Source organism: Lentzea albidocapillata (assembly GCF_000719115.1).
GTDB lineage: Bacteria > Actinomycetota > Actinomycetes > Mycobacteriales > Pseudonocardiaceae > Lentzea > Lentzea albidocapillata.
Genome location: NZ_JOEA01000015.1, coordinates 57,672 through 113,361 on the forward strand (window position 1 = coordinate 57,672; position 55,690 = coordinate 113,361).

The following is a 55,690-nucleotide window of genomic DNA, read 5'->3' on the forward strand; positions in this document are numbered from 1 at the left end:
CGTGTCGGAGCTGACGGCGATGTCGATCAAGGTCACCGTCGCACCCCAGATCGCCGGCGGACTCGCCGCACTGGCCGGAGAACACCTGCGCGACACACCGGCCGAAGCCGCCCCGAAGGGCCGCGACAAGGGCCGTACGACGATCTCCAACAAGCTGGTCGGGGACGTCCACGGCACCGTGTTCCAGATCGGCACCGTGAAGAACATGAACATGCCCGAAGGCCGGTAACCTGGAAGGTCGTTGACCCAGGGGGCCGCGGCTTGACCGGCAGCGAACGACTGCTCTTCTTCTTCATCGGTTTGGTGACCACATTCGTGTTCATCCGCATCAGCGTGCGCATGATCAGGGCGAAGGTCCGCTGGTGGCCGGGAAACATCGTGCACGGCAACACGCACGTGCATCACGTCGTGTTCGGCACCGTGCTGCTGCTCCTGTCCAGCGTCGCGGGCCTTGTCATCCCCGACGACCTGCACGGCGCCAGGCTGGCCGCGGCGGCCGGTCTCGGGGTCGGTGCGGCGCTGGTGCTGGACGAGTTCGCGCTGATCCTGCACCTGAGGGACGTGTACTGGATGAAGGCGGGCCGGCTGTCCGTGGACGCGGTGTTCCTCGCCGTCGGCCTCACCGGGACGTTCCTGCTCGGCGCACGCCCGTTCGGCTACGACGAGGTGCTGCAGCTCAACCCCGAGACGACGCCGGCGTCCACGTTCACGCTCCGGCTGATCATCATCTCGGTGAACCTGTGCTTCGCGATCGTGGCGCTGCTCAAGGGCAAGATCTGGACCGGCCTGCTCGGCCTGCTCGTGCCGGTGGTGCCCGCGGTGGGCGCGGTGCGGCTGGCCCGGCCGGGGTCACCGTGGGCGCGCTGGCGCTATCCGGAGGGCTCGCGCAAGCTGGCCCGCGCGTACCGCCGGGAGGCCAGGATCCGGCAGCCGATCATCAAGGCGAAGATCGCCGTTCAGGAGTTCATCTCGGGACGTCACGACCTGCCTGATCAAGACAGGCCGTGACGGGTCTCTGGCGCCGGTCGCGGCACTAGGCCTGTATCGAAGTCTGGTTCGATGAGAGTCGCGCTTGAGGTGGTTCCTGGCGGCCTCGGGCCCGGCTATCGCGGATCAGACTTCGATACAGGCCCTAGCCTCCGACGATGTCCTGCTGGGCGCAGACCTGGGCGAGCCCGCCGGCGCACAACTCCGCCGGCTTGACAATGCCCTCCGTGACCAGCGTCCGGACGGAGTCCTTCTTGATCAGCGTCGCGCCGAGCAGCACCGACTTGATGTCGCGTCGCGAAACGGGATCCCGCAGGTTGCCGGTGGCGAGGTCATCGGCACCCTCCAGGTCCCCGCGGGCGATGGCGATCGCCAGCCTGGCGGCGGCCTCGGCCTCGTCGCGCACCGGCTTGTAGACGGTGACGCACTGGTCGCCGCCCAGCACGGCCCGCAGACCGTCCACAGTGGCGTCCTGACCGGTGACCGGGACCCGCAGGTTCTTCTTCTTGAGCACGGCGATGACCGCGCCGGCCAGGCCGTCGTTGGCCGCGACCACGCCGTCGACCTTGCCGCCGTTCTCGTTCAGGATCTGCTCGAACAGCTGACCGCCGAGGTCGTTGTTCCAGTCGGCGACCGGCTGCGACTTCACGAGCCTGAGCGCGCCGCTGTCGTACTTCGAGGACAGCCGCGACTTCTGGCCCTGGGTGAAGAGGGTCGCGTTGTGGTCGGTCGGAGCGCCCTGGATCTCGATGATCTGGCCGCCCGGCTTGTCGCCGAGGCAGGCCAGCAGGCCGTCCGCCTGCAACTGGCCGACGTTCACGCTGTCGAAGCCCACGTGGTACTCCGCCGTGCCGCCGAGCGTGACCCGGTCGTAGTCGATGACCGGGATGTTCGCGGCCTTCGCCTTCTTGTGGACCGCGAGACCGCCGGCCGCCGACAACGGCGTGATCATCAGGACCTTCACCTTGCGGCGGATCATCTCGTCGGCGATCTGCGCGAACTTCGCCTCGTCGCCCTCGGCGTTCTCCATGAACGGTTCGATGTCCGCGTAGTTGAACGCCTGTGTGAGCAGAGGACGATCCTGCTCTTCCCAACGCGTGGATGTCGTTCGGTCGGGAAGGATTACCCCGACGATTGGTTTGGGGCCACGCGTAGGCAGCGTCGGAGACCCCTGACCTGCGTCACCACAGGCGGAGAGGAGAAAGAGCAGGCACGCCGACGATGCCATTACCCGTCTTCGCATAATCGCGAAGTTCATCCCTTGAATCTTGTTAAGTCAAGATTTCTTCTTATAACATCACGCTCCGCTTCCGATCGGCTACAGTTCGATTCCGTACGAAAGGCGCTGATGCGCAGCGAATTTTCGTGTCAGTGTGTCCAACTTGGGCGGCGATCGGGGGCCGCGCTGTGTTGTTGGATCCAGCCCTGACCGGGTGTGAGGAGACAGCTAGGTGAGAACGCGCAGAACCGTGATGGCGGTGGCGGCAACGGTGTCGCTGATCGCAGCGGGCACTTCGGCGGCGGGGGCCGCGCCGGCCACCACAGGGCCGACCACGGAGTACACCGTCCTTCTGGAAGAACCCGGAAACCGCGACTTCGCGATCGACGCCGTGGAAGCGGCGGGCGGCGAGGTCGTGCGGAGCAACGACGCCGTCGGCCTGCTGACGGTCAAGGCGCCCGCGAACGGCTTCGCGGAGAAGGTTTCCGCTTCGAGCGCGATCGTCGGTGCCGCTCGGACCAAGCCGATCGGGCACGCACCCGCGGCGAAGGCCGAGAAGGTCAAGCGGGACAACGTCGAGAAGGAGAACAAGGGCGAGAAGCCGAACAAGGCTCCCGCCCAGCAGGGAACGACGGCCGGCATGGACCCGCTCGACGGGGACCTGTGGGGCCTGAACCTCGTTCGTTCCAACATCGCGCGGGCCAAGCAGGCCGGCGACAAGCGCGTGTACGTCGGTGTTCTCGACACCGGTGTGGACGGTTCCCACCCGGACATCGCGCCGAACTTCAACAACGAACTGTCGCGCAACTTCACGGTCGACATCCCCAACGACTCCGACGGTGGCGTCTTCGACGGCCCGTGTGAGTTCCGCGGTTGTGTCGACCCGGCGAACTGGGACGACGGCGGCCACGGCACGCACGTCGCCGGCACCATCGGCGCCGCTGCCAACGGTTTCGGCATCTCCGGTGTCGCACCGGGTGTGTCGCTGGTCAACATCCGCGGCGGCCAGGACGCGGGCTCGTTCTTCCTGCAGCCCGTCGTCGACGCCATCACCTACGGCGCCGACATCGGCCTGGACGTCATCAACATGTCGTTCTACGTCGACCCCTGGTACATGAACTGCGCCAACGACCCCACGGCCTCGGTCGAGGAGCAGCTGGAGCAGCGCACGATCATCGCGACCGTGCAGCGCGCGTTGAACTACGCGCACCGCAAGGGCGTCACGCTGATCGGTGCCGGTGGCAACAATCACGAGGACCTGGGCAAGCCGCGCCAGGACACCGTGAGCCCGAACTACCCGCCGGGCCACAACCGCCCGCGTCCGGTCGACAACGCGACGTGCCTGAACCTCCCGACCGAGGGCAACCACGTCATCTCGGTGTCGTCTCTCGGCCCGTCGACGAACAAGGCCGACTACTCGAACTACGGCGTTGAGCAGACGGCGCTCTCGGCTCCCGGTGGTTACTTCCGCGACGGCCTCGGCACGCCGTGGTACCGCACCAACGAGAACCTGATCCTGTCGACCTACCCGCGCAACGTCGCTCTCGCCGAAGGCGCGATCGACGAGGCCGGCAACATCACCGAGGCCGGTCTGGCCGCGGGTGTGAAGAAGGCCGTGCAGGGCGACAAGGTCGGCTACTACCAGTACCTGCAGGGCACCTCGATGGCCGCCCCGCACGCCGCTGGTGTCGCCGCGCTGATCGTCAGCCAGTACGGCAAGAAGGACAAGAAGAACCCCGGCCTGACCCTCTCGCCCGACAAGGTCGAGAAGGTGCTCTACAAGACCGCGACGCAGCGCGCCTGCCCGAACCCGCGCACCGTGTCGTACGTCAACGTGGGCCGCTCGCCGGAGTTCGACGCCACCTGTGAAGGTGACGCGAAGTTCAACGGCTTCTACGGTCACGGCATCGTGGACGCCTACGGTGCTGTCACCCGCGGTGGTCAGTTCCTGTAAGTCCTTGTAGGACGACAAAAGGCCCCGGTCGGCTTGACCGGGGCCTTTTGCGTGCGACGAAAGTGGACTCTCCCCGCCACCTTCGTCTGAAAGATCCGCCCTGCCTTGACCGTGCCGTAGCGGCATGGTTTCAACTGAGTCGGGTCAGGGCCGAACGGAGGGAAACGTCGTGGGGTGGAGCACCAGCCAGCTGGCCGATCTCGCCGGCACGACGTTGCGCACGATCCGGCACTACCACGACGTGGGCCTGCTCGCCGAGCCGGAACGCCGCGCCAACGGCTACAAGAGCTACGGCGTGCCCCATCTCGTGCGGGTGATGAGGATCAAGCGTCTCACCGATCTCGGCCTGTCGCTCACGCAGATCGCGGACCTCGGTGACGGGGACGAACATCCCGGTGAGGCGTTGCGTGAACTCGACGCCGAACTGGCCGCGACGATCGAACGGCTGCAACGGATCCGGGCCGAACTGGCGGTGATCCTGCGCCAGGAGGCGCCGACCGACCTGCCGGCCGACGTCGCGGCGATGATCTCGGAGGCGAACCTGTCACCGCAGGACCGTTCGTTCACCGTCGTGCTGGCGCAGCTGCTCTCGCCGGAGACGCTGACCAGGTACGCCGAGACGCTGAAGGGCTACTCGAAGGATCCGGCGGTCGTCGAGTTCGACACGCTGCCGGAGGACGCCGACGAGCAGACTCGGCAGAGCCTGGCCGAACGCATGCGCGCGATGCCGTACATGGCCGAGATGCGTGCCGCGTTCCCGGACGCGGCTGGTCTGTACAGCGACGCACCGCGCGGTGTGGAGCACGCGAAGCGGACGGTCATCAAGGTCATGGTCGAGCTCTACAACAAGGCCCAGCTGGACGTTCTCGTCCGCATGAGCGGCTGACATTCCATTGGTTTCGGCGCGCCGAGGGGGCGCGTCGTCGGGGAGGATTTGCTAATGCGAAAATCGTTGTCTCTGGCTGCGGTCGTGACCGCCGCCGCAGCGCTGGTGGCGGTACCGGGGGTGTCGTCCGCCGCACCTCCCGTGAAGCAGGTGCAGTGGGTCGCGTGTCCCGCTGACGTGGCGCTTCCCGGACTGGAGTGCGGAAAGCTCCAGGTGCCGCTCGACTACCGCGAGCCGCAGGGCCGCCAGACCGAGGTCATGATCACCCGGCTGGCCAGCAAGAGCCCTGAGAAGCGCAAGGGCATCCTGCTGACCAACCCCGGCGGGCCGAGCGAGGGCCTGACGTTCCCGTTCATCCTGAAGGCACTGGGAATGCCGCAGAGCGTGCTGGACGCGTACGACATCATCGGCATGGATCCGCGCGGCCTCGGTTACAGCTCGCCGACGACGTGCGACCTCACGGAAGAACAGATGGCCGCGGGCAGCGTGCCGCCGTACGCCGTGAAGCCGTCTGACGTGCGCAAGCGCGCCGACGAGACGAAGAAGATCGCAGAGCAGTGCCTGAAGTCGTCGACCGCGGACACGTTGCCCTACAACACGACCAGGAACATCGCCCACGACCTGGACAGCGTTCGCGCCGCACTGGGTGAGAAGAAGGCTTCGTTCCTCGGTTACTCGTACGGCACCTACCTGGGTTCGGTCTACGCCACGCTGTTCCCGAAGACCAGCGACCGCGTCGTGATCGACAGCAGCCTCCCCGCGAGCGGCTGGGACGTCGAGGGCGGGCGGCTGATGGCCCGTGGCGTGGAGGACACGTTCCCGGACTTCGCGAAGTGGGCGGCGGCGCACCCCGAGTACGGCCTGGGCGCCACGCCGCAACAGGTGCGCGCCAAGTACTTCGACCTGGCCGCACGACTGGACGAGAAGCCGTCTGTCGAGGGCATCAACGGCCAGATGTTCCGCATGGGCACGTTCGCGGGCCTGTACAGCACGACTGACGAGTCGTTCGCGAAGCTCGCCGCCTCCTGGAAGGCGTTCGACACCGGCCAGCCGCAGCCGCCGCAGGAGTTCCCGGAGGTCCCGCGCATCCAGGCCCTGCTCGCGGGCCGCCTGAACGTGATCTGCGGCGACTCGGAATGGCCTTCGACGGTCCGCGCCTACGAGCGCAACGTCGCCGTGGACCGCATCCGCTACCCGATGTTCGGCGCGGCCGCCGCGAACATCCAGCCGTGCGCGTTCTGGCCGAAGCCGGTGGAGAAGCAGGTGCGGCTGTCCGACCGCGGACCGCGCAACATCCTCATGGTGCAGAACGAGCGCGACCCCGCCACGCCACTCGCCGGCGCCCACTCGACGCGGCGCGCGTTCGGTGACCGGGCCGCGATGATCACCGTCGACCAGGGCGGGCACGGCGCCTACCTGATCGGCAGGAACAAGTGCGCCAACGACAAGGTGACCGAGTACCTGCTCGGCGGGCAGCGTCCGGCACACGACCTCAAGTGCGCGGCTGAGACCGGCTGACCGAAACGGCGTCTGCAAGTACTACCGGCCAACAGGCCGGCGGTACTTGCAGACGCCCGTTCGTCCTACAGCTGGGTCCAGTCCAGCACCGGAGCCGCGAAGTCCCGGATCGAAGCCAGCAGCCCAAGCCGTGCGGCCTTCACCTTCTCGTCCTCGGCCATCACGAGCACCTCGTCGAAGAACGTGTTGATCGGCGCGGTCAGCCCTTCAGCGGCACTGAAGAACGCCGCCAGCCCGACGACATCCCGCGACACCCCGTCGAACGCCTTGTGCAGCGCCACCTCGGCGGGCTCCGACAACACCGAGGCGTCGTACGAGCCCTCGACAGCCGCGGGCACGATCCGCCGCACCCGCTGCAACGCCGCAGCCAGCGCGTCGAAGGACTCGTTGCCCGCCAACGACTCCAGCTGGGTCAGCGTCTCGTCGGCCAGCACCGGTGAGTCGGCCAGCGGGAGCACCGCCTGCACGAACCGGTGCTCGTGCCCGCCGTCGAGCAACGCCTGCTCGTACCGGCGCACCGCGAACTCGCGTGCGGTCTCCAGAGCCTCCGCGGAAACCTCGAGTCCTTCAGCGGCAAGGGAAAGCGCCACCGGCAGCGTGATCGCGCGCAGGTCCGGGAACGCCCGCAGCACGGTCACCGCGCCGAGAGCCGCGCGGCGCAGGCCGAACGGGTCGGACGAACCGGTCGGCTGCGCGCCGATGCCGAACAGGCCCGCCAGCAGGTCGAAACGGTCTGCCAGCGACAGCAACGCGCCCGGCACCGAGGACGGCAGTGCGTCGCCGGCCGAGCGCGGGAGTTCCATCTCCCACAACGCCAGAGCGACCTCGGACGTCTCGCCTGCGCGTGCCGCGTACTCGCGCGCCATCACGCCGGCCAGCGACGACAGCTCGATCACCATCTGCGAGCCGAGGTCGAACTTGGCCAGCGCACCCGCGCGGTCCAACGTCTCACGGTCGACGTCGACGACAGAAGCGAACCGGCCCGCGAGCGAAGCGATCCGCGCGGCACGGTCGGCCATCGAGCCGAGCTTGTCCGCGAACGTCAGCTTCGCGAGACCGGACTTCATCTCGTCCAGCGGCGTCTTGAGGTCCGCCCGCCAGAAGAACGCCGCGTCCTCGTAGCGCGCACGCAGCACGGCCTCGTTGCCCGCCCGCACCAGGTCCGCGTCCACGGCACCGTTCGCCACGGCCACGAAGTGCGGCAGCAGGGTCCCGTCGGCCGACCGCACCGGCAGGTAACGCTGGTGCTTGCGCATCACGGTGGTGAGGATCTGCCCCGGCAGTTCCAGGTACCGCTCCTCGAACGAGCCGAGGATCGGCGTCGGCCACTCGACGAGGTTCGTCACCTCGTCCAGCAGGCCGTCGACCTCGACGACACCGCCGACCGACGCCGCCAGCTCCTGCGCGGCGGCGACGATCGAGGCGGAACGCACCGACGAGTCGGCCTGAATTCCGTGCGACTGCAGGAACTCCAGGTAACCGTCCGCTTTGGACACTTCGACGACCGGTGCGTCGGCCGTCCGGTGCACGCGCGTCGAGGTACCCGAGGCGAGCGACGACACCGCGACCGGCACCGGGGTCTGCCCCAGCAACGCGAGCAGCCAGCGGATCGGCCTGGTGAACGACAGCTTCGGGTCGTTCCACTTCATGTTCTTCTCGGCCCGCAGGTCCGACACGACCTCGGCCAGCAGCCCGCTGAGCACCTCGACGGCGCCACGGCCGGCATCGGACTTGGTCAGCGCCACGAACTCGACGCCGTTCTCGGCCACCCGCCCCAGAGCCGACACCTCGACGCCCTGGCCGCGCGCGAAGCCCTGCACGGCCTTCGTCGGGTTGCCGTCGCCGTCGAAGGCAGCGGAAACGCGAGGACCGCGCACAGTGCGTTCGGCGTCCGGCTCACGCGGGGAGACCGCGGGCACCAGCACGACGATCCGGCGCGGCGTGCCGTGCACGGTCACCTCGCCGCAGGACAACCGGGTCGCTGCCAGCTTCGAGGTCACCGCGGCGCGCACCGCGTCGACGGTCCGGATCACCTCGTGCGGCGGCAGTTCCTCGGTGCCGATCTCGAACAGCAGCGTGGCCGGCGCGACGACGTCCGCGAAGGACGAGGGCTTCTCGACGGCGGCCGGGAGCTCGGCCACACCGAGAGGGTGCCCGAGCTCGGACCGGCGCTCGGCCCACAGCGCGGCGACCTCACGGGCCAGTCCGCGCATCCGGCCGAACGCACGGGCGCGCTCGGTCGTGGAGATCGAGCCCCGCGCGTCCAGCACGTTGAAGATGTGCGAGCACTTCAGCACGAAGCTGTGCGCCGGAACGGGCAGGCGGGCGTCGAGCATGCGCCGGGCCTCGGCCGCGAACTCCTCGAAGAGGCGCTTGTTCGCCTCCACGTCCGCGTCGTCGAGGTAGTAGCGCGACATCTCGAACTCGGCCTGGCCGAACGCCTCGCCGTAGGAGATGCCGGGCGCGTAGGCGATCTTCTTGAAGTGGTCGACGCCCTGCAGCGCCATCATGATCCGCTCGATGCCGTAGGTGATCTCCACCGACACCGGGTCCAGCGTCATGCCGCCGGCCTGCTGGAAGTAGGTGAACTGGGTGATCTCGAGGCCGTCGAGCCAGACCTCCCAGCCGAGGCCCCAGGCACCCAGGGCGGGCGAGGCCCAGTTGTCCTCCACGAACCGGACGTCGTGCCCGCGCACGTCGATGCCCAGCGCCTCCAGCGAACCGAGGTAGAGCTCCTGCGGGTCGCCCGGGTCGGGCTTGAGGATCACCTGGAACTGGGTGTGCGTCTGCAGCCGGTTCGGGTTCTCGCCGTAGCGGGCGTCGTCGGGCCGCACGGACGGCTCCACGTAGGCGACGCGCCACGGCTCGGGGCCCAGCACGCGCAGCACGGTGGCCGGGTTCAGCGTTCCCGCCCCGACCTCGGTGTTGAACGGCTGCACCACGATGCAGCCTCGGTCGGTCCAGTACTTGGTCAGCGCGAGCAGCGCGTCCTGCATCGTCAACACGGCGACGAGTCTACGAAACAGATAAAACCGCTGGTCAAGGGGCCTCGATCGGGTGGTCTTCGCCACTGTGTCACCCTGTGCACAACCGAGTGGCGGCCCCGCACGTCTACTTGGTGTACCCGAATGTGCTGAAAGGAGTGGGTGTGGACAACCGGCCGCCGCGGCCGGGAGACCCGAACGGGAATCCCAGGCGACCTTCCGCCACCCCGCGCCCCCAGACGGGCCAGCCCCGCCGCCCGCAGGTGCCACCACGTGCGGCCGAGCCTCCACGCAGGCAGCCCGGCGGTGCCGAACCCCCACGCCGGGAGCCTCCGAAGCGCGCCGAACCGCCGCGTCGTGAGCCGGCGAGCCGCGCCGAACCGCCGCGCCGCGAGACCCCGCGCAGGGAGTCGGCGAACCGCAGCGAACCACCGCGCCGCGCACCCGGCCGAGCCACGTCGTCCGCCCCGCGCCCGCGTCCGGTCATCGACCGTCCCACGGTCCGCACCACGCCCGCGAAGGCGGCCGCATCCGCGTCCCGGCCGAGGCCCAGGCCCGCACCGGCCCGCCGGCCGAGCAAGGCCGAGCGCGGCGCGTCCACCGGCGCCAAGATCTTCATCAGCATGCTGTCGGCGACGGTCCTGCTGGTCACCGGCATCGCGTGGCAGAACCTGACGGCGCTGACGGACGGCCTGACCAAGCAGGACCTGAACCTGGCCGACGCGGGTGAGAAGCCCGCCGACGGCGCGATCGACATCCTGCTGGTCGGCATGGACAGCCGCACCGACTCCAAGGGCAACCCGCTGCCGCCGCACATCCTCAACGAACTGCAGGCGGGCGGCGCCGACGACGGCGGCTTCAACACCGACACGCTGATCCTGCTGCACATCCCGAACGACAGCGGCAAGGCCTACGCCGTGTCGTTCCCGCGCGACTCCTACGTGAAGATCGCGGGCGGATTCGGGCGACACAAGATCAACTCCGCCTACGGTTTCGCCAAGAACAAGGCCGCCGAGAAGCTCCAGGGCAGCGGCAAGCCCGCGCCCGAGGTCGAGATGGAGTCGCGCAAGGCGGGCGCGAACAACCTCATCGAGACCATCCAGACCCTGACCGGCGCGACGATCGACCACTACGCCGAGGTCAACCTGGTCGGCTTCTACGACATCACCAAGGCCATCGGCGGCATCGACGTCTGCCTCAACACCAAGGTGCGCGACAGCTTCTCCGGCGCGAACTTCCCCGCGGGCCAGCAGACCATCGAGGGCAAGAACGCGCTCGCGTTCGTCCGCCAGCGCCACGGCCTGCCGATGGGCGACCTCGACCGTGTCGTGCGCCAGCAGGTCTTCATGGCGGGCCTCGCCAAGAAGATGCTGTCGGCGGGCGTGCTCGCCGACAGCACCAAGCGCAACGACATGATCAAGGCCGTCAGCGGCGCGATCGTGCTCGACGACGGCTGGGACATCACCAAGTTCGCCCTGCAGATGAAGGACATGACGGGCGGCAACATGACGTTCCAGACGATCCCGACGGGCAACCCCGACCTGCAGACGCCGGAGGACGGCTCGGCGGTCGAGGTGGTCGAGTCCGAGGTGCGGACGTTCGTCAAGAACCTCGGCAAGGGCCCGGCGTCGTCGAACCCGGCGGACCCGAAGTTCGACAAGGCCTCGGTGACCGTCGACGTCCGCAACGCCTCCGGCCAGGCCGGTCTCGCGGGCCAGGTGCTCCAGTCGCTCGTCGCGAAGGGCTTCACGGGCGGCCAGACCGGCAACGCCGACGCCATGTCGAAGTCGGTCGTCCGCTACGGCAAGGGTGGCGAGGCTGGCGCGAACGCGGTCCAGGAGACGCTCGGCGGCCTGAAGGTCGAAGAGGACGTGAACGTGCCGGCCGGCGCCGTCCGCGTCTTCCTCGGATCGGACTACGCGGGTCCCGGCGCGCGGGGTTTCACCGGTTCCGGAGTACTCGCCCTGGACGGTGCGCGTCAGCAACCGGCTGACCCCGCGGCCCCTCCGCCCATCTCCGCAGACGGTGTGCGCTGCGTAAACTGATACCCAGAGTAGATATGTATCCCCCATTCGGGGGGTTCTCCTAGCAAGTTGCGTAAGCGGCGAAGCACTGGCGCCTTCCATCACCGTGAGACCCGCTCACGGGGTGGAGGACCAGGGTGCAGACTGCGAACGGCCAAATCGACACAGTGGCGTACCAGCGCGTGCTCGGTGATGAGATCCGCAGCCTTCGCAAGCAGCGCGGATGGACCCGCAAGGAACTGAACAAGCGGCTGCAGACCGAGATCTCGCTGCAGACGCTGGCGACCTACGAGCTCGGCACCCGGCAGTGCTCCGTCGTGCGTCTCGTGGAGATCTGTCACGCCCTCGACGTTCCGGCACACGAAGTCCTCGCCCGCGTGCACGAACGCTTCTTCGGCGACACCCCCGCCGGGCATCTGACGCTGAGCCTCACCGGGATCGCCGCGACCGACAACCCCCGGATCCTGCCGCTCAAACGGTGGGCGGCCGGACGGCTGCACGCGCTGCCGTCAGGTGCCACGCCCGACGTGCACCTCGACCTGCCCGCACTGGAAAACATGGCGCAGCTGTGTCAGGTGCCGACGGTGGAGCTCATCCGGATCCTGCGTGGTCTCTCCCGGTGAAAAGCACAGGTGCCTCAGCCAGGCAACGCTCAAGAACATGACTCCAACATTTGCCAGGTGCCGATGGTGGAGCTCATCCGGATCCTGCGAGCACTGAGTCGCTAGTTGTACCGAACCCCGTTCACACCAACGCAACCACCGTCCGAAAGGGCCGAACAGCTTCGCCGGTAGCATCGCCGGGGTGAACGATTCCCCCGCCCGCCTCCCCCTGCGCACCGCAGCCGCCGTGAAACTGGGCAACCTGAGTTCCACGCTGTCCCAGAAGATGGGTCTCGGCGCCGGCGGCATGATCGGCGGCCGGGTCGCGCTGAAGCTCGACCCGCAGGCGCTGGGCCACCTCACCCAGGGCCGCAGGGTCGCCGTCGTGACGGGCACCAACGGCAAGACCACCAGCACGATGATGCTGGCGCGGGCCGTGGGCGCGCTCGGCGAGGTCGCCACGAACCACAGCGGCGCGAACATGCCCGACGGCCACGTCACGGCGCTTTCGAAGCAGCCGGACGCGCCGTACGCCGTGCTGGAGTGCGACGAGGCCTACTTCCCGGCCGTCGCGGGCGCCAGCAACCCGTCCGTCGCGGTGATCCTGAACCTTTCGCGCGACCAGCTCGACCGGGTCGGCGAGGTCCGCACCATCGAGCGGTCGCTGCGCGACGCCGTCGACAAGCTGCAGAACTGCACGATCATCGCGAACTGCGACGACGTGATGGTGACGAGCGCGGCTTGGAACGCCTCCAACGTCGTCTGGGTCGCCACCGGCACCGGCTGGCACCACGACTCGGCGAGCTGCCCGCGCTGCGGCAACCCGATCCGCTGGCAGGGCGAGCACTGGCACTGTACGGGCTGCGACCTCTCCCGCCCGCACCCGAACTGGATCACCGCCGACGAAGCGATGATCACGCCGGACCACCAGCAGCTCGAACTGCGCCTCACGCTGCCGGGCAAGTTCAACCAGGCCAACGCCGTCATGGCGGCCGCCGCCGCCCACGCGATGGGTGTCCCCGCCGACGAGGCGGTGCGCCGCCTGCGCGGTGTGTCCAACGTGAGCGGGCGCTACCGCACGATCCAGCGGGGTGGCCGCAGCGCGCGTCTGCTGCTCAGCAAGAACCCGGCGGGCTGGAGCGAGACCCTCACGGTCGTCAAGGAGGCCAACCACCCGGCCGTCCTGGTGATCAACGCCCAGGAGGCCGACGGCCGCGACCTGAGCTGGCTGTGGGACGTCCCGTTCGAGCGCCTCCAGGGCCGCACGGTCATCGCGTCCGGCGAACGGGCGACCGATCTCGCCGTCCGCCTGACCTATGCCGAGGTCCAGCACACGATCGTGCCCGACCCGCTGAAGGCCATCGACCAGATGCCGCAGGGGGCGGTCGAGGTCATCGCCAACTACACCGCGTTCCGCGACTTGAATGCCAGGGCTGCCGCTGATGAGTGAGTCGACAATCCAGATCGCGCTCGTGCTGCCGGATCTCCTCGGCACGTACGGCGACTTCGGCAATGCCGTGGTCCTCGAGAAGCGCATGACGTGGCGCGGTATCAAAGCCGAGATCGTGCCGATCAACTACGGCCAGCCGGTGCCGGACTCGTGCGACATCTACGTCGTCGGCGGAGGTGAGGACACCGCGCAGACGCTGGCGGTGAAGCACCTGCGCGAGCACCCCGGCCTGCAGCGCGCCGTCACGAAGAACGCCGTGGTGCTGGGCGTCTGCGCCGGCATCCAGATCTTCGGCGAGAGCTTCACCCGTGCCGACAACGTCACGCACCCCGGCATGGGCCTGATCGACTCGACCTCGCACGCCGGAGGCAGCCGCGCGATCGGTGAGGTCCTCGCCGAGCCGGCGAACGGCCTGTTCGAGGGCGTGCTGAGTGGGTTCGAGAACCACCAGGGCCGCACCGTGCTCGGCCCGGCCGCCCGGCCGCTCGCGCACGTCAAGGTCGGCACCGGCAACGACGGCAGCGTCGAGGGCGCCGTCCAGGGCAGGATCCTGTGCACCTACCTGCACGGCCCGGTGCTGCCGCGCAACCCGCAGATCGCGGACCTGCTGATCGAGTGGGCGACGGGTGTGAAGCCCGCGCCGCTGGACCTGCCCGCCGTCACCGCTATGCGAGCTGAGCGGGTGAAGGCAGCGAGCTGACCGGCAACAGCCGGTCCGCGACACCTGGCCAGATCACGGCCATCACGTAGTCGGTTGCGAGCGCGGGCCCCACCGAGGGCCTGCGCTCCATCCACACCGCGAGGCGTTCCGTCGCGCCGACGACGATCTCGGCGAACGCCTCCGCCTCCAGCGGGTCGATCTCCGGCGTGAACGACGCCAGCACGGCCCCGATCATGTCCGTCTGCTGCTGACGGATGCCTTCCACTTCCTCCTGCGCCGACGGGACCGCCACGGCCGCCTCCTGCCGCAACAGCGCCCACGACCTGCGGTGCTCGTCGATGAACTCGAAGAACGCCAGCAGGCCGAGCCGCAGGAACTCCTCGGGACTCGTCGCACCCGCGATCGCCGCCGCCGTCTTCTCGCGCAGCTCCGTGCGCGCACGGTGGATGCAGCCGATGAGCAGGCCTTCCTTCGAGCCGAAGTACTCGTAGAGCATCGGCTTCGAGACGCCCACGCGTTCGGCGATCTCGTCCATCGAGGTGGCGAGGTAGCCCTGCTCGGCGAAGATCTCCTCAGCGACGGTGAGCATCTGGGCCATGCGCTGGGCCTTGGGCATGCGGCGCCGAGGAGCTGTCACGAACTAGAGTCTACCGCTCGTAACTTACTTCGAGTAACCTACTGCGAAGTAGCCACCGCGAGCGGAGGGACTTCCCCATGCACCGAGAGACGAAAGTGCTCGTCATCGGCACCGGCTTCTCCGGCCTCGGTATGGCCATCGAGCTGAAGCGCCGCGGTGAGCGCGACTTCGTGGTGCTGGAGAAGGCCGCCGACCTCGGCGGCACCTGGCGGGACAACTCCTACCCGGGCTGCGCGTGCGACGTGCCGTCGCACATGTACTCGTTCTCGTTCGAGATGAACCCGAGGTGGTCGCGGATGTTCGCGCGCCAGGGCGAGATCTTCGACTACCTGCAGCGCGTCGCCGAGAAGTACCGGCTGCGGCCGCACATCCGCTTCGACACCAAGGTCTCCGGCGCGCAGTGGGACGACGAGGCCAAGCGCTGGCACGTCACGACCGAGCAGGGCGACACGTACACGGCGCAGGCCCTGGTCGCGGGCGTCGGCGCGTTGCACATCCCGAACGTCCCGGAACTGCCGGGCATCGAGAACTTCAGCGGCAAGGCGTTCCACTCGGCGCAGTGGGACCACGACTACGACCTGACGGGCAAACGCGTCGCCGTCATCGGTACGGGTGCGTCCGCGATCCAGTTCGTGCCGAAGATCGCCGGCCAGGTCGCGTCGATGAAGATCTTCCAGCGCACGCCGCCGTGGATCATGCCCAAGGCCGACCGCGCGATCAACGGCTGGGAGCAGAAGCTGTTCCGCGCCCTGCCCTTCACGCAACGGATCTACCGCAACTTCGTCTACTGGGTACGCGAGTCGTCCGCGCTGGGGTTCGCGATCAACCCGAAGATCATGCAGTTCGCGCAGGGCATCGCGTTGAAGCACATGAAGAAGCAGGTGCCGGACGCACAGCTGCGCAGGAAGCTGAAGCCCGACTACACCATGGGCTGCAAGCGCGTGCTGATCTCCAACGACTTCTACCCCACCCTCGGCTACCCGAACGTGGACCTGGTGACGGACAAGGTCTCCGAGGTGCGCGAGAAGTCCATCGTGGACAGTGCGGGCGTCGAGCACGAGGTCGACGTCATCATCTACGGCACCGGGTTCCACGTCGTCGACTCGTTCGACTACCTGGACATCCAGGGCAAGGGCGGCGTCGACCTCGCGAAGCAGTGGCGCCAGGAGGGCATCGAGACCTACTACGGCATCACGGTCTCGGGCTTCCCCAACCTGTTCTTCCTGCTGGGCCCCAACACCGGACTCGGGCACAACTCGGTCGTGTTCATGATCGAGTCGCAGATCCGGTACATCTCGCAGTGCCTCCAGCTCCTCGAAAAACACCGCGCAGCGGAGCTGGACGTGCGAGTGGAGGCCCAGCAGGAGTTCAACAAGGAGCTCCAGCAGAAGCTCACCAAGGGCGTGTGGACCCAGGGTGGCTGCAAGAGCTGGTACCTCGACGCGCAGGGCGTGAACCGCACCGTGTGGCCGGGATTCACCTGGCGGTACTGGATGCGGACCAAGCGCGTGCGCGCCGAGGACTACGTGCTCACGACGGCTGCACGATGACCTTGAGGGCGGTCCGCTCGTCCATCGCCTGGTAGCCCAGCGCGACGTCGTCGAGCGAGACCGTCCGGTCGAAGACGGGACCGGGGTCGATCCGCCCGGCGAGCACGTCGGCCAGCAGCTCCGGCAGGTACGCGCGGACGGGCGCGACACCGCCGCCGATGGCGATGTTGCGGCCGAACAGCTTGCCCAGCGGCAGCCCCGGCATCTCGTGCGGCACACCGACGTAACCGATCCGGCCGCCGTCGCGCACGATGCCCATCGCGGTCTCCCACGACTGCTCGGTGCCGACGCACTCCAGCACCGCGGACGCGCCGAGCCCGCCGGTCATCTCCTTGATCCGCTCGATCGCGGCCTCACCGCGTTCGGAAACCTGGTCCGTGGCGCCGAAAAGCTTCGCGATCTTGGCTCGGTCCTCGTGGCGGCCCATCGCGATGATCCGCTCGGCGCCGAGCCGCTTGGCCGCGAGCACACCGCACAGGCCGACCGCGCCGTCACCGACGACCGCGACCGTCGCACCGGGACCGACACCCGCGCCCATGGCGGCGTGGTGACCGGTGCCCATGACGTCGCTCAGGCTCAGGAACGCGGGCAGCAACGCCGCCGGCGCGTCCGCGGGAACCCGGACCAGCGTGCCGTCGGCCTGCGGCACGCGCACGGCCTCGCCCTGCCCGCCGTCGCTGCCCTTGCTGCCCCAGAAACCGCCGCTGCGGCAGGACGTCTGCAGCCCGGCCTGGCAGTACGCGCACGTGCCGTCGCTCCACACGAACGGCGCGATGACGCGGTCGCCGACGTTGACGGAGTGGACCTCGCTGCCGACCTCCTCGACGATGCCGAGGAACTCGTGCCCGATCCGCTGCCCGCCCTCGCGCTTGGCCACGCCCCGGTACGCCCACAGGTCGCTGCCGCAGATGCACGCGAGCTCGACCCGGACGACGACGTCGGTGGCCTCCTGGACGGCCGCGTCCGGCACCTCCTCGACTCGGATGTCTCGGGTGCCGTAGATCGTCGTAGCCCGCACCGGGCGCCTCCCTTGCCTCGTTGCCCAACCGTTACATCGTCCTCCTGTCCCGGCGTTTCCGCCGAATCGAGACGCTGTGGAATTGCTCATGCTTAGTATCGGCAGGGTGATCACTGCCGAAGGTCTCGTACGGGCGCGCGGAATCCGTTACGCGACAGCTGACCGCTTCGCCGCGCCGTCCCCCGTCGCCTGGGACGGCGTGATCGACGACTCGCGGCGCGGCCCCGCCTGCCCGCAGCCCCCGTCGATGCTGGCGCCGATGGTCGGCAACTCGGTCGAGGGCCTCTCGTTCGACGAGCACTGCCAGGTGCTCTCGGTGACCGCTCCGGCCGGCGCGTCCGGTCTGCCGGTGATGGTCTGGTTCCACGGCGGCGCGTACGTGACCGGCAGCGGCGAGTCCACTAAGTACGAGACCGGACTGCTGGCCTCGGAAGGCGTCGTGGTCGTCAACGTCAGCTACCGCCTCGGCGTCTTCGGTTACCTGCGCGACAACCTCGGCCTGCTCGACCAGTTCGTCGCGCTGCGGTGGGTGCGGGACAACGTCGCGGCGTTCGGCGGCGATCCCGCGAACGTCACGGTCTTCGGGCAGTCCGCGGGCGGCGACTCGGTGTACGCGCTGATGCTCACCGACACGGAGGGCCTGTTCCACCGCGCGATCATGCAGAGCGCGCCGATGGGCACCCGCAGCCCGGAACGCGCGGAGATGACGGCGGCTCTGCGCGCGGCGATCACCGTCGACGCCTCCACCTCCGTGGAGGACGTGCTGGCGGCGCAGGTCGCGGCCGTCGCCGACGTCGGTCCGCGGTTCGGCCCGTCGGGCGGCATGCCGTTCGCACCGGAGGTCGGCGCCGACCTCGCCGCGGCCGCGTCACGCGTCGAACTGCTCGTCGGGCACACGGCCGACGACGGCAGCCCGTACGTGCCGAGCCGGGAGTACTGGGAGGCAGTGACCGAGCTGATCTTCGCCGGCGGTGCGCGTCAGCTGGCGCAGGACTGGACGGCGGCGGGCGGCAGGGTCGCCACCTACCTGTTCAGCTGGGCGCCTGCCGATGCCCCGCTGGGCTGCTGCCACTGCATGGAACTGCCGTTCCTGTTCGACCCGGAGGGCTGGCTCGGGGCGGGCATGCTCGCCGGGCAGGAACCGGATCCCGTGCTGGCCAAGACACTGCGGGGCGCCTGGACGACGTTCGCGCGAAGCGGGCTGGACGCGCTGCCGTCCCGCTCGCTCGAATTCGGCGGGTGACCGCCCGCGGGGCATTTCCGCCGGGGTGCAGCCCGTGCCGTTCCCGTTCCGCGGCGGCGGCTGGGGCGTGGAAGTGTCCTGCTTGGACTGTCCTGGCAGGACTTTCGGGTTATTCGTCGGCCGGGCGCCAACGCCAGCGCGGCGGCCGTGTATGACCCGGTTACACCGCCCCTCGTCGAGACCGGTCGTGATCTTCAGGCTTCCGACATGAATCCCACGAACCCTCCCCGGTCGCGGGCCGACGTGCCATCACAGGCCAATTCCGACGGAGATCACGTAAGCCCGACCGGTGCAACACGATGCAACAACCGGGTGCTGCTGACCCTGCGACTGGGGCAGAACGCCTAGGATGTGCCGCCAAAGGGGCGGGGAGGACACGCATCAGCCGTGCCCTTGTACGAGGAGGTGGCATGGCTGTGTCGACAGCGGCGTTCAACGAGGGCAGGGTCCCCCAGCGGGGCCGTCCTCGCGACGCCAGCAGGGACGACGCCTTACGTCAGGCAGCGCTCGAGGTGATGGCCGAGGTCGGGTACCGGGCACTCACCATGGACGCGGTGGCGGCCCGTGCGCGAGCGGGCAAGGCAACGATCTACCGGCGGTGGGAGTCGAAGCTCGATCTCGTGATCGACACGTGCACCCAGCTCGCCACGCAGAACCTCGCGGCACCGGACACCGGCTCGCTGGCCGGAGACCTGCGCGAGTTCCTCTCGTCGTTCGCCGCGTTCCTCTCAGGACCGATCGGCAAGGCCGCTCAGGCGCTCGTGGGCGAGCTACCGCACGAGCCCGAGCTGGCGGCGGCGTTCCGGGAGACGTTCCTGATCTCGCAGCGCGACGTGCTGCGCGGCATCCTGGACCGGGCCGCCGAACGGGGCGAGCTCAAGGCCGACGCACCGCGCGGCATGGCGGTCGAGATCGCGGGCGCCGCCCTGATCTACCGGCTGATGCTGACCGGGGACCCGCTCGACGAGCCGTTCGTGGAGAAGGTCGTCGAGCAGGTACTCCTGCCGTTGGTGCGGGTTTCCTAGCGGAAGAGCTTGCGGACCAGCGCGAAGCCGACCACGGCGCCGACCGCGATCAGGGTGTACTTCACCTTGGGCTGGCTCAGCACGTCGAGCACGGACGACTTGCCCTGCTCGACGAGCTTCTGCGGGCTGGCGCGCTCGCTGAGCTCGTCCAGGGTGGCGGCCAGCGCGGTACGAGCCTGTTCGATCTCGCGCTGGATGGTGTCGGGATCGCGAGCCACATGTCCTCCTAGCAGCAGTTCTGCCCGCAACCGTAGTGGACGGTCAGGAGTGCGGCTTCGCGCGACCCGGGAGAGCGTGTACATGCAGTGCCTATAGGCTTCCACTTGAGGGGTCGTAGCCCAATTGGCAGAGGCACTGGGTTTAGGTCCCAGCCAGTGGGGGTTCGAGTCCCCCCGACCTCACCATCTTCTGGCGAACTGTGCTCACGGAGCACGTTCGCCCAGGTCAGATCGCGTGTCCTGCGGGGGCACCCCGCACCCCGGGTCAGGGCTTTTCATTTGGTTCGCCGCAGGGGCCGGCCCGCGGCGGACCACCTTCGGATTAGCCGCTGAAGTACCGCGAACTCTCCCGCGCACCTCCCCGGCGAACTGTTCCGCGAGCCGTTCCCTGCCGTAGAGCCGGACCGACTCCAGCTGCTCGAACCGGCCGGCCCCGGTGAACGTGAGCAGCGACTTGGCCACGAGCGCGGACAGCACCACCAGCACCCGGTCCGAGGGCAGGTCGCAGGCCTGGACGGCGCCGTCGAGCCCGAAGCCGCCGGGCCCCTGCGAGATGCACCGGAACACGTGCTGCTCGTCGGCGCTCAGGTGGTCGTAGCTCCACCCGATCGCGGCGCGCAGGCTCCGGTGGCGTTCCGCGGCGGTGCGGTTGCCCCGGTTGAGCAGCTCCAGGCGGTCGTCCAGCCGCGCCAGGACCTCCTTGACGGGCAACAGGGTCACCAGCCTGGCCGCGAGTTCGATGGCCAGCGGGAGGCGATCAAGACGTGCGCACAGAGCGGCCAGCGCGTCCCTGTCGCCCAGCCGCAGGCCCACCTGGTTCGCGCGGGCGCGGTCGGCGAACAGCTCCACCGCGTCCGTGATCGACAACGGCTGCACCGCGAAGAGAACCTCACCCGGCACCCGCAACGGTTCGCGGCTGGTCGCGATGACCGTGAGGCCGGGACAGCCGAGCAGCAACGGCTCCAGCAGCGCCGCACACTTCGCAGCGACGCGTTCGCAGTTGTCCAGCACCAGCAGCGTCCTGTGGCCCGCGAGCGCGCGCACCAGTGTGCTCAGCACAGGCTCCCTGGCCGGTTCGCCGAGCGCCGCCACACAGGCTCTCGCGACGTCGGTGGCCGACGCGAGCTCGACCCACGTCGCCCGGCTTCCGGCGAACTCCTTGACCAGCCTGCTCTTCCCGACGCCGGCCGGCCCGACGAGCGTGAGCACGCGCGTGCCGCCGAACCCGCAGAGACGAACCAGTTCGGCATCGCGGCCGACGAAACTGTCCAGTGCCGTAACGGGTTCGTTCACGCGCTGCCGGTAAGCGCGCTGCCGGCAGGCGTTCGAGCAGTACCGCGCGTGCCTGCGCCGGGAGGTGGCGGTCGCGGTGCCGCAGAACGCACATGTCTCCACCTGGTCAGCCATCGAACACGATCGTAGTCAAACGATTCCAAGCCGGCGTGAGGACTCTCACCCTGCCCGTTCCGGACGGTCGCGATGGCACTCGGAACGACCGCGCTTCTCGCGCGAACACTGAGGATTCGACTCCCCCTAGTGGTCATCCCCCAGTTGGGGTGGGGTTTTCCCCACCCCAACTTTGCGGCTTACCCCAATGTCCCCGAACCACACCGTCCGTAACTTGGACCCCATGAACTTGGTCGACTGGGTCACCGACCTGATGCACACGGCCGGCGCACCCGGAGCGGCTTTGGCGATCGCGCTGGAAAACCTGTTCCCGCCCCTCCCGAGCGAGGTCTTCCTGCCCCTGGCAGGCTTCACCGCGGCCCAGGGCAAGATGTCGCTGCTCGACGCCATCCTCTGGACCACGCTCGGCTCGGTCTCCGGCGCACTGCTGCTGTACTGGGTCGGCGCCCTGCTGGGCCGTGACCGGGTCCGCCGCATCGCCTCCCGGATGCCACTGGTCCGAGTGTCCGATGTGGACAGGACAGAGGCCTGGTTCCTGCGCAACGGCTACCGAGCGGTCTTCTTCGGCCGCATGATCCCGGTCTTCCGCAGCCTGATCTCGATCCCGGCCGGCGTCGAACGCATGCGATTAGCACCGTTCCTCGCCTACACCGCGGCAGGCAGTCTCCTGTGGAACACGGCGCTGATCCTCGCGGGATACCTGCTGGGCGACAACTGGCACCTCGTCGAGCAGTACGTGGGCATCGGCTCGAAGGTGGTCCTGGGCCTGGCAGTGGTGGCCGTGCTGACCTTCGTGGTGACCCGCCTCTCGAAGAAGCGTGCCGACTCACGCGTCTGAACGCCCCGCACGCCGGAGCCGCTCGCAGGGCGGTCAGACCTTCCGGCGTCACAGCGGACACGCGTACCGCTCGCGCCCCTCGACCACGCCCGCCGTGAGGCCGTCTAGTGCCGTGACCGGCAACCTTCGCCGCGTCTTCCGGCGCTCAGCAGGGCGCCTCGCACCCGTCTGACCACCGAAATACGGGGCAAAGGCAGCCGGTCACGCCACTAGTTCGCGACCTTGAGGCTGTCCAGGTACCCCATCAACTCACGAACGGCGCTGCGCCCGGCCCGGTTCGCGCCGATCGTGCTGGCCGAATGCCCGTAGCCCACGAGGTGAATCCGCGGGTCGGACACCACGCGGGTGCCGTCCACCTGGATCCCGCCGCCGGAGGCCCGCAGGTGCAACGGTGCGAGGTGCTCCAGGTCGTGCCGGAACCCGGTGGCCCACAGGATGATGTCGGCGTCGAAGCGTTCCCCGGACGCCCACTCGACGCCGGTGGGCGTGACCCGCTCGAACATCGGCTTGCGGGCCAGCACGCCGGAGGCGATGGCGGCGCGCGTCTGGTCGGTCAGTGCCAGCCCGGTGACGCTGACGACGCTGCGCGGGATCAGGCCTGCCCGGACGCGTTCCTCGACCATGCCGACCACCCAGCGGCCGTAGTCCTCGGTGAACGGGCCCTCCCGCCACACCGGTTCGTGCCGCGTGACCCAGCGGGTCTCCGCAGCGAAAGGAGCGAGTTCCATCAGCAGTTGCGTGGCCGAAGCGCCGCCGCCCACGACCACGACCCGCTTGCCTGCGAAGTCGGCGGGGCCCTGGTAGTCGGCGGTGTGCACCTGGCGGCCCTGGAACGTCTCCTGGCCCGGGTAGTACGGCCAGAACGGGCGGCGCCAGGTGCCGGTCGCGTTGATCAGGCCGCGGGTGGTCCAGACGCCGTCGGTGGTCTCGACCTTGAGCAGCGAGCCGTCGTTCACCACCTGGGTGACGTTCACCGGGCGCACGACGGGGAGGTCGAAGAGCTGTTCGTAGCGGGCGAAGTAGGACGGGATCGCCTCGTTGGCGGCCTCGTCGGGCGAGGGCTGCTCGAACGGCATGCCCGGCAGCTCGTGGATGCCGTGCACGGTCCGCATGCGCAGGCTCGGCCAGCGGTGCAGCCAGGCGCCGCCGGGAGCGTCGTTCGCGTCCAGCACCACGTGCCCGACACCGCGCCGCTGCAAGAAGTACGAGGCGGACAGGCCCGCCTGTCCCGCGCCGATCACCACCACATCCGTCACATCTCGGTCAACGGAAGGAGGCAGCCGGTTCTTCTCACCTGTGACCCACAAAACATCGGGCAAAAGGTCCGGGCGGCCGCTAGCTTCCGGGAGCGTGCACCTAACTCTGACGATGGCGTTGCTCGCGGCGCCCGTTTCCACGACGGCGCCCGTTCCCGCGCCGACGGCCTCCTACGCGGTCTACGACCGGATCACGCACCAGGTGACCGGCCGGGACGTGCACAAACCGATCAGATCAGCCTCGCTGGTGAAGATCCTGATCGCGATCGAACAGTTGGAGACGCGGGGCGACGACCCGCGCATCGAACCGATGTTGCGCGTCAGCGACGACAACGCGGCGAGCGAGCTGTGGGTCGAGAACGGGTGGGAGCAGCTCGTCGTGCGCACGGCCGAGCGGTTGAAGCTCGACGACACGCGGCCGCCCGAGAACCGCGGCATGTGGGGCTACACGGCCGTGAGCGCCTCGGACGTCGTGAAGATCTATCGGTACGTGCTGGAGGAGGCGAAGCCGAAGGTGCGGCACACGATCATGGGGCACCTGCAGCGGGCCGAGAAGTGCGCGGCGGACGGGTTCGACCAGTCGTTCGGGCTGCCGTCCACCACGTGGAAGCCCGCGTTCAAGCAGGGCTGGTCGGGGTTCGGCGACCCGGCGAAGCCGTGCGTCGACAGGCCGCGTCCGCGCATGCAGTGGGACCTGGACACGAAGTCACCGGCGCTGCACACGTCCGGGACGTGCTGGTTCAGCATCGTCGCGGTGCTGACGCTGCACCCCGAGGGCACCACCTACGAGAAGGCCACGAAACGAGTTACCCGGCTCACGGAAGAAGTCACGAAGTATCGGTGTTGATCGATGTATGAGCCGTCTGAGTGAGATCCCGCTGTCCGTCCTCGACCTAGCCCCCATCACGTCGGGGTCGGACGCGACGACCGCGCTGCGGAACTCGCGGGAGCTCGCTCAGCAGGCCGAACGTCTCGGCTACCACCGCTACTGGTTCGCCGAGCACCACAACATGCCGGGCATCGCCTCGTCCGCGCCGGCCGTGCTGATCGGGCACATCGCGGACGCGACGCGGACGATCCGCGTCGGCTCCGGCGGCGTCATGCTGCCCAACCACGCGCCGCTGGTGGTCGCCGAGCAGTTCGGCATGCTCGAAGCGTTGCACCCCGGCCGCATCGACCTCGGCATCGGCCGCGCGCCCGGCACCGACCAGAAGACGGCGCGGGCGCTGCGGCGCACCGAGGCAGGTCTCTCCGCGGAGAACTTCCCGCAGGAGCTGACCGAGCTGATCAAGTACTTCGAGGGCACCGCCGAGCTCAACGCCGTGCCCGCCGCCGGCAACAAGCCGCCGATCTGGCTGCTCGGCTCGTCCGGCTACAGCGCGCAGGCGGCGGGGATGCTGGGCCTGCCGTTCGCGTTCGCCCACCACTTCAGCGCGCAGAACACGCTGCCCGCGCTGGAGCTGTACCGGCGGCACTTCCGGCCGTCCGAGGTGCTCGACGAGCCCTACGCGATGGTGTGCGCCTCGGTCGTCGTCGCCGACACCGACGAGCACGCCCGCTACATCGCGGGTCCGGGAGCGCTCTCCTTCGTGCGGCTGCGCCAGGGCCGCCCGGCTCCGCTGGCCACGCCGCAGGAGGCCGCGGACTACCCGTACACCGAGATCGACGAGCTGGTGATCGAGGACCGCATGGCCAGCCAGATCATCGGGTCCCCCTCAACGGTCCGCTCCGGGCTGGACGCGTTGATGGAGTCGACGGCGGCCGACGAGCTCATGGTCACCACCATCGTGCACGGGCACGATGACCGTCTGCGTTCGTTCGAACTCCTCAGCGAGCTGGCCGAACGGACGCCGTCTCTGGGCCGTTCAGCCGCACATACGTGAGTCGGCCAGGCGTGACCTTCACGTTTTGTACGACTGACGCTGGTCTGAACGGGTGATAAACGGCTCCGCTTGTAGCGCGGGGCACACAGTCGGCGATGATCGGTATGAGCGCGCACGCCCCCCGACGCGCTCCCTAGCGTGACCCGCGGCCTCGGCCGCAGGACGGCGTGGGGCCGGCGCACTCTGTGGCGCCGCCCACGCCGCCCATCACGAGTCGGCCACGTCCCGGCACCAGGTCCGCTTCAGAGGCCTCTTTCGTTCGCACTTCCCTCTTCGGCACCGTCACAGTGGACGCGAGTCGTTCACACCCACCGCCGGGGTGGGAAAGGGGAGTTCGTGAAGTTCGCCAAATCGGCCGCGGCCGTGTGCCTGTTGCTGGCCGTGGCGGGATGTGCGGGCCCCAGTGTCGCCGTCACCCCCGACGAGAACCTGACGGTCGAGCAGCGAGCCGAGACGCCGAGCGCGTCCGGTGCCGCCGCGTACGGCTCGCAACGCGTGTGGGCCTCGGGCCTGTCCGTCGTGGTCTCCGCCCCCCGCTCTCTCGCACCGTCCGAGACGGCGATCCCGAAGGCCCGCCGCACCGCGGTCTTCACGATCACCGTCTACAACGGCTCCAAGGCCCCCTACCGGCCCTCCCAGCTCTCCGTGCGCGCCACGGCCGACGGAGAACCCGCCGCAGAGCTCGTCGACTCCGTGCAGGGCCTCAACGGCCTCGCCGCCGCCGTCGCCGAGCTCCCGCCGGGCCGCGACACCCAGCTCCAGCTGGCGTTCGCGGTACCCGAGGCGCCGGTGCGCATGCAGCTGACCATCCAGCCGGGCGGACAGGGCCAGGACGCACCCACCGTCTTCGAGGGCCAGGCCTAGGCTCTGGGGCATGACCAGTCGTCTCGAACCTGGTGACACCGCGCCCGCGTTCACGCTGCCCGACAGCGAGGGCAAGCCGGTGTCCCTGTCCGACTACCTCGGCAAGTCCGTGGTCGTGTACTTCTACCCGGCCGCGAGCACGCCGGGCTGCACCAAGCAGGCCTGCGACTTCCGCGACAACCTCGGCGTCCTCGCCGGCTCCGGGTACGAGGTCGTCGGCATCTCGCCCGACAAGCAGGAGAAGCTCGCGAAGTTCCGCGACGCCGAGGGCCTGACCTTCCCGCTCCTCGGCGACCCGGACAAGAAGGTCCTCACCGAGTGGGGCGCGTTCGGCGAGAAGCAGAACTACGGCCGCACCGTCCAGGGCGTCATCCGCTCGACGTTCCTCGTCGGCCCCGACGGCAAGATCGTCAAGGCCATGTACAACGTCCGCGCCACCGGCCACGTCGCCAAGCTCCTGCGCGAACTCCCTGCCTGATTTCCCACCGGACGTGAGGCCGCCGTCGCCTCGACTGCGACGGCGGCCCTTTTTTCAGGTATGGTCGAGGTGAAGGGCGTGCAACAAAGCCGCCCCTGTTCCGGTGAGGGTGATACACCGTGTGTCGTTTGACGGCACCTAACGGCCCCGACATCCCGTCTGATTTCATCTTGCGAGTCCACTTCCCCACGCGCGGCGGCTGACCAGGGCTTTTCGCCCACTGTCAACCGTTCTCTTCAACCACGCATGCCTAGCGCTGCGTGCATTTCGTGCTGGGAAAGTTCAATGCTCAAGTGGATACTGCTGGCCGTCGCCGTAGGCGCGGAGGTCTTCGCGACCCTCTGCCTCAAATACTCCGACGGCTTCACAAAACTGTGGCCCACAGCCGGCCTCGGCGTCGGCTTCCTGACCGCCCTCTACCTCGAATCACTCGTGATCAGAATGGGCCTGCCGGTCGCCATCACCTATGCGATCTGGGCAGGCGCAGGTATCGCCCTGGTGGCGATCACGAGCCGAGTGCTCTTCGCGGACCCGCTGAACCTCGCCATGCTCGCCGGCATGGCCCTGATCGCCGCAGGCGTCTGCGTCGTGTCCGTTGCGTCCCAGGGCGCCGCGGTGTGACCTCCGCGCCGGGATCGAGGATCTCGATCCCGGCCGGTGGCGGAACTAGACCAGCTTGCGCAGGTGCGGGACGAGGAGCTTCAGGGCGCGGCCCCGGTGGGACTCCGCGTCCTTCTCCTCGGCCGTCATCTCGGCCGAGGTGACCTCGTACCCCTCGGGCACGAAGATCGGGTCGTAGCCGAAGCCGTTGGTGCCGCGACGGGCCCGCAGCAACGTGCCGCGCCACTCGCCGCGCACGACGACCTCTTCACCGCCCGGCACCACCAGAGCGACCACCGACACGAAGGCAGCGCCGCGACGCTCGTCCGGCACGTCGCCGAGCTGACCGAGCAACAGGTCCAGGTTGGCGTCGTCGTCGCCGTGGCGGCCCGACCAACGGGCGGACAGCACGCCGGGCATGCCGTTCAGCTCGTCCACCGCGAGACCGGAGTCGTCCGCCACAGAAACCAGTCCAGTGGCCAACGCGGCGTCACGGGCCTTGGCCAGCGCGTTGCCCTCGAAGTCGGGCGCGGTCTCGGGGGCCTCCGGGAACTCCGGCACGTCCGACAGGCACAGCACCTCGATGCCGGACAGGTCCTCGGCGACGACGATGCGCTGGAGTTCGCGGAGCTTCTTCGCGTTGCGGGAAGCCAGAAGCAGCTTCATCGCTTGCTCGCCTTGGGCTCCGGCAGGACGCCGGGGTAAGGCTGGGCCAGCGCCTCCGCCTGGAGGCGGTTCAGTTCGACGCAGCCCTGCAGGGCGATGTCGAGCATGCGGTCCAAAGTGGACCGGGCGAACGTCGCGCCCTCGCCGGTGCCCTGGACCTCGATCAAAGTGCCGGCGTCGGTGGCGACGACGTTCATGTCGACCTCCGCGCGCGAGTCCTCCTCGTACGGCAGGTCCAGCCGGACGCGGCCGTCCACGACGCCCACCGACACCGCGGACACCGCGCAGGACAGCGGCGACGGGTCGGCCAGGCGGCCTGCCGCGCCCAGGTACGTCACCGCGTCGGCCAGCGCCACGTACGCGCCGGTGATGGCGGCGGTACGGGTGCCGCCGTCGGCCTGGATGACGTCGCAGTCGATGACGATGGTGTTCTCGCCCAACGCCGCCAGGTCGATGCAGGCACGCAGGGAACGGCCGATCAGGCGCGAGATCTCGTGCGTGCGGCCGCCGATGCGGCCCTTCACGGACTCGCGGTCGCTACGGCTGTGCGTGGCCGACGGAAGCATCGCGTACTCGGCGGTCACCCAGCCGAGGCCGGAGCCCTGGCGCCACCGGGGGACGCCTTCGGTGACACTCGCGGCGCACAGCACGCGGGTGTTCCCGAACTCGATCAGGACCGAGCCCGCGGGCCAGGTCTGATATCCACGCGTGATCCGGATGTCACGCAACACGTCGTCGTTTCGCCCGTCGCTTCGCACCACGGCGCCTAGCCTAATGAACCCTGCGGAGCGTCATGGCGTAGGGAGAGACATGCTGACGATCGACGGTATTCCGCTTCACCCGTTGCTGGTGCACGCGGTGGTCGTGCTGTTGCCTCTCGCGGCGCTCAGTTCGGTCGCGATCGCGCTGGTCCCGGCCTGGCGGCGCAGGTACGCGTGGCCCGTTCTGGGGGTCACGCTGGCAGGCGTCGCGGCGGTCCCGGTGGCCAAGCAGGCCGGCGAGGACCTGCAGGTGGCACTGCAGAACAACGGCGTGCAGAACCCCGCCATCCAGACGCACGCCGACCTCGGCACCACGTTGCTGCCCGTCGCGCTCGGGTTCGGCGTCGCGGTGATCGCGCTGCTGGTCGCGGGCCGGCTCGCGGACCGCGAACGCCAGGCGGAGGCACCCACCACGAAGACGTGGCGGGTGCTCTCAGTCGTGGTGTCCGTGCTGGTCGTGCTGCTCGCGATCGGGACGACGGTGCAGACCGTGCGCGCCGGTCACAGCGGCTCGGCAGTCGTCTGGAGCGGTGTCGGGAGCTGAAGCGGCGACGTCGCCGACTGCTTCAACGTCCGCGTGACCGTGCAGAACTGCTCCACGGCGCGCCGGACGACGGTTTCCAGCGCCTCCGGGTCGTCCACTGCGGACAGGTCGTACGAGAGCGTCACCGGGATGGAGATCACCTCGTTGCCGCTCTCGGACTGGACCGCGTCCGCCTCCGCTGTCAGCTTCTCGCCGCCGGTTCTGCGCAGGATCAACGTCTCCGACGTCACCATGGCGCACCCGGCGGCGGCCGCGACCAGCAGTTCGACCGGGCTGAACGAGCCCTCCTGGCCCTTGCGGCCGATCCGCACCGACGCACCGCGCCCGTTGGAAGCGACGAACTCGTGCTCGCCGACGCGCTCCAGGTTGATCATGCCCGCTCCCCCATCTCGTACCGGCCGCCCTGCACGACCAGCTCACTGGGCCCGCCGAACGCCGACCGGGCCTCCTCCAGCACGTCCTCGCGCGACGTCCACGGCGGCACGTGCGTGATCAGCAGCCGCCCGGCTCCCGCCCGCGCGGCCAGTTCCCCCGCCTCGCGCCCGGACAGGTGCAGGTCCGGCTGGCGGTCCGGCGCGTGCGTCCAGCTCGCCTCGCTCAGCAGCACGTCGGCACCGGACGCCAGCGAGTCCAGCGCGGCACAGGGCCCGCTGTCCCCTGTGTACGCCAGCGTCACCCCGCCGCACGAGATCCGGAACCCGTAGGCCTCGCAAGGATGTGCGACCACCGCGGAGTCCACGGTGAACGGTCCGATCTCCACCCGCGAACCCAGGCCGTGGAACGAGAAGACGTCGCTGAAGTCCAGTGACGACCGCTCGGCCTCGTTCGGCGCGTAGGCGGCGACGAACCGCGAGTGCGCCTCGGCGGGCGCGTGGACGGGCAACGGCCCGGACGGCGGAAGAGGGTGGTATTTCCTTGCCACATATAGCGAAGACACGTCGACGCAGTGGTCCGGGTGCAGGTGCGAGAGCACCAGCGCGTCCATCGAGAACAGCGGCCGCTCCTCCTGGAACCGCGACAGCACGCCGTTGCCGAACTCCAGCGCCAGCGTGAACCCGTCGGCCTCCAGCAGGTACCCCGACGCCGCCGCGCCGGGTCCGGGAATGCTGCCGGAGCAGCCGAGCACGGTCAGCAGCACGTCAGCCCCACTGTTCGAAGGTCGGCAGGAACCGGGCCGCGAGCTTCGCGAACCGCTCGGGCGGGCCGGTGCACGTCACGCGGTGCACGGCCGGGCCGGACGTGGCGAACTCGTCGCGTTCGGTCAGCAGCCGCACGACGTCCTTCACCGTCTCTTCGGCGCTCGACACCAGCGTCACGTGCTCGCCCATGACGATCTGGATCACGCCCGTCAGCAACGGGTAGTGCGTGCAGCCCAGCACGACCGTGTCGACCTCGGCGCGCTGCAACGGTTCCAGGTAGGCCTGCGCCAGCCCGAGCACCTGCCGGCCGGAAGTGATGCCGCGCTCCACGAAGTCGACGAACCGGGGGCACGCCGCCGGCGTCACCGTCACGTCGCGCGCCGCCTGGAACGCGTCCTGGTAGGCGTGGGAGTTGATCGTGCCGACCGTGGCGATCACGCCGACCCTGCCGCTGTGCGTCGTCGTCACCGCACGGCGCACGGCGGGAAGGATCACCTCGACCACCGGCACGTCGTAGCGCTCACGGGCGTCGCGGAAGCAGGCGGCGGACGCGGTGTTGCACGCGATCACCAGCATCTTCGCGCCCTCGTCCACGAGCCGGTCGCAGATCTCGAGGGCGTGCTTGCGCGCCTGCGCGATCGGTAGCGGCCCATAGGGACCATGAGCCGTGTCGCCGATGTAGTGGATCGACTCGCCCGGCAGTTGGTCCATGATCGCGCGGGCGACGGTGAGGCCGCCGACGCCCGAGTCCATGATCCCGATCGTCACGCCGTGAATGTAGCCGGTGCGCTCGTGCGGCGGTTGTCGCGAGAAACACCCCACGCAGCCAGAACTCCGCCGATTGCGCCGAACAGGTGGCCTTCCCACGACACACCGGGCTGGCCGGGCAGCACGCCCCACAATGCGGCGCCGTACAGCATGAACACGCCGACGGCGATCACCAGTTGCAGCCACGAACGCGCGAAGATCCCGCGCACCAGCAGGAACGCGAGGAAGCCGAACACCAGCCCGGACGCGCCGATGTGGCTGCCGACGCTGCCGAACACCCACACGCCCAGCGCGGACGACAGCCAGATGACGGCGGTGACCTGGAAGAACTGCTTGAGACCACCCGAGTTCGCGAGGAACCCCAGCAGCAGCAACGGAACCGCGTTGCCGGTGAGGTGGCTCCAGTCGCCGTGGATCAACGGCATCCACAGCAGGTTGTCCCACTCGCCGAAGTCACGCGGCAGTACGCCGTCGTCCTCCAGCGAGCCGCCGGTCGCCACGTCGAAGGCCTCGACGGCGTAGAGGAAGCCGACGAACCCCGCCACGACGAGCAGCGACAGCACTGGATGCGGCGGTATTACCCGTTTCGCGAGCGCGGTGCGGTCCACTCGTCCAGAGTACGTGGCAACTAAGGTGGCTGGGTGTCGATCGAAGTAGCGGTACGTGCGTCCGCCCAGCTGGGCGAGGGCCCTACGTGGGACCACAGCAGTTCCACGTTGCTGTGGGTGGACATCCTCGCCTCCGAGGTGCACCGGTACGCACCCGCGCGGGACGACGACGCGGTGCTCGTGGTGCCCCAGCACGTGGGCGCCGCCAAGCCCCGCGCGCAGGGCGGCCTCGTCTGCAACCTGCGCGACGGCATCGCGCTGATCGACCGCGACGGCGCCAAGAGCTGGCTCGTCTACTGGGCCCGTGACGGTGTGCGCGGCAACGACGCGGGCGTCGACCCGTCGGGCCGGTTGTGGGCCGGCACGATGCGCTACGACCAGGCCGCCGACGAGGGCTGGCTCGCCAGGATCACCGGCGACGGCTCCGCGAAGGTCATGGTGGACAAGGTGAACACGAGCAACGGCGTCGGCTGGAGCCCGGACGGCAGGCTCATGTACTACATCGACACGCCGACCCGCCGTATCGACGTCCTCGACTTCGACAACGCCACCGGCACCGTCGCGAACCGCCGCCTGTTCACCCACGTCGGCAACACCGACGGCTGGCCGGACGGGCTCACCGTGGACGCCGAGGGGTGCGTGTGGGTCGCGCTGTGGGGCGGTCACGCCGTGCGCCGCTACACGCCGGCCGGTGAGCTCGACCGCGAGATCGGGGTGCCGGTCGACAACCCGACCGCGTGCTGCTTTGGCGGACCGGACTTCACCGACCTCTACGTCACGTCCGCCCGCGTCGGGCTGTCCGATGAGGCGCTGGCGGACCGGCAGCTCAACGGTTCCGTGCTCGTGCTGCCCGGCGCCGGGCAGGGCGTGCCGAGCGTCGCGTTCAACGGCTGACGGAGCTGCCCGGAACGGGCTTCGCAGGCTGACGCAGGCGTCCCCCCGAGCTGGGAACCCCTGCGTCACAACCTACTCGGCACCACCGACAAGATCGTCGGGCTAAGCCCAGAGGTGGCCGTCGAGCTTCGCGGCCGCCTCGTCCAGGGTTCCGGCGTAGGCGCCGGTGGACAGGTACTTCCACCCCGCGTCCGCGACCACGAACACGATGTCCGCGGACTTCCCCGCGACCTCGGCCTTCTGCGCCACGGCCAGCGCGGCGTGCAGGATCGCCCCCGTCGAGATGCCGGCGAAGATGCCCTCGGTCTCCAGCAGCTGCCGGGTGCGGCGCAACGCGTCGTAGGACCCGACCGAGTACCGCCCGGTCAGCACCGACGCGTCGTAGAGCTCCGGGACGAAGCCCTCGTCGAGGTTGCGCAGGCCGTAGACCAGCTCGCCGTACCGGGGTTCGGCGGCGATGATCTGCACGTCCGGCTTGGCTTCGCGCAGGTACCGCCCGACACCGACGAGCGTGCCCGTCGTGCCGAGACCGGCGACGAAGTGCGTGATCTCCGGCAGGTCCTTCAGGATCTCCGGCCCGGTGCCGCGGAAGTGCGCCTCCGCGTTCGCCGGGTTCCCGTACTGGTAGAGCATGACCCAGTCCGGGTTCTGCTTGGCGATCTCCTTCGCCGTGGCGACGGCCTGGTTCGACCCGCCGGCGGCAGGCGAGAACACGATGCGCGCGCCGTACGCCTGCAGCAGCTGCTTGCGCTCGGTCGAGGTGTTCTCGGGCATCACACACACCAGGCCGTAGCCCTTGAGCTTCGCGGCCATCGCCAAAGAGATACCGGTGTTGCCGGATGTCGGCTCCAGGATCGTCGCGCCGGGACGCAGCACGCCGTCCCGCTCCGCCGCCTCGATCATGGCCAGCGCGGGCCGGTCCTTGATCGAGCCGGTCGGGTTGCGGTCCTCGAGCTTCGCCCAGAGCCGCACGTCCGCGGACGGCGACAGGCGCGGCAGGCCCACCAGCGGCGTCCCGCCGAGCGCGTCCAGGAGCGAGTCGTAACGGGCCATCGGAAAGATCAGCCGCCCGCGACGGCCGGGAGGATGGTGACGTTGTCGCCGTCCTTCACCTCGGCCGCGAGGCCACCGGAGAAGCGCACGTCCTCGTCGTTGACGTAGACGTTGACGAACCGGTGCAGCGTCCCTTCCTTGACCAGGCGGGCCTTGAGGCCGCCGTGGTTGTTCTCCAGGTCGTCGATGACCTCGGCGAGCGTCGTACCGGCAGCGGACACCGACTTCTCGCCCCCGGTGTGGGTGCGCAGGATCGTCGGGATCGACACGGTGACTGCCATGGTGGTTCTACCTCCGGGAAACGGGTGCAACTCAGGATTCGACGATCTTGACCGGTTCCTCGGTCACGACACCGTCGACGATGCGGTACGACCGCAGCTCGTGCTCGATCGGGTCACGCGTGGAGACCAGCACGTAGTGCGCCTCCGGCTCGCCCGCGAACGAGATGTCGGTGCGGGACGGGTACGCCTCCGTCGCGGTGTGCGAGTGGTAGATGACCACCGGCACCTCGTCGTTCGCGTCCATCCCGCGCCACACCTTGAGCTGCTCGGCCGCGTCGAACCGGTAGAACGTGGGCGACCGCTCCGCGTTCTCCATCTCGATGAAGCGCTCAGGGCTGTCGGACCCGTACGGCCCGGCGATCACCCCGCACGCCTCGTCGGGATGGTCACGGCGCGCGTGGGCCACCATCGCGTCCACCAGGTCACGGCGAATCACCAGCACGCGCTCAATCCTACGGGCTGGCGAGAGTTGTCTCGGTATGCGAGATACCCGGTCCCGGCGGTGCTGGAACCGCACGTCAAGGCGTCATCGACGCCGGCTGAGCACCACCACGAGGTAGAGGGCCAGCAACGCCACCCCGCGCCGCCGTTGCCCCTGGTCGAGCCCGCGCCACGCGGCCAGCTCCGCCCACGCGGCGAACGGCGTGGCCGCGACACCCAGCTTCATCAGCACTTTTCCCGGCCCCGGTGGAACCAGGAACGCCGCGGCGAACAGCCCGGCGGGCGCGACCACCGCCAGTTCCCTGCCGGGGATCTCCCGCGCCGCACCGGGCGGCGCCAGCTCGGACACGACACCTGCTGCCTGATCGATGACATCGGTCATGCCCGGTGGTTACCCGCTCAGAGGTCGCGGAATGCCGTCACACCGTTCAAAGACGTCGCCTCGCGCGTGCCGGACACCACGGCCTCCGCGAACATCTCCGCGGCGGCCGTGCACAACGCGTCCAACGCGAACGCGCGCGGCTCAGCCAGCGGCACGGCACCCGTGGCCAGCGCGAACACCGTGTCACCGTCGAACATCGAGTGTGCGGGCCGCACGGCGCGGGCCAGGCCGTCCTGTGCGGCCATCGCGAGCCGCTGACACTCCGCTTTGGACAGGTCCGCGTCCACCGCGACCACGCCGATCGTGGTGTTGAGGCCTTCGGGCTTGGCTTCGGGCAACGCCACCGCCGACGTGCCGAGCGAGGGCAGCCACGGCAGGCCGGACGCGCGGTCGACGACCTCGCCGGACGCGTTCACCACGGCGAGCGCGCCGATCCGGTGCGCGCCGACCGTGGCCGAGGCGACGCCGACGCCGCCCTTGAGCGAACCGACCCGTGCACCGGCACCCGCGCCGACGCAGCCCAGTTCGAAATCCGGGGAAGCCGCCTCGCAGGCCGCGTAGCCGAACGAGGCGTCCGGCCGGTTGCCCCACTCCGACATCGGCAGGTCGAAGATCACCGCGCCCGGCACGATCGGCACGACGTGGTGCGGCTGCGCGCCGACCCGGAAGCCGATCGACCGTTCCGAGAGCCAGCGCATGACGCCGTCCGCGGCCGCGAGCCCGTAGGCCGAGCCGCCTGACAGGCAGATCGCGTGCACCTGCTGGACCAGGTTCGCCGGGGCCAGGAGATCGGTCTCGCGGGTGCCCGGCGCGCCACCTCGGCTGTCGACGGCACCGACGGCTCCGGCCGGCACCAGCACGACCGTCGTCCCCGTCGCCCAGCCCGGTTCGAGCCGGTGGTGGTGGCCGACGAGAACGCCCGGGATCACGGCATCATCGCTTCGACGAGCGTGTCCTGCACCCAGGTCAGCCAGTGGTAGACGCCGAGGTGCGGGGATCTCGGATCCTCCGGCGGCAGTTCCTCCGGCATGTCCTCGGTGACGTCCAGCGCTGTCCCCAGGGCCAGCCGCACGTCGTTGAGCGACGACATCCAGGACTCGGCTTCCGCGATGGTCAGCCGGATCTCACCGCCGTCGGGCGAGCAGGTCCGCAGCACGGTCTCGGCCGCACCTGTCTTGTGGTCCAGAAGCTCCGGCTCGTGCAACGAGCGCAGCGCCGAGGCCGAGTTGACCTCGTCCGGGTCCGGCGCGTCGTCGTCGAGGCGGTGGAAGTCGGGCAGCAGCCTGCCCAGGATCGGATCGTCGGGAGCCTCAGACGGGCCTGTCCTGATGCCCGTCAGCTCCGCGAGCTCGTCCTGGGGCGCCTCCTCGGCGCGGGCCAGCAGCATGTCCTGGATCTGGCTGACCAGACCGCGCACGACCGCGGCCTCCTGCCGATCCAGCCTGCCGACGACGACGTCGCCGTCGCGGATCCACCTCTTCACGAGGCCCGCTGCATGGTCGCCCAGAGCCCTGCCGCGTGGAGTTTCGCCACGTCGGCCTCCACCTTGTCCTTGGTCCCCGATGTCACGATCGCCTTGCCCTTGTGGTGCACGTCGAGCATCAGCTTGGTCGCATGGTCCCTGCTGAACCCGAACAGCTTCTGGAACACGTACGTCACGTAGGACATCAGGTTTACCGGGTCGTTCCAGACCACGGTCTGCCAGGGTCGGTCCTCGGCGGCGACTTCCTCACCGACGGCCTCCGGCTGCGTCCGTTCCTGTTCGACGGGCGTGGTCATACCGCCAATGGTGTCATGTTCGCCGCAGTGACGGAGACCGCGTGCGGGTAAACCGGATGCGACCTTAGGGTTGGTGACCATGAACTCGACGGCGTTGCTCACCGACCATTACGAGCTCACGATGCTCGCCGCCGCGCTGCGTGACGGCACTGGTGACCGTCCGTGCGTGTTCGAGCTGTTCGCGCGCAGGCTCCCGAACGAACGGCGCTACGGCGTGGTCGCCGGGACGAACAGGCTGCTCGACGCGATCGGGGACTTCCGCTTCGGTGAGGAGGAGATCGACCAGCTGCGCCGCAACGCCGTCGTCGACGATTCCACCTTGGAATGGCTCGCGAACTACCGGTTCACCGGCGAGATCGACGGGTACCCCGAGGGCGAGCTGTACTTCCCCGGTTCGCCGGTGCTGACGGTGCGCGCGTCGTTCGCCGAGGGCGTCGTGCTGGAGACGCTCGCGCTCTCGATCCTCAACCACGACAGCGCGATCGCGTCCGCCGCCGCCCGCATGGTGACCGCCGCGAACGGCCGTCGGATGATCGAGATGGGCTCGCGCCGCACGCACGAGGAGGCCGCCGTGGCGTCCGCCCGCGCTTCGTACCTGGCGGGCTTCACCGCGACGTCCAACCTGGAAGCCGGGCGCCGGCACGGCATCCCGACGGCCGGCACGTGCGCGCACGCGTTCACGTTGCTGCACGACTCCGAGGAGGAGGCGTTCCGCAGCCAGGTCAAGGCGCTGGGCGCCGGGACGACGCTGCTGGTCGACACCTACGACATCACCGAGGGCATCAAGACCGCGGTCGCGGTCGCCGGTCCCGATCTCGGCGCGATCCGGATCGACTCGGGCGACCTGGGTGTGCTGGCCCGGCAGGCCCGCGACCAGCTCGACGCGCTGGGCGCCCGCAACACCCGCATCGTCGTGTCCGGTGACCTGGACGAGTACTCGATCGCCGCTCTGCGCGCCGAGCCCGTGGACGCGTACGGCGTCGGCACGTCGGTCGTGGTCGGATCCGGCGCGCCGACCGCGGGCATGGTCTACAAGCTGGTCGAGGTCGACGGCAGGCACGTCGAGAAGCGCAGCACGTCCAAGCAGTCGCGCGGCGGCTGGAAGAAGGCGTTGCGGCGGCACAAGGACACGGGCACGGCGCTGGAGGAGGTCGTGTTCCAGGCGTCTACCGAGCCGGAGCTCGGCCCGTACGACCGGCTCGTGCAGATCCCGCTGATGCGGGGCGGCCAGGTCACCGACGAGGTGCCCACGCTGGAGCAGAACCGCGAACGCCTGCGCGCGGCTCTGGTGAGCGTGCCGTGGGAGGGCCTCAAGCTCTCGCGCGGCGAGCCCGCGATCCCGACGATCTATCTGGAGAACTGACATGACCAAGGCACTGATCGTCGTCGACGTGCAGAACGACTTCTGCGAAGGCGGTTCGCTGGCCGTCGCCGGTGGCGCGGCCGTGGCCGCGGCCATCTCGCAGCACATCACCACCTCGTCGTACGACCACGTCGTGGCGACCCGGGACTACCACGTCGACCCCGGCGCGCACTTCTCCCCGACGCCGGACTTCATCGACTCGTGGCCGGTGCACTGCGTGGCGGGATCGCCCGGAGCGTCGTTCCACCCGGAGCTGGACGTGTCGGGGATCGAGCAGGTCTTCTCGAAGGGCCGCTTCGCCGCCGCCTACTCGGGTTTCGAGGCGGAGAACGACCTCGCGGGCTGGCTGACGGAGAGGGGCGTGACCGAGGTGGACGTCGTGGGCATCGCGACCGACCACTGCGTCCGCGCCACCGCCCTCGACGCCCACCGGAACGGCTTCCGCACGAGGGTGCTCGTCGACCTGACGGCGGCGGTCGCCGCGACGACCCGCGACGCCGCCGTTGAGGAGCTGCTCGCCGCGGGTGTCGCTGTCTCCTAAGGAGTCGGCGAGCAGGCCACCGAACCGACGGTGATGCTTCCCGTGTAGCCGGACGACGGTTCGAAGGTGATCTTCAGCAGGGTCATGCTGAGACTGCCGTCGTTCGGCACCGGGAACACCGTGTCGGTGAACTTGGCCTTGGCGAGCACGGTTCCGTTGCTCGCCTTGACGTCGTACACGTAGCCGGACGGGATCTGCTGCGGCAGCCCGGTCCAGCCGGACATGCCCTTGAGCTGCCAGCCGGCCTGCGTGCCCTTCTCGTCGGCGTCGCAGTTGACCGACCACTCGGCGATCTTGAGCCGCGGTCCTCTGTTCCCGCCGGACAGCCCGGCGAGGGCGGACAGGTCGAAACCCGCGCCCTTCGCCACGGACTTCGTCCTGGTGAGGAACTCGTCCGGGTTCACCACCTCGGTCGTGCAGGTGGAGCCGGTCTCGCCGATCTTGAGCCCGGTCCGGCTCACCGCCGGACTGGAGCCGGTGACGGTGCCCGCCACGTCCGGGTTCACGTTGCACACCGCGAGCGGCGCCACCTTGAACGTCTGACCCGCCTTCGCGAAGTCCGCGGATCCCGACGACGCGGTACCGGGCGGGTTGGCCGCGAGCGCGGTGCCCGCGGTCACGAACGTCAACGCGACCACAGCTCCGGCGATCGAAGTCTTGCGCATTTTTCGCATTGCCTTTGTTCCCACAGCCCGATAATGGTTGTACTGGATGGCGCTGATAACTGCCTAGCCCTTCATGTCACCCAAACGTGTAGCCAATTACCCGGTTGAGTGACAGGCGTCTTCGTCAGCGAACGCCCACGAGCGTGGCGAACGGCTCTCGGCGCGGCAGGGCCGTCGGCAGGCCCGCCAGCCTCTCCAGCGCGGAGCACACCCGCACGGCGGCACGCCCGTCGCCGAACGGGTTGCGCCCCAGAGGAAGCCGCAGCCGGGAGCCGAGGACCCAGCCCGCCTCGGCGAGGATGCGGGTGGTGTCGGTACCGACGAGCCAGGCGCACCCGGCGTCGACGGCGAGCATCCGTTCGGTGGTCTCACGCAGCACCAGGACGGGCACGCCGAACGTCGGCGCCTCCTCCTGGATGCCACCGGAGTCGGTCAGTACGAGGGACGCCCGCTTCAGCACGCGCACCAGGTCCGGGTAGTCCAGCGGGTCGGTGATGACGATGCGCTCATGGCCGCCCAGCAGTGACACGACCTGTTCGCGCACACCGGGGTTCGGGTGCGCGGGGATCACCACGTGCAGGTCGGGGTGGCGGTCGGCGATGGAGCGCACGGCGTTGAGCACGCGCATGAGCGGGCGGCCCCACGACTCACGGCGGTGCACGGTGACGAGCATGAGCCGGCCACCGGTGGCGTCCAGGGTGCGTTCCAGAGCGATGAGGTCCGGGCTGGACGCGGGCAGGTTCGCGGCCGCGACGCGCTGCACGGCGTCCACGACGGTGTTGCCGGTGACGACGATGTGGCTGTCCGGCAGCGACTCGGAGTTCAGCGCGTTCGCGGCGTCGTCGGTCGGCGCGAGGTGCAGCGAGGTGATGCGGGAGATCATCTGCCGGTTCCCCTCCTCGGGGAACGGGCCGTACAGGTCACCGGTCCGCAGACCGGCTTCGAGGTGCGCCACGGGGATTCCGCGCCAGAACGAGGCCAGCGCCGCGGCCAGGGTCGTGGTGGTGTCGCCCTGCACGAGGGTGACCGCGGGGTCGCGCTCCTCCAGCAGGGCGTCGAACTCGGGCAACAACCGGGAGACCAGCTCGGCCTGCGTCCCGGAGTGGCGGGGGACGTCCAGCCGCACGTCCGGCACCAGGTCGAACGCGCCGAGCGCCTGCTCGACCATGCCGGAGTGCTGTCCGCTGTGGACGATCGTGGGACGCAGGCCGGGGTGCCCCTTCAGGGCGATGGCGACCGGGGCGATCTTCAGTGCTTCTGGCCGGGTGCCGGCCACCAGCAGAACCTCTTTGCTCACCGTTGTCCTCTTCTCGGGGAAAGAGCGGGAGGTCCGTCTGGGGCCGGGGGCAACCCCAGACGGACCAATTCAGCCGGCTCGGTTCGGTCTGGTCTGGACGGGGATCGCGCGACGCCTCTTCCGCGCCGAGTGCACGAGGAACGCACCCGCGACGAGGAGGACGATTCCCGCGGCGATCCACCAGGTCACGTCCGCGCCGGTGACCGCGAGGGCACCCACGCCCGTGCCGACACCAATGCCGGTACCGGGGACCTTGTACATCTGCCGCTCCTCGATCAGGCCGCGTTGAGCGACGCGCGACGGCGCAGCGCCACGAAGGCGACCGGAGCGGCGACGACACCGAGCAGGCCGAGGCCGATCCACAGGCCGGCCCCCGACGCCATCGGGATGGGCAGGCCGGCGGGGCCGCACGTGGCGGACGAGATGATCACGTCGCCGGTGCCGATGCCGCCGAGCACGCCCTGCAGCAGCTTGATGTGGATCGCGTTCACGGTGAGGCTGCCGTCGTTGTTCCTGATCTGCTCGTTGAAGATCACCTCGGCGATCTTGATGCCCGCGAGTTGCACGTCGAGCTTGGTGTTCGCAGCGGGGTCGGCGTTGACCTGGCCGAGCCTGCCGAGGTTCACGCCCGCGAGCTTGGCCTTGCCGGCGAGGCCCTTCTGGGTCGCCGTGCACTCCGCCTCCACCAGTTCGGCGGAGATCTTGCCGGTGACCTTGGAGAGCAGGTCGACCCGGACGTCCGCGGTGCTCGCCCGCGAGTACACGCCGCCGGACTTCTCGTCCCGCGACGCGGAAGCGTTGATGACACCGGTCTTCAGGATCCCGGTGAGGTCGACGCCTGCGAACGTGTTCTGGGTCGGACCGTTCGCATTGGCTGCGGCGAACGGCTCCGCGTTGACCGCGGGGTTGCCGAGCAGCGTCACGTCGAGCTTCGCACCGTAGGCCGAGGCGTCCCCCGGAGCGGCGGAAGCGGGTGCGGCACCGACCAGGAGTGCGGCAATCGCGATGACTCCAGCCAGTCCCGTCATTCGGACACGCATGAAACTCCTTCCCTTGGTTCTCTGGCCCCAAGGCGCGTTGATACCGATGTGGTTTCACGCTTTCCGGGGGCAATTACCGGCATCGGCTTTCTTTCGAGGGAACTGAGGGTTACTCCCCGTATCGGGCGACACGACCACCCGACTCGCCCAACCGGCGCCACTCATGGTGGGACTTTTGATCAATTTCTGATTACGGCGTCACCCGATCCGGGGGTGAGGGATGACGTTGCGTCTACCGATGGAACGTCAAGTAGCCCGTCTGGGCGCTCCCTCATCGGTTGAAAGGATCTTCGGGTGACGCTTGCCGTGCGCCGCACCGCATTCCCGAGCCGGGTGACGGTGGTCGTCCTGCTCGCACTAGCGGCGGGACTCGTGTTCGCACATCGCCTGTACCGCACGGCGGAGATCTCGCTGTCCGGCGCGGTCCTGAGCGTCATCAGCTCCTATGGCGTGGAAGTGGTCCCGGAACGCCAGACCGTCTACTTCGGGCTGGGCTCGGACACCCCGCTGGGCCTGCGGATGACGCCGGAGTGCACGTCCGCGTTCCTGGTGCTGCCGCTGATCGTCGTCGGCGCGGTCATGATCGCGTTGCGCCCGCGCATCCAGAGCCGCGTGCTGTTCGCACTGGGGGTCGCGGCGTTCGCGGTCGTCGTCGTGAACCAGTTCCGCGTGCTGACGCTGGTGGGCCTGGTCGACTGGCTGGGCGTCGACACCGGGTACTACTGGGGTCACACCCTGCTCGGGTCGATGGTGAGCGTGTTCGGTGGCGCGGCCGCGTTGGTCGCGTTCGTCTGGCTGGCCACGCGGAAGTGAGCCTCGACCTCGTTCTCGGGTTCACGCAGGCGCTCGCCCTGACGATGAGCGTCGCCTTCGTGACGTACGTGTTCGTGATCGTCATCCCGTACCTGCGGCGCAAACCCGCGCCCGTCGGCGAGCCCGCCTCGTTGGAGTGGCACTTCTTCGTGCCGTGCCGCGACGAGGAGGCCGTCATCGGCGACACGATCCGGTACCTGCGCGGGACTTTCCCCATCGCGCACGTGTGGGTCATCGACGACGACTCGGACGACCGCACCGCCGGAGTCGTGCGGACGTTGAAGCGCAACGGTGGTGTGCGGGACCCGCAGATCCACCTCGTGCAACGCCAGCGCCCGTACGCCCGCACCGGCAAGGGCAACGCGCTGAACGACGCCTACCGCACGTTGAAGATGTGGATGGGGCGCCGCGCGGACACCGACCGCGCGATCGTCGTGGTGGTCGACGCGGACGGGCGACCGGCACCGAACTGCCTCGAAGTCTGTGCGGCGCAACACCTCTTCGGCAATCCGCGGATCGGCGCCGTGCAGGTGGACGTGCGGATGATCAACGCGGGCCGGCGGCAGCCGGGGGTGTCGCGGTGGCGCCGCGCGTTCGGTGCCGGGCTCGTGCGGATGCAGGACCTGGAGTTCCGCACGGCCATCGCGGCGATCCAGATGTCCCGCGGTGCCACCGGCACGATCTCCATGGGCGGCAACGGCCAGTTCACGCGTCTGTCCGCTTTGGACTCGATCGCCGGGCCGACCGGAAGCCCGTGGCGCGGGTCGTTGCTGGAGGACTTCGAGCTCGGCGTGCACCTGCTGACGGCGGGCTGGCACACGGGTTTCTCGTTGGACACGCACGTGAACCAGGAGGCGCTGTACTCGTTGCGGCGGTTCCTGGCCCAACGCACGCGGTGGGGCCAGGGCACCATGCAGTGCATGCGTTATCTGCGGCGCATCTGGGACTCCGACCACCTGACCACGCTGGGAGCGGCGGAGATGATGTACTACCTCGCGCAACCGTGGATGCAGTTGCTCGGCACGCTCATCTACCCGATTCCGATGGCGATGATGGCGTACCGGTTCGCGGTGTCGCCTTCTGAAGTCGTGTCGTGGTTCTTCGACGGCGCGTGGATCCTCTTCACCGTGTACGGCGCGTTCGGGCTGATGCCGTTCGTCCTGTGGGGACCGGTGTACCGCGCACGCTGTGAACCCGTGGGGTTCTGGAAGTCCATTGCGTACGGGTTCGGCTACGCGCTGTACATCTACACCTTCTACATCACGTCGTGGCGCGCGCTGATCCGTTTGGTGCGCGGCAACAACGGTTGGACCAAAACGCGGCGCAACGAGGAGCGGGTGACGGGCAAGGTCGCCCTCGACGCCTGATCCGCATGTGTGACCGGTCACTTTGTGGAGATCGAACAAAGACGTTCTCGAGCCTGCGTGGTTAACCTCGGTTCACTCGACTCCGCCTGGGAGGGAACCGTGACTCTCGCACTCGCACCTCGTCGCACCGTGCTCGCCGACTTCGTGCCGGGCGCCCTGGCCCGCGACCTCGCTCTCGTCGTCGCCGGTGCCGCGTTGACCGGTCTCGCCGCTCAGGTGGCGCTGCCGATCCCCGGCAGCCCGGTTCCGCTGACGGGCCAGACGTTCGCCGCCCTGCTCGTCGGCGCCTCGCTCGGCTGGCAGCGCGGAGCGACCTCGATGCTGCTGTACCTGATCGCGGGCGTTGCAGGCGTGCCGTGGTTCCAGGGCGGCTCGTCCGGTGTGCCGGTCTCTCTCGGCTACGTCGTCGGCTTCGTGTTCGCCGGTGCCCTCGTGGGCTACCTGGCCGGCCAAGGTGGCGACCGCACGCCGTTGCGCACTCTGGGCACGATGGCGCTGGGCAACCTGGCGATCTACTCGGTCGGCGTGCCGTGGCTGATGGCGATGACCGGGATGTCGCTCGGCAAGGCCCTGGCTGTGGGCGTGCTGCCGTTCCTGATCGGTGACGCGCTGAAGATCGCCCTCGCCGCCGGCGTCCTGCCGGGAGCCTGGGCCCTCGTCCGCCGCCGGTAGCTTGGACCGGGTGGTGACACCTGGGGAGTACCTCTCGTTCTTGGATGCGCGCCTGCCCGGTCTCGTGGCAGGCGCGCATGTTTATGGGTCCCGCGTGCTCGGCGACGTCGTGCGCGATTCCGACCTGGACATCGTGATCGAACTGTCCGCCGCCGCCGAACTGCCGTCGATGGACGGAGCCGACGTCGCGGTCGTGCTCGCCGGTTCGCTGGAGAAGCCGGTTTTCGACGTGACGCCGTTGGCCGGCGAGATCACTCCCGTGCTGTGGCAACAGCTGCGGACCGTCGGTCAGACCGTGCGCGGCACACGACCCACTTGTCCGGGCACTGCCGCCGACGTCGAGGCCTACTGCCGCGACAACCTCGTCAGCTACTGGAAACTGGACTTCGATCGCTTCCGCGAGGTGCTGCCGTCCCTGGATCTCGCAGCGGCGATTCCGCGCGACTCGCTGCTGTGGGTAGGCCTGGGCCCGGCCCGGCTGTGGCACACCATCCGGACCGGCGAGATCGTCAGCAAGTCGCGCGCCGGCGAACTGGCCGCCGCCCGCTGGCCAGACCTGCCGATCCTGGACCTCGTGGCGTCACGGCGGGACTCGGACGTGCCGCTGACCGTCGCGCATGCCGCGGCGTCCCTCGAACTGTTCGACCGGATCATGGCCGACGTAACGACGTGAGGTCCGCGGCCGAGAAATCCGCGTGACGACGCATACCCCCGAGGAGCTGGGCTGTCTGGTCGGCGGCCCGGCCCGCGCGGCCGAGGTGGCCCTGGCCCGCCTGATCCAGTCCGGCCTGGTCCGGGTCTCGCGCGAGGGCGTGCTGAGCGCCGTCCACGTACCCGGCAGGGGCCCGGCCACCCCACTGGAGGCGCAGATCCTGAACGGCCTGCGCCACGGCCGCCACCTGAACGACGTCGTCTTCACCGCGTTCGGCTCGGCCGAGGCGGAAGGCCTGCGCGCCCACCTGATCAACCGCAGGCTGCTGCGCCGCCGCCGATCCCTGCGCCCCCGCCTGTACTCGTGGCTGTTCCTGCTGGCACCTCTGCTCATGGTGGCGGGAGTGCTCAGCGCCGTGGCACCGGAACTCCAGCGGGAGTTCGTGCCGCAGCTGCCCGAGTTCCCGTTCTGGTACTTCTTCGCGGCCGCGGCGGCGATGTTCGTCTGGGCCTCGGTGCTGCGCGCCCGCGATCCCGGCCGCCTGCGCACCAGGGCCGGCTACGTCCTGCTGAAACGTGCCGAGCGCCGGGTGAACCCGCAGGATCCGGTCGGCGCGGTCGCCGTGCGGGGGCTGCGCGGAAGGATCGGCGGCCTCGCGGTCGCCGGGATGTTCGGGCTCAGCGCCGTCGTGGTCGGGACGCTGCCGCACCGCGACACGTCGTCCGGCAGTAGCTGCGGGGGCGGCTGTTCGTCGAGCTCGTGCGGCAGCGACGGCGGTAGTGACGGCGGCGGCGGTGGGTGCGGCGGCGGTGGCGGCGACTGAGCGGGTCTGACGGGACTGTCGGACCTTCCGGGTACGGTCTGTCCCGTGCCTGAAGTTCCCCCCACCCTGAGCCTGCTCGAAACCGCCGTCCACGCCGTCGGTGGCGCGGAGCGTCCTGGTCAGGTGGAGATGGCCGAGGCCGTCGACCACTCGATCCGCACGGGCGAGCACCTCGCGGTGCAGGCGGGCACGGGTACCGGCAAGTCGCTGGCGTACCTGGTGCCGTCGATCCGGCACGCCGTGGCCGAGGACGAGACGGTGGTGGTCTCGACGGCCACGATCGCGTTGCAGCGGCAGCTGGTGGACCGGGATCTGCCGCGGCTCTCCAAGGCGCTCAAGAAGGACCTGGGGCGCGAGCCCACGTTCGCGATCCTCAAGGGCCGCAGGAACTACCTGTGCATGCACCGCGTGCACAACGGCGCGCCGGACGAGCCGGAGGAGGACGCGCTGTTCGACCCGTTCGCGGTGTCGAAGCTCGGGCGCGAGGTGAAGCGGCTGCACGAGTGGTCGTCGGACACCGAGACCGGGGATCGCGACGAACTGGTGCCCGGTGTCAGCGAGCAGGCGTGGCGGCAGGTCAGCGTCACGGCCCGCGAGTGCCTCGGGGTGTCGAAGTGCCCGATCGGGTCCGACTGCTTCGCGGAAAGGGCGCGGGCCGAGGCGGGCAAGGCGGACGTGGTGGTCACGAACCACGCGATGCTCGCCATCGACGCGCTGGAGGGCTACCAGGTTCTGCCCGACCACGACGTGGTGGTGATCGACGAGGCACACGACCTGGTCGACCGCATCACGTCGGTGGCCACGGAGGAGCTGACCGGGGCGTCCGTGGGCATGGCCGCGCGGCGGTGCGGGCGGCTCATCGACCAGGACATCGCGGACCGGCTGGCCGAGGCGGGCGACGGGCTGGCGATGATCCTCGAGGACATGCCGTCCGGCCGGTTGGACGCGCTGCCCCGGGCGCTCGCGGGTGCGCTGGCGGCCACGCGCGACGCGGCGCACAACTGCATGTCGGCCATGGGTTCGGAGCGCAAGGAAGACCCGGACGCGGCGACGGCGCGCAAGCTCGCGCTGGCGTTGCTGGAAGAGGTCCACGACTGCGCGGTGCGGGTGCTGGAGGCGTTCGACGAGGAACATGACGTCGTCTGGGTCTCGGGCGACTTCAACCAGAAGGCCCCCTCGCTGCGGGTGGCGCCGCTCGGTGTCGGCGGGCTGCTGCGGGAGCGGCTGTTCGCCAAGCGCACCACCGTTCTGACGTCCGCGACGCTGACCTTGGGCGGCGCCTTCGACACGATGGCGCGCCAGTGGGGCCTGCCGCCGTCGGAGAAGGTCCGCAAGATCGAGGGCGCGGCGACCGAGAAGGACATCGACGGTCCCAAGTGGAGCGGCCTCGACGTGGGCTCGCCGTTCCAGCACGGCACGAGCGGAATCCTCTACGTGGCAAGGCATCTGCCGCAGCCGGGGCGCGACGGCCTGCCGCCGGAGTACCTCGACGAGATCGAGGGCCTGGTGAACGCGGCGGGCGGCCGCGCGCTCGGCCTGTTCTCCTCGACGCGGGCGGCCAAGGCCGCCACGGAGGCGCTGCGGGACAAGATCGAGTACCCGATCCTGTGCCAGGGCGACGACGCGACGGGCCTGCTGGTCAAGAAGTTCTCCGAGGACGAGCGCACGTGCCTGTTCGGCACCCTGTCGCTGTGGCAGGGCGTCGACGTACCGGGGCCCAGCCTCCAGCTCGTGATCATGGACCGCATCCCGTTCCCGCGCCCGGACGACCCACTGGCCTCCGCCCGCCAGAAGGCGGTGAGCTCACGCGGCGGCAACGGCTTCCTGACCGTCGCCGCCACGCACGCCGCCCTGCTGATGGCCCAGGGCGCCGGCAGGTTGCTGCGCTCGATGTCGGACAAGGGCGTGGTGGCCGTCCTCGATCCGCGCATCGCCACCGCTCGCTACGGCGGCTTCATCAGGGCCTCACTCCCCCCGTTCTGGACGACCTACGACCCGGAAGTGGTCCGCGGCGCCCTCAAGCGCCTGGACGAGGCTCAGACCCCTTGATCCGCTCGACGAGCTCGTCGCGGTAGGCCTGGGCCTCCGGCAGTTCCGGTTCGGAACCGTCGGTCTTCTTCAGCGCGCCTTCGAGGATCTTCAACCCCTGCCGCTCGTCCCCGTGCGCGTCCGCCTGCCGTGCCGCGTTCTCCATGGCTTTCGCGAGCTTGGTGCGCGCCTCGGGTTCCTGGGCGGCCTTGTTGATCCGGATCCAGTTGCCGCCCGGATCGACGACGGTGAACCCGGTGTACCGGTCGTTGCGCAGCCGCGGCCGGGTCATCCGCGGGATGCCGGAGATGAGCAGCTTCCCGTGCACAGCGCGCATTCGCGCCGCGAAATCCTCGAACAGCGGACCGGTGTCCTCGACGATGATCACGCACGTGCTGTGCGACTGCTCCGGAACGTGCCCGTCCATCCCGTAGAAGTGCAGGTTGATGTCCTCGCGCCGCATAGCGACGTACGGATTGGGACGCGTCTGCCGGTAGGTGATGGAGAAGCCGAGCATCTCGTAGAAGGCCGACATCTCGTCGATGTCGACGCAGGGCAGGAGCGGAATAGTCAGTTCGTTTGCCACCGCCCGAAGCTAAGCCCGGCCCTGCCGAAACGACACCGAGCTATTTGCTCAAGCGAACAGCAGTGCGAGCCCGCCCAGCACCATCAACGCGGAAACCACGGCAATGGCGAGCACCCGCCCACGCGAAGTCCCCGCGTGCTTCAAGGCAATGCCCAACGGTCCGATTCCAGCCACAGCAGCCCCTTTCGAAGGTATGACAACGGCAGCACGCACAGCCCCGACCGCCACCCCGAACGGCGACATGCCGAGTTCGCGTGCCCCAACGACATCCGCTTCCCACTGCTCGCGACAGCGCTCGTCACCCACCACCGCGGCCGCGAACCGCACCAGCAGCAACGCGACTCTCACTGCGCCGCCCTCGGCACGAACCTCGGCGCCGGAGCGGCCCGCGCAACGACCCTGCGGGCCTCCGCGGCCCCGTCAGCGGTCAGCCGGTACATCCGCCGGCGCGGCCCGCGCCGTTCCGCGTCGTCCTCCCAGGCGGAGGTGACCCACCCGGCCCGTTCCAGCCTGTCCAGCAACGGGTAGACGCTGCCGGACGGCCTGCCGGTGAGCTTGATGATCTCCAGGCCCCAGCGCGGCTCGTCGGCGCCGAGCAGCACTTCGAGAACGTCGATGGTGGCTTTGCCGATGCGTTGCAGTGGCTCCACGCCACTAAGACTACCTATGTAGATTAAGCCGGTCAAGCAGCTCTTCGCGGAACTCCAGTGCCGAGGCCCGCTCCTCCTCCGAGGCGTGCACCTCCCGCGCCAGCGCCCCTTCGAGGATCTTCAACGCCTGCCGCTCGGCCGCGTGCGACCCGGCCAGCGTCACCGCGGTGTCCAACGCCCGCGACAGCCCGTTCCGCCCGTTCTCCCGTTCGCGCACCGCGGGCACCACCCGGATCCAGTTGCCGCCGGGATCGACGAACAGGAACCCTTCCCGCCGGGGCCGCGTCATCCGCGGGATGCCCGTGACCAGCACCTGCCCGTACACGGCGCGCATCCCGGCCGCGAACGCGTCGTACAGCTCACGCGGGTCCTCGACCTGGACCAGGCACGAGCTGTACGACTGCGCGGCCTGGTAGCCGGGGATGCCGAAGAAGTGGAGGTTGATCTCCTCGCGGCGCACCGACAGGTACGCGTTCGGCCGGTACTGCCGGTACGTGACCGTGAACCCGAGCATCACGTAGAACTCGGCCACCTCGTCGATGGAGGCGCACGGCAGCAGCGGGATCGTCACCTCGTTGGCCACGTCGCCAAACTAGACCCGGAGATCAGCCATCGACCAGCAATCCACGTAACGGTCCTTGCAGTCTTCCGGCGCGGCGGGACACACCGGGCAGCGACGTCACCCGCCCGGAACCCTTCAGCTCGGACCGCCACACGCGGTCGACGATCTCGTGCGCGGGCCCGGAGACGTCCGTACCCAGATGTTCCGCCCACAGCCGCAACCGCGTCGCGCGCACCACCTCGGCGTCGTCGGTCACGACGTTGACCTCGGTGTCGTTGAACAGCGAGTGCTCGTTCAGGTTCGCCGACCCGATCGACATCCATCTGTCGTCCACAATGGACAGCTTGGCGTGCACGTAGACCGGCGCGTCGCCATGGGAGACGAGCGTTGCCGCGACGAGCCGCCCATCTTCGTCGACGTCGAGCAGACGGCCGAGCTGCCCACGGGTGGTGTCGGCGCCGTTGCTCGGCTTCTGCGGCAGCAGCAACACCATCCGGAACTCGGGCGACGGCGGCCGGCTCAGCTTCTCCAGCAGGACCTCGGTGATCTCCGGGGACCACAGGAACTGGTTCTCCACGTAGATCAGCGACTCGGCCGCCCGCAGCGCCCGCAGGTACGAGTCGAGCAGACTGAAGTCACCGTGCGGGGCGAACGAGTAGGTCTTCTCCGGGATCGTCCGCACCAGCTGCACCGACGACGACCCGGCCTCGGGCGGTACCTCGGGCGCGGGCAGGGTCTCCCCCGCGATCTCCAGCCACCGCGCGGCGAAGTGCGCGGCCACCTCGGCGACGATCGGGCCTTCCAGCCGTGCGACGTGGTCGTGCCAGCCGAGATCACGCGGCGGATGCTCGGGCGAGTCGTGGCGGTCGCCCTCCACGGCCGTCATGTCGAGGCCGCCGACGAACGCCACGTCGTCGACGATCACGATCTTCTCGTGGTGACAGTGCAACGTGCGCTCGCGCGCGTCCAGCTCGCACCGGACGGCGCCGCAGTCCCAGAAAGCCTTCTGCGCGGCCAAAGCACGCTTGCGCGTCGGCTCGAACATCGGGACCGGCGGGCCGGCCCAGAGCAACACGCGCACCGGGATCCGTTCCGCCGCAGCCGAAAGCAGTTCACTCAAGTGCGGCGCGCCCGGCTCACGGGTCAGCCGGAAGTCCGGCGACGCGTGCCAGTTCGCGATGTGCACGTACTTCTCCGCGTTCTCGATCGCCTTCGCCACGACCGGGAACGCGTTGGCGCCGTCGATCAGCACCTCGATCTTGTTGCCGCGCTGCACGGGACGGCGCGGGGTGAACCACCCCGCGCCGTCTCCTATGAGCACATCGCCCCACCCCAGCCGCGTCAGCCGGCGGGTGTGGTGCGAGCACAGCATGTTCTCCAGCCCGTCACCGAGCCGGGCGTCAAGAACGTCGAGGAAGCCCACGAGAGGCGGATTTACCCGTTTCGCACGCTTCTAAACGGCGAGCACCGTCGTCGTGCCCGGCTCGACCTCCGTGAAGCCCGCGTCCCGCACCGCCACGACGTCGCCGCGGTGGATCAACGAGTCCCACTCCGCCACGGACGGCGTCCGCACGGCACACCGGTAGTCCAGGTCCGCCCACGCCTTCAGCTCGACCGCGGAGAGGTACGGCGCCAGCAGCATCGACGCGTGGCCGACCTGAGCCGCGAGCTTGCCGGCGGACATCTCGACGCGCGGGTTCACGTACAGCAGCCGCGCGCCCTCGGGCACGGGTCCCGGCTCGTCGACAGGCAGGTCGGAGCCGGAGATCTGCAGCTTGGCGACCTCGCGAGGCGTCTCGGACACCAGCACGGGCAGCAGCGAACGGACCGACGCCCCGTCGACCGTCACCGTCACCCCCGGCAGCTCCTGCACGGCGTCCCACTGCACGCCACGAGCACGCCGCGACACCTTGCGGATCCGCCCGGCCACCCACGCCCGCACGGCCTCGTGCCACTCGCCGTCGACGTCGGCACGCGGGTCGAGGCACACCGCGACCGCCGAAGCGGCCGCGGCCTCCAGCAACGCCGTCCGGGACGGCGGGTCGACCCGTTCGATGCGCAACACCATCGGCATCGCGCGGACTTCGGACTCCTCCGCGTAGTTCCGGGAAGCAATGAGGTCGAGGATCTTCACAGCCGGGTCAGCTCCAGGCCGTCCGCGGCGTCCGCGGCCTCCACCTCGGCCCGCGTCACGCCGAGGATGAACAGCACGGCGTCCAGGAACGGGTGCGACAGCGCCGTGTCGGCCACCTCGCGCAGCGCGGGCTTGGCGTTGAACGCGATGCCGAGGCCCGCCGCGTTCAGCATGTCGATGTCGTTCGCGCCGTCACCGACCGCCACGCACTGCGCCAGTGACACACCGACCTCCTCGGCGAACCGGCGCAGCGCCACGGCCTTGCCCGGCCGGTCGACGATCTCGCCGACGACCTGCCCGGTCAGCTTGCCGTCCACGATCTCCAGCGTGTTCGCCGCGCAGAAGTCCAGCTGCAGCTCGTCCGCGAGACCCGTGATCACCGACGTGAACCCGCCGGACACCACGCCGCAGTAGAAACCGAGGCGCTTCAGCGTCCGGATCGTCGTGCGCGCGCCGGCCGTGAGCTCCAGCGAGGACCCGACCTCCTGCAGCACCTTCTCGTCGAGGCCCTCCAGCAACGCCACCCGGCGCCGCAGCGACTCCGCGAAGTCGAGCTCGCCGCGCATCGCGGCCTCGGTGATCTCGCGCACCTGCTCCTCGCACCCGACGTGCGCGGCCAGCATCTCGATCACCTCGCCCTGGATCAGCGTGGAGTCGACGTCGAACACCACCAGGCGCTTGGCCCTGCGGGTCAGCCCGGCGCGTTCGACCGCGATGTCGAGGCCCACCCGGACCGACACGTCGGCGAGCGCCGACCGCAGCGCCGAGTCGTTCTCCATCGTGTCGTCCGCGACCGAAACACGCAGCTCAAGGCCCGTGACGGGGTAGTCGGCGACACCGCGGATCGCGTCGATGTTCACACCGAGCGACGCCAGCCGACGCGCGACCTCGGTGAACGCCTTGGCGGTGACCGGACGGCCCAGCACGATCAGCACGTGCGAGGACTCCAGGCGCGCGGTGCGCTTCGAGTCCGCGCCGATCTCGATCTCCACGTGCATCGAGACGGTGGCCATGGCCTGCTCGACCGACTCCTGCAGACCCTCGGGGTCGTGATCGGTCGAGACCAGCGCGCCGAGCACCAGCCTGCCCCTGATCACGACCTGTTCCACGTCGAGCACGTCGACGCCGTGCCTGGTCAGCACGGCGAAGAGCACCGAGGAGACGCCAGGCTTGTCGGGTCCGGTCACAGTGATGAGCACGGGCGTTTTCACGTCGTCGTCTCCTCGTAGACGCGAAGAGCCCCGGCCGCGTGGAAGCAGCCGGGGCTCGTCGTTGAACCTGTGAAGTGCAGGTTACTTGTGGTCGTCGTCGTCCTTCTCGGAGGCCGTGCCCGACTTGATCGCGGACGCCGCCATCTCGGACAGCGCCGGCTTGGCGTCCTTGTGCTGGATCGTCTTGCCGGTGAAGGTCACGTGACCCTCGTTCCGGATCCGCTCGATCATGTGCGGGTAGTGCAGCTCGAACGCCGGGCGCTCCGAACGAATCCGGGGCAGCTCGGTGAAGTTGTGCCGCGGCGGCGGAGACGAGGTGGCCCACTCGAGAGAGTTGCCGTAACCCCACGGGTCGTCCGCCGTGACGACCTCGCCGAAGCGGTAGCTCCGGAAGACGTTCCAGATGAACGGCAGCGTCGACGCGCCCAGGATGTAGGCACCGATCGTCGAGATCATGTTCAGCGTCGTGAAGCCGTCGGACGCGAGGTAGTCGGCGTACCGGCGCGGCATGCCCTCGTTGCCCAGCCAGTGCTGGACGAGGAACGTCGCGTGGAAGCCGAGGAACGTCGTCCAGAAGTGCAGCTTGCCGAGCGGCTCGTCCATGAAGCGGCCGGTGATCTTCGGGAACCAGAAGTAGATACCCGCGAAGGTCGCGAACACGATCGTGCCGTAGAGCACGTAGTGGAAGTGCGCGACGACGAAGTACGTGTCGGACACGTGGAAGTCGATCGCGGGCGCGGCCAGCAGGATGCCGGACAGACCACCGAAGAGGAACGTGACGATGAAGCCGATGCTGAACAGCATGGGCGTCTCGAACGTCAGCTGCCCCTTCCACATCGTGCCGATCCAGTTGAAGAACTTCACACCGGTCGGGACCGCGATGAGGAACGTCATGAAGGCGAAGAACGGCAGCAGCACGGCGCCGGTCGCGTACATGTGGTGCGCCCACACGGCGACGGACAGGGCCGCGATGCCGAGCGTCGCGTAGACCAGGCCGTTGTAACCGAAGATCGGCTTGCGGCTGAACACCGGGAAGATCTCCGACACGATGCCGAAGAACGGCAAGGCGACGATGTAGACCTCCGGATGCCCGAAGAACCAGAAGAGGTGCTGCCACAGGATCACCCCGCCGTTCTCGGGGTTGAACACGTTCGCCCCCAGATGGCGGTCGGCCAGCAGGCCGAGCAGCGCGGCGGTGAGGATCGGGAACGCGAGCAGCACCAGGATCGACGTCACCAGGATGTTCCAGGTGAAGATCGGCATCCGGAACATCGTCATGCCGGGCGCGCGCAGGCAGACCACGGTGGTGATCATGTTCACCGCGCCGAGGATGGTGCCGAGACCACCGACCACCAGGCCGGAGATCCACAGGTCGGCACCCGCGCCGGGCGAGTGGATGGCGCTCGACAGCGGCGTGTACGCGAACCAGCCGAAGTCAGCGGCGCCACCGGGGGTGACGAAGCCCGCCATCACGATCAGGCCACCGAAGAGGTAGAGCCAGTACGAGAAGGCGTTGAGCCGCGGGAACGCCACGTCGGGCGAGCCGATCTGCAGCGGGAGCACGAAGTTCGCGAAGCCGAAGACGATCGGCGTCGCGTAGAGCAGCAGCATCACGGTGCCGTGCATCGTGAAGAGCTGGTTGAACTGCTCCTGGCTCAGGAACTGCATGCCGGGACGGGCCAGCTCGGTCCGCATCAGCATGGCCATCGCGCCGCCGACCATGAAGAAGGCGAACGAGGTGACCAGGTACATGATGCCGATTTGCTTGTGGTCCGTGGTGCGGAACATCCGCAGCAGGAAGGACCCCTTGACCGCAGTGCGCGTCGGATAAGGACGCGTTGCGATCGGCTGCGGGGCTACGGCCGTCACGGTACCTCCAGGCCTTGGTGGGACCAGTAGTTCGGGAAACTCCCCGGATATTAGACGGAGCCGATCAGCTCCATTCGGGTGGGCCATGGCCGGTGGCCAGCGGCGTAGCGCACGTCACACGTATCCTGCCGCCGTGCTTCGATTGCTCGCTGTCGCTTCTGTCCTGTTGCTGGCCGCCTGTGGCTCTCCGGCCACGCACAACTCCGCGGACGTCACGTTCGCCCAGGGGATGGTGCCGCACCACGAGCAGGCGCTGGAGATGTCCGGCCTCGTCCCGTCCCGCACGGACAACCCCAGGCTGATCGATCTGGCCAAGCGCATCGCGGACGCCCAGAAGCCCGAGATCGACCGCATGAACGGCTGGCTCCGCACGTGGAACGCGCCGGTGCAGGCGTCCTCACACGGCCACCCCGAATCGCACGGCATGGTCGACCTGGGCAACCTCGCCGACCTGAACGGCACCGAGTTCGACCGCCAGTGGCTGTCGCTGATGATCCAGCACCACCGCGGCGCCGTGGACATGGCGCAGAAGCACCTCTCCGCCGGCACCGACCCGGAGGCCCGCAAGCTCGCCCAGGACGTCGTCAGCCACCAGGAGAAGGAGATCGCGGAAATGGAGTCGCTCCTCCCCCAGGGCTGATGCCAGCCTTCTCGCCGTGAGCGCTCTAGCAGCCGCCGTGTCTCTCGCGGCCTCGCACGGCGTGGTCTGTTCCGACCCGGTCGTGCTCAAGCACAGCAGCAACGTCCTCGTGCACCTGCGCCCAGCCCCAGTCGTCGCCCGAATCGCGGCGCGCACTTT

At 69.2% G+C, this 55,690-nt stretch carries 63 protein-coding genes and 1 tRNA gene (2 of these 64 only partly in view); 31 read left to right on the plus strand and 33 right to left on the minus strand.

What is annotated here, in order from left to right; all coding sequences use genetic code 11:
- Both IG04_RS0125230 and IG04_RS0125235 read left to right on the plus strand, forming a co-directional pair.
- Positions 1–229, plus strand: the 3' portion of a protein-coding gene (locus IG04_RS0125230; RefSeq protein ID WP_030479191.1) for a hypothetical protein. It extends 26 nt beyond the left edge of the window; the window shows 229 of its 255 coding nt (coding positions 27–255); its start codon lies beyond the left edge, outside the window; its stop codon occupies positions 227–229.
- A 74-nt stretch (positions 230–303) separates the two neighbouring features.
- The gene (locus IG04_RS0125235) at positions 304–1,008 is read left to right on the plus strand and encodes a hypothetical protein (protein WP_245816486.1); all 705 of its coding nucleotides are present in this window, start codon (positions 304–306) and stop codon (positions 1,006–1,008) included.
- Between the two features lie 124 nt (positions 1,009–1,132).
- Here IG04_RS0125235 and IG04_RS0125240 read toward each other — a convergent pair whose 3' ends face one another.
- Entirely contained in the window at positions 1,133–2,230 is a 1,098-nt protein-coding gene (locus tag IG04_RS0125240; protein ID WP_030479193.1) for a sugar ABC transporter substrate-binding protein, read from the minus strand.
- Positions 2,231–2,459: 229 nt separating this feature from the next.
- On the opposite strand from IG04_RS0125240, the gene IG04_RS0125245 reads away from it, so the two are divergent.
- The 3 genes from IG04_RS0125245 (at position 2,460) to IG04_RS0125255 (ending at position 6,564) form a co-directional block, all read left to right on the plus strand.
- Positions 2,460–4,160 carry a S8 family serine peptidase gene (locus tag IG04_RS0125245; RefSeq protein WP_030479194.1) on the plus strand — a complete coding sequence of 567 codons (1,701 nt, stop codon included), beginning with the start codon at positions 2,460–2,462 and terminating at the stop codon, positions 4,158–4,160.
- A 169-nt stretch (positions 4,161–4,329) separates the two neighbouring features.
- The gene (locus IG04_RS0125250) at positions 4,330–5,046 is read left to right on the plus strand and encodes a helix-turn-helix domain-containing protein (RefSeq protein ID WP_030479195.1); all 717 of its coding nucleotides are present in this window, start codon (positions 4,330–4,332) and stop codon (positions 5,044–5,046) included.
- A gap of 54 nt (positions 5,047–5,100) precedes the next feature.
- The gene (locus IG04_RS0125255) at positions 5,101–6,564 is read left to right on the plus strand and encodes an alpha/beta hydrolase (protein WP_030479196.1); all 1,464 of its coding nucleotides are present in this window, start codon (positions 5,101–5,103) and stop codon (positions 6,562–6,564) included.
- Positions 6,565–6,629: 65 nt separating this feature from the next.
- On the opposite strand, the gene IG04_RS0125260 is transcribed toward IG04_RS0125255, so the two are convergent.
- Together IG04_RS0125260 and IG04_RS0125265 are read right to left on the minus strand one after the other, a co-directional pair.
- Positions 6,630–9,560: a glycine--tRNA ligase gene (locus IG04_RS0125260; protein ID WP_030479197.1), complete on the minus strand. Its 2,931-nt coding sequence runs from the start codon at positions 9,558–9,560 to the stop codon at positions 6,630–6,632.
- Between the two features lie 115 nt (positions 9,561–9,675).
- Complete coding sequence (locus IG04_RS0125265; protein WP_169746010.1) at positions 9,676–10,200, minus strand: hypothetical protein; 525 nt, start codon at positions 10,198–10,200, stop codon at positions 9,676–9,678.
- Here IG04_RS0125265 and IG04_RS0125270 point away from each other — a divergent pair.
- The 4 genes from IG04_RS0125270 to IG04_RS0125285 all read left to right on the plus strand — a co-directional run bounded on the left by IG04_RS0125270 (position 10,172) and on the right by IG04_RS0125285 (position 14,324).
- Positions 10,172–11,593, plus strand: a complete 1,422-nt coding sequence (locus IG04_RS0125270; protein WP_144065552.1) for an LCP family protein — start codon at positions 10,172–10,174, stop codon at positions 11,591–11,593. The genes IG04_RS0125265 and IG04_RS0125270 overlap by 29 nt on opposite strands.
- 116 nt (positions 11,594–11,709) lie before the next feature.
- Positions 11,710–12,195 carry a helix-turn-helix domain-containing protein gene (locus IG04_RS0125275; RefSeq protein WP_245816488.1) on the plus strand — a complete coding sequence of 162 codons (486 nt, stop codon included), beginning with the start codon at positions 11,710–11,712 and terminating at the stop codon, positions 12,193–12,195.
- A 181-nt stretch (positions 12,196–12,376) separates the two neighbouring features.
- On the plus strand, positions 12,377–13,624 hold the full coding sequence (locus IG04_RS0125280) for a MurT ligase domain-containing protein (protein WP_030479201.1): 1,248 nt from the start codon (positions 12,377–12,379) through the stop codon (positions 13,622–13,624).
- Positions 13,617–14,324 carry a type 1 glutamine amidotransferase gene (locus IG04_RS0125285; RefSeq protein ID WP_030479202.1) on the plus strand — a complete coding sequence of 236 codons (708 nt, stop codon included), beginning with the start codon at positions 13,617–13,619 and terminating at the stop codon, positions 14,322–14,324. Before IG04_RS0125280 ends, IG04_RS0125285 begins: the two co-directional genes overlap by 8 nt.
- Here IG04_RS0125285 and IG04_RS0125290 read toward each other — a convergent pair.
- Positions 14,290–14,883: a TetR/AcrR family transcriptional regulator gene (locus tag IG04_RS0125290; protein WP_051770687.1), complete on the minus strand. Its 594-nt coding sequence runs from the start codon at positions 14,881–14,883 to the stop codon at positions 14,290–14,292. The two genes, IG04_RS0125285 and IG04_RS0125290, sit on opposite strands and share 35 nt — an antisense overlap.
- A gap of 116 nt (positions 14,884–14,999) precedes the next feature.
- Between IG04_RS0125290 and IG04_RS0125295 the strand changes: the two genes are divergently transcribed.
- A complete protein-coding gene (locus IG04_RS0125295) occupies positions 15,000–16,472 on the plus strand; it encodes a flavin-containing monooxygenase (RefSeq protein WP_030479204.1) in 1,473 nt (490 codons plus the stop codon).
- On the opposite strand, the gene IG04_RS0125300 is transcribed toward IG04_RS0125295, so the two are convergent.
- A complete protein-coding gene (locus tag IG04_RS0125300; protein ID WP_030479205.1) occupies positions 16,453–17,490 on the minus strand; it encodes a zinc-dependent alcohol dehydrogenase family protein in 1,038 nt (345 codons plus the stop codon). The two genes, IG04_RS0125295 and IG04_RS0125300, sit on opposite strands and share 20 nt — an antisense overlap.
- 106 nt (positions 17,491–17,596) lie before the next feature.
- Between IG04_RS0125300 and IG04_RS0125305 the strand changes: the two genes are divergently transcribed.
- Both IG04_RS0125305 and IG04_RS0125310 read left to right on the plus strand, forming a co-directional pair.
- Positions 17,597–18,733 (plus strand): carboxylesterase family protein, encoded by a 1,137-nt coding sequence (locus IG04_RS0125305; protein WP_211257813.1) that lies wholly within the window; start codon positions 17,597–17,599, stop codon positions 18,731–18,733.
- A 410-nt stretch (positions 18,734–19,143) separates the two neighbouring features.
- Positions 19,144–19,758, plus strand: a complete 615-nt coding sequence (locus tag IG04_RS0125310; protein WP_245816491.1) for a TetR/AcrR family transcriptional regulator — start codon at positions 19,144–19,146, stop codon at positions 19,756–19,758.
- Here IG04_RS0125310 and IG04_RS0125315 read toward each other — a convergent pair.
- Positions 19,755–19,976: a DUF3618 domain-containing protein gene (locus IG04_RS0125315; protein WP_030479208.1), complete on the minus strand. Its 222-nt coding sequence runs from the start codon at positions 19,974–19,976 to the stop codon at positions 19,755–19,757. The genes IG04_RS0125310 and IG04_RS0125315 overlap by 4 nt on opposite strands.
- A gap of 109 nt (positions 19,977–20,085) precedes the next feature.
- Here IG04_RS0125315 and IG04_RS0125320 point away from each other — a divergent pair.
- A tRNA-Leu gene (locus tag IG04_RS0125320) sits at positions 20,086–20,162 on the plus strand.
- Positions 20,163–20,180: 18 nt separating this feature from the next.
- On the opposite strand, the gene IG04_RS0125325 is transcribed toward IG04_RS0125320, so the two are convergent.
- On the minus strand, positions 20,181–21,383 hold the full coding sequence (locus tag IG04_RS0125325; RefSeq protein WP_051770654.1) for an ATP-binding protein: 1,203 nt from the start codon (positions 21,381–21,383) through the stop codon (positions 20,181–20,183).
- A 223-nt stretch (positions 21,384–21,606) separates the two neighbouring features.
- Between IG04_RS0125325 and IG04_RS0125335 the strand changes: the two genes are divergently transcribed.
- Positions 21,607–22,221 (plus strand): DedA family protein, encoded by a 615-nt coding sequence (locus IG04_RS0125335; RefSeq protein ID WP_245816493.1) that lies wholly within the window; start codon positions 21,607–21,609, stop codon positions 22,219–22,221.
- A 209-nt stretch (positions 22,222–22,430) separates the two neighbouring features.
- On the opposite strand, the gene IG04_RS0125340 is transcribed toward IG04_RS0125335, so the two are convergent.
- Positions 22,431–23,477: an NAD(P)-binding domain-containing protein gene (locus IG04_RS0125340; protein WP_245816494.1), complete on the minus strand. Its 1,047-nt coding sequence runs from the start codon at positions 23,475–23,477 to the stop codon at positions 22,431–22,433.
- A gap of 94 nt (positions 23,478–23,571) precedes the next feature.
- Between IG04_RS0125340 and IG04_RS0125345 the strand changes: the two genes are divergently transcribed.
- From IG04_RS0125345 to IG04_RS0125365, 5 genes are all read left to right on the plus strand, one after another.
- Positions 23,572–24,324, plus strand: a complete 753-nt coding sequence (locus IG04_RS0125345; RefSeq protein ID WP_245816496.1) for a hypothetical protein — start codon at positions 23,572–23,574, stop codon at positions 24,322–24,324.
- 7 nt (positions 24,325–24,331) lie between these two features.
- Positions 24,332–25,360, plus strand: a complete 1,029-nt coding sequence (locus tag IG04_RS0125350) for an LLM class flavin-dependent oxidoreductase (protein ID WP_036015829.1) — start codon at positions 24,332–24,334, stop codon at positions 25,358–25,360.
- 336 nt (positions 25,361–25,696) lie between these two features.
- Positions 25,697–26,224, plus strand: coding sequence for a hypothetical protein (locus IG04_RS0125355; protein ID WP_030479213.1), 528 nt, complete (start codon positions 25,697–25,699; stop codon positions 26,222–26,224).
- Between the two features lie 10 nt (positions 26,225–26,234).
- Entirely contained in the window at positions 26,235–26,702 is a 468-nt protein-coding gene (bcp, locus tag IG04_RS0125360; RefSeq protein ID WP_030479214.1) for a thioredoxin-dependent thiol peroxidase, read from the plus strand.
- Between the two features lie 285 nt (positions 26,703–26,987).
- Entirely contained in the window at positions 26,988–27,323 is a 336-nt protein-coding gene (locus IG04_RS0125365; RefSeq protein WP_030479215.1) for a DMT family transporter, read from the plus strand.
- A gap of 45 nt (positions 27,324–27,368) precedes the next feature.
- Here IG04_RS0125365 and rdgB read toward each other — a convergent pair whose 3' ends face one another.
- Both rdgB and rph read right to left on the minus strand, forming a co-directional pair.
- Positions 27,369–27,968 carry an RdgB/HAM1 family non-canonical purine NTP pyrophosphatase gene (gene rdgB / locus IG04_RS0125370; protein WP_030479216.1) on the minus strand — a complete coding sequence of 200 codons (600 nt, stop codon included), beginning with the start codon at positions 27,966–27,968 and terminating at the stop codon, positions 27,369–27,371.
- A complete protein-coding gene (gene rph, locus IG04_RS0125375; RefSeq protein ID WP_030479217.1) occupies positions 27,965–28,729 on the minus strand; it encodes a ribonuclease PH in 765 nt (254 codons plus the stop codon). The genes rdgB and rph overlap by 4 nt, the downstream gene beginning before the upstream one ends.
- 49 nt (positions 28,730–28,778) lie before the next feature.
- Between rph and IG04_RS0125380 the strand changes: the two genes are divergently transcribed.
- The gene (locus IG04_RS0125380) at positions 28,779–29,273 is read left to right on the plus strand and encodes a DUF2231 domain-containing protein (RefSeq protein ID WP_030479218.1); all 495 of its coding nucleotides are present in this window, start codon (positions 28,779–28,781) and stop codon (positions 29,271–29,273) included.
- Here the strand turns inward: IG04_RS0125380 and IG04_RS0125385 are convergent.
- The 4 genes from IG04_RS0125385 to IG04_RS0125400 are packed head-to-tail and all read right to left on the minus strand — an operon-like array spanning position 29,231 to position 31,788.
- Positions 29,231–29,647 carry an OsmC family protein gene (locus IG04_RS0125385; protein ID WP_030479219.1) on the minus strand — a complete coding sequence of 139 codons (417 nt, stop codon included), beginning with the start codon at positions 29,645–29,647 and terminating at the stop codon, positions 29,231–29,233. The genes IG04_RS0125380 and IG04_RS0125385 overlap by 43 nt on opposite strands.
- Positions 29,644–30,411 (minus strand): MBL fold metallo-hydrolase, encoded by a 768-nt coding sequence (locus tag IG04_RS0125390; RefSeq protein WP_030479220.1) that lies wholly within the window; start codon positions 30,409–30,411, stop codon positions 29,644–29,646. Before IG04_RS0125390 ends, IG04_RS0125385 begins: the two co-directional genes overlap by 4 nt.
- Before the next feature lies 1 nt (position 30,412).
- Entirely contained in the window at positions 30,413–31,165 is a 753-nt protein-coding gene (murI, locus tag IG04_RS0125395; protein ID WP_030479221.1) for a glutamate racemase, read from the minus strand.
- 11 nt (positions 31,166–31,176) lie between these two features.
- Positions 31,177–31,788, minus strand: coding sequence for a rhomboid family intramembrane serine protease (locus tag IG04_RS0125400; RefSeq protein ID WP_030479222.1), 612 nt, complete (start codon positions 31,786–31,788; stop codon positions 31,177–31,179).
- Positions 31,789–31,821: 33 nt separating this feature from the next.
- Between IG04_RS0125400 and IG04_RS0125405 the strand changes: the two genes are divergently transcribed.
- Positions 31,822–32,682 (plus strand): SMP-30/gluconolactonase/LRE family protein, encoded by an 861-nt coding sequence (locus IG04_RS0125405; RefSeq protein WP_030479223.1) that lies wholly within the window; start codon positions 31,822–31,824, stop codon positions 32,680–32,682.
- Between the two features lie 102 nt (positions 32,683–32,784).
- Here the strand turns inward: IG04_RS0125405 and IG04_RS0125410 are convergent, their stop codons facing one another.
- The 7 genes from IG04_RS0125410 to clpS all read right to left on the minus strand — a co-directional run bounded on the left by IG04_RS0125410 (position 32,785) and on the right by clpS (position 36,618).
- Positions 32,785–33,735, minus strand: a complete 951-nt coding sequence (locus IG04_RS0125410) for a PLP-dependent cysteine synthase family protein (protein ID WP_030479224.1) — start codon at positions 33,733–33,735, stop codon at positions 32,785–32,787.
- A gap of 8 nt (positions 33,736–33,743) precedes the next feature.
- Positions 33,744–34,016 (minus strand): MoaD/ThiS family protein, encoded by a 273-nt coding sequence (locus tag IG04_RS0125415; RefSeq protein WP_030479225.1) that lies wholly within the window; start codon positions 34,014–34,016, stop codon positions 33,744–33,746.
- 31 nt (positions 34,017–34,047) lie between these two features.
- Entirely contained in the window at positions 34,048–34,458 is a 411-nt protein-coding gene (locus IG04_RS0125420) for a M67 family metallopeptidase (RefSeq protein ID WP_030479226.1), read from the minus strand.
- Between the two features lie 84 nt (positions 34,459–34,542).
- Positions 34,543–34,839 (minus strand): hypothetical protein, encoded by a 297-nt coding sequence (locus IG04_RS0125425; RefSeq protein WP_030479227.1) that lies wholly within the window; start codon positions 34,837–34,839, stop codon positions 34,543–34,545.
- 17 nt (positions 34,840–34,856) lie between these two features.
- Positions 34,857–35,768 carry a P1 family peptidase gene (locus tag IG04_RS0125430; protein ID WP_030479228.1) on the minus strand — a complete coding sequence of 304 codons (912 nt, stop codon included), beginning with the start codon at positions 35,766–35,768 and terminating at the stop codon, positions 34,857–34,859.
- On the minus strand, positions 35,765–36,322 hold the full coding sequence (locus IG04_RS0125435; protein ID WP_030479229.1) for a DUF2017 domain-containing protein: 558 nt from the start codon (positions 36,320–36,322) through the stop codon (positions 35,765–35,767). Before IG04_RS0125435 ends, IG04_RS0125430 begins: the two co-directional genes overlap by 4 nt.
- A complete protein-coding gene (gene clpS, locus IG04_RS0125440) occupies positions 36,319–36,618 on the minus strand; it encodes an ATP-dependent Clp protease adapter ClpS (protein WP_030479230.1) in 300 nt (99 codons plus the stop codon). Before clpS ends, IG04_RS0125435 begins: the two co-directional genes overlap by 4 nt.
- A 79-nt stretch (positions 36,619–36,697) precedes the next feature.
- On the opposite strand from clpS, the gene IG04_RS0125445 reads away from it, so the two are divergent.
- Together IG04_RS0125445 and IG04_RS0125450 are read left to right on the plus strand one after the other, a co-directional pair.
- On the plus strand, positions 36,698–37,981 hold the full coding sequence (locus IG04_RS0125445) for a nicotinate phosphoribosyltransferase (RefSeq protein WP_030479231.1): 1,284 nt from the start codon (positions 36,698–36,700) through the stop codon (positions 37,979–37,981).
- A gap of 1 nt (position 37,982) precedes the next feature.
- Complete coding sequence (locus tag IG04_RS0125450; RefSeq protein WP_030479232.1) at positions 37,983–38,522, plus strand: isochorismatase family protein; 540 nt, start codon at positions 37,983–37,985, stop codon at positions 38,520–38,522.
- Here IG04_RS0125450 and IG04_RS0125455 read toward each other — a convergent pair.
- From IG04_RS0125455 to IG04_RS0125470, 4 genes are all read right to left on the minus strand, one after another.
- Positions 38,519–39,187, minus strand: a complete 669-nt coding sequence (locus tag IG04_RS0125455; protein ID WP_030479233.1) for a hypothetical protein — start codon at positions 39,185–39,187, stop codon at positions 38,519–38,521. The genes IG04_RS0125450 and IG04_RS0125455 overlap by 4 nt on opposite strands.
- A gap of 124 nt (positions 39,188–39,311) precedes the next feature.
- Complete coding sequence (wecB, locus tag IG04_RS0125460; RefSeq protein ID WP_030479234.1) at positions 39,312–40,484, minus strand: non-hydrolyzing UDP-N-acetylglucosamine 2-epimerase; 1,173 nt, start codon at positions 40,482–40,484, stop codon at positions 39,312–39,314.
- Between the two features lie 69 nt (positions 40,485–40,553).
- Positions 40,554–40,745: an LPXTG cell wall anchor domain-containing protein gene (locus IG04_RS0125465; RefSeq protein WP_030479235.1), complete on the minus strand. Its 192-nt coding sequence runs from the start codon at positions 40,743–40,745 to the stop codon at positions 40,554–40,556.
- Between the two features lie 14 nt (positions 40,746–40,759).
- A complete protein-coding gene (locus IG04_RS0125470; protein WP_030479236.1) occupies positions 40,760–41,524 on the minus strand; it encodes a choice-of-anchor P family protein in 765 nt (254 codons plus the stop codon).
- A 294-nt stretch (positions 41,525–41,818) separates the two neighbouring features.
- Here IG04_RS0125470 and xrtP point away from each other — a divergent pair, with 294 nt between their 5' ends.
- The 6 genes from xrtP (at position 41,819) to IG04_RS0125500 (ending at position 47,900) form a co-directional block, all read left to right on the plus strand.
- A complete protein-coding gene (gene xrtP, locus IG04_RS0125475) occupies positions 41,819–42,337 on the plus strand; it encodes an exosortase P (RefSeq protein WP_245816498.1) in 519 nt (172 codons plus the stop codon).
- A 44-nt stretch (positions 42,338–42,381) separates the two neighbouring features.
- Positions 42,382–43,704 carry a glycosyltransferase gene (locus IG04_RS0125480; RefSeq protein ID WP_051770693.1) on the plus strand — a complete coding sequence of 441 codons (1,323 nt, stop codon included), beginning with the start codon at positions 42,382–42,384 and terminating at the stop codon, positions 43,702–43,704.
- A 99-nt stretch (positions 43,705–43,803) separates the two neighbouring features.
- A complete protein-coding gene (locus IG04_RS0125485; RefSeq protein WP_036015870.1) occupies positions 43,804–44,376 on the plus strand; it encodes a biotin transporter BioY in 573 nt (190 codons plus the stop codon).
- 10 nt (positions 44,377–44,386) lie between these two features.
- A complete protein-coding gene (locus IG04_RS0125490) occupies positions 44,387–45,049 on the plus strand; it encodes a nucleotidyltransferase domain-containing protein (RefSeq protein ID WP_159460498.1) in 663 nt (220 codons plus the stop codon).
- Positions 45,050–45,071: 22 nt separating this feature from the next.
- Positions 45,072–45,851, plus strand: a complete 780-nt coding sequence (locus IG04_RS0125495; RefSeq protein WP_030479241.1) for a TIGR04222 domain-containing membrane protein — start codon at positions 45,072–45,074, stop codon at positions 45,849–45,851.
- Positions 45,852–45,896: 45 nt separating this feature from the next.
- Positions 45,897–47,900 carry an ATP-dependent DNA helicase gene (locus IG04_RS0125500; RefSeq protein ID WP_030479242.1) on the plus strand — a complete coding sequence of 668 codons (2,004 nt, stop codon included), beginning with the start codon at positions 45,897–45,899 and terminating at the stop codon, positions 47,898–47,900.
- Here the strand turns inward: IG04_RS0125500 and IG04_RS0125505 are convergent.
- From IG04_RS0125505 to ctaD, 8 genes are all read right to left on the minus strand, one after another.
- Positions 47,869–48,465, minus strand: coding sequence for a VOC family protein (locus IG04_RS0125505; protein WP_030479243.1), 597 nt, complete (start codon positions 48,463–48,465; stop codon positions 47,869–47,871). The genes IG04_RS0125500 and IG04_RS0125505 overlap by 32 nt on opposite strands.
- Before the next feature lie 48 nt (positions 48,466–48,513).
- Positions 48,514–48,813 (minus strand): hypothetical protein, encoded by a 300-nt coding sequence (locus IG04_RS0125510; protein ID WP_030479244.1) that lies wholly within the window; start codon positions 48,811–48,813, stop codon positions 48,514–48,516.
- Positions 48,810–49,115: a helix-turn-helix transcriptional regulator gene (locus IG04_RS0125515; RefSeq protein WP_036015834.1), complete on the minus strand. Its 306-nt coding sequence runs from the start codon at positions 49,113–49,115 to the stop codon at positions 48,810–48,812. The genes IG04_RS0125510 and IG04_RS0125515 overlap by 4 nt, the downstream gene beginning before the upstream one ends.
- A gap of 10 nt (positions 49,116–49,125) precedes the next feature.
- Positions 49,126–49,698 carry a VOC family protein gene (locus IG04_RS0125520; protein WP_036015836.1) on the minus strand — a complete coding sequence of 191 codons (573 nt, stop codon included), beginning with the start codon at positions 49,696–49,698 and terminating at the stop codon, positions 49,126–49,128.
- A 22-nt stretch (positions 49,699–49,720) separates the two neighbouring features.
- Positions 49,721–51,100: a phospholipase D-like domain-containing protein gene (locus tag IG04_RS0125525; protein ID WP_030479247.1), complete on the minus strand. Its 1,380-nt coding sequence runs from the start codon at positions 51,098–51,100 to the stop codon at positions 49,721–49,723.
- A 30-nt stretch (positions 51,101–51,130) separates the two neighbouring features.
- A complete protein-coding gene (locus IG04_RS0125530) occupies positions 51,131–51,751 on the minus strand; it encodes a peptidyl-tRNA hydrolase (RefSeq protein WP_084401943.1) in 621 nt (206 codons plus the stop codon).
- A 56-nt stretch (positions 51,752–51,807) separates the two neighbouring features.
- Entirely contained in the window at positions 51,808–53,022 is a 1,215-nt protein-coding gene (serB, locus tag IG04_RS0125535) for a phosphoserine phosphatase SerB (RefSeq protein WP_030479249.1), read from the minus strand.
- Between the two features lie 81 nt (positions 53,023–53,103).
- Positions 53,104–54,891 carry an aa3-type cytochrome oxidase subunit I gene (ctaD, locus tag IG04_RS0125540; RefSeq protein ID WP_030479250.1) on the minus strand — a complete coding sequence of 596 codons (1,788 nt, stop codon included), beginning with the start codon at positions 54,889–54,891 and terminating at the stop codon, positions 53,104–53,106.
- Positions 54,892–55,024: 133 nt separating this feature from the next.
- Between ctaD and IG04_RS0125545 the strand changes: the two genes are divergently transcribed.
- Both IG04_RS0125545 and IG04_RS0125550 read left to right on the plus strand, forming a co-directional pair.
- Positions 55,025–55,531, plus strand: coding sequence for a DUF305 domain-containing protein (locus tag IG04_RS0125545; RefSeq protein WP_063758319.1), 507 nt, complete (start codon positions 55,025–55,027; stop codon positions 55,529–55,531).
- A gap of 16 nt (positions 55,532–55,547) precedes the next feature.
- On the plus strand, positions 55,548–55,690 hold the beginning of the coding sequence (locus IG04_RS0125550) for a phosphotransferase (protein WP_084401909.1). 637 nt of this gene lie beyond the right edge of the window; the window shows 143 of its 780 coding nt (coding positions 1–143); its start codon is at positions 55,548–55,550; the stop codon falls past the right edge of the window.

Bases quoted from the DNA above. Each gene is read 5' to 3' on its own strand.
- IG04_RS0125245 (WP_030479194.1), top strand. From the start codon at position 2,460: ATGGCGGTGGCGGCAACGGTGTCGCTGATCGCAGCGGGCACTTCGGCG.
- murI (WP_030479221.1), bottom strand. From the start codon at position 31,165: ATGGACTCGGGCGTCGGCGGCCTCACCGTCGCCCGCGCGATCATGGAC.
- IG04_RS0125465 (WP_030479235.1), bottom strand. From the start codon at position 40,745: ATGTACAAGGTCCCCGGTACCGGCATTGGTGTCGGCACGGGCGTGGGT.
- IG04_RS0125385 (WP_030479219.1), bottom strand. From the start codon at position 29,647: ATGATCAACCTGGAGCGCGTCGGCGAGCACGAGTTCGTCGCTTCCAAC.
- IG04_RS0125470 (WP_030479236.1), bottom strand. From the start codon at position 41,524: ATGCGTGTCCGAATGACGGGACTGGCTGGAGTCATCGCGATTGCCGCA.
- IG04_RS0125310 (WP_245816491.1), top strand. From the start codon at position 19,144: ATGGCTGTGTCGACAGCGGCGTTCAACGAGGGCAGGGTCCCCCAGCGG.
- IG04_RS0125365 (WP_030479215.1), top strand. From the start codon at position 26,988: ATGCTCAAGTGGATACTGCTGGCCGTCGCCGTAGGCGCGGAGGTCTTC.
- IG04_RS0125335 (WP_245816493.1), top strand. From the start codon at position 21,607: ATGAACTTGGTCGACTGGGTCACCGACCTGATGCACACGGCCGGCGCA.
- IG04_RS0125425 (WP_030479227.1), bottom strand. From the start codon at position 34,839: ATGACCGATGTCATCGATCAGGCAGCAGGTGTCGTGTCCGAGCTGGCG.
- rdgB (WP_030479216.1), bottom strand. From the start codon at position 27,968: ATGAAGCTGCTTCTGGCTTCCCGCAACGCGAAGAAGCTCCGCGAACTC.
- IG04_RS0125380 (WP_030479218.1), top strand. From the start codon at position 28,779: ATGCTGACGATCGACGGTATTCCGCTTCACCCGTTGCTGGTGCACGCG.
- IG04_RS0125240 (WP_030479193.1), bottom strand. From the start codon at position 2,230: ATGCGAAGACGGGTAATGGCATCGTCGGCGTGCCTGCTCTTTCTCCTC.
- IG04_RS0125285 (WP_030479202.1), top strand. From the start codon at position 13,617: ATGAGTGAGTCGACAATCCAGATCGCGCTCGTGCTGCCGGATCTCCTC.
- IG04_RS0125270 (WP_144065552.1), top strand. From the start codon at position 10,172: ATGCTGTCGGCGACGGTCCTGCTGGTCACCGGCATCGCGTGGCAGAAC.
- IG04_RS0125480 (WP_051770693.1), top strand. From the start codon at position 42,382: ATGAGCGTCGCCTTCGTGACGTACGTGTTCGTGATCGTCATCCCGTAC.
- IG04_RS0125450 (WP_030479232.1), top strand. From the start codon at position 37,983: ATGACCAAGGCACTGATCGTCGTCGACGTGCAGAACGACTTCTGCGAA.
- IG04_RS0125255 (WP_030479196.1), top strand. From the start codon at position 5,101: ATGCGAAAATCGTTGTCTCTGGCTGCGGTCGTGACCGCCGCCGCAGCG.
- IG04_RS0125445 (WP_030479231.1), top strand. From the start codon at position 36,698: ATGAACTCGACGGCGTTGCTCACCGACCATTACGAGCTCACGATGCTC.
- IG04_RS0125530 (WP_084401943.1), bottom strand. From the start codon at position 51,751: ATGCCGATGGTGTTGCGCATCGAACGGGTCGACCCGCCGTCCCGGACG.
- IG04_RS0125295 (WP_030479204.1), top strand. From the start codon at position 15,000: ATGCACCGAGAGACGAAAGTGCTCGTCATCGGCACCGGCTTCTCCGGC.
- IG04_RS0125290 (WP_051770687.1), bottom strand. From the start codon at position 14,883: ATGGCCCAGATGCTCACCGTCGCTGAGGAGATCTTCGCCGAGCAGGGC.
- bcp (WP_030479214.1), top strand. From the start codon at position 26,235: ATGACCAGTCGTCTCGAACCTGGTGACACCGCGCCCGCGTTCACGCTG.
- IG04_RS0125350 (WP_036015829.1), top strand. From the start codon at position 24,332: ATGAGCCGTCTGAGTGAGATCCCGCTGTCCGTCCTCGACCTAGCCCCC.
- IG04_RS0125410 (WP_030479224.1), bottom strand. From the start codon at position 33,735: ATGGCCCGTTACGACTCGCTCCTGGACGCGCTCGGCGGGACGCCGCTG.
- IG04_RS0125415 (WP_030479225.1), bottom strand. From the start codon at position 34,016: ATGGCAGTCACCGTGTCGATCCCGACGATCCTGCGCACCCACACCGGG.
- clpS (WP_030479230.1), bottom strand. From the start codon at position 36,618: ATGACCACGCCCGTCGAACAGGAACGGACGCAGCCGGAGGCCGTCGGT.
- IG04_RS0125455 (WP_030479233.1), bottom strand. From the start codon at position 39,187: ATGCGCAAGACTTCGATCGCCGGAGCTGTGGTCGCGTTGACGTTCGTG.
- IG04_RS0125325 (WP_051770654.1), bottom strand. From the start codon at position 21,383: ATGGCTGACCAGGTGGAGACATGTGCGTTCTGCGGCACCGCGACCGCC.
- IG04_RS0125260 (WP_030479197.1), bottom strand. From the start codon at position 9,560: ATGCAGGACGCGCTGCTCGCGCTGACCAAGTACTGGACCGACCGAGGC.